This is a genomic window from candidate division WOR-3 bacterium (genome assembly GCA_039801245.1).
Classification (GTDB): Bacteria; Hydrothermota; Tepidihabitantia; order Tepidihabitantales; family Tepidihabitantaceae; genus JAOABP01.
This window is the reverse complement of record JBDRUF010000004.1, coordinates 1-57,671: the sequence shown is the minus strand read 5'-3', so window position 1 is coordinate 57,671 and position 57,671 is coordinate 1. Positions and strand designations below refer to the sequence as shown.

At 49.8% G+C, this 57,671-nt stretch carries 56 protein-coding genes, 1 tRNA gene and 1 pseudogene (1 of these 58 running past the window's edge); 44 read left to right on the top strand and 14 right to left on the bottom strand.

Translation table 11 applies throughout. From position 1 onward, the window contains the following. The 9 genes from ABIK47_01315 to ABIK47_01275 form a co-directional block, all read left to right on the top strand. Positions 1–144: the 3' end of a DUF177 domain-containing protein gene (locus tag ABIK47_01315; protein MEO0019266.1), read on the top strand. It extends 360 nt beyond the left edge of the window; only the last 144 of its 504 coding nucleotides appear in the window; its start codon lies off the left edge, out of view; the stop codon is at positions 142–144. Between the two features lie 86 nt (positions 145–230). Then, on the top strand, positions 231–689 hold the full coding sequence (locus tag ABIK47_01310; protein MEO0019265.1) for a hypothetical protein: 459 nt from the start codon (positions 231–233) through the stop codon (positions 687–689). Positions 690–736: 47 nt separating this feature from the next. Beyond that, entirely contained in the window at positions 737–2,386 is a 1,650-nt protein-coding gene (locus ABIK47_01305) for a hypothetical protein (GenBank protein MEO0019264.1), read from the top strand. Between the two features lie 146 nt (positions 2,387–2,532). Then, a complete protein-coding gene (locus ABIK47_01300; protein MEO0019263.1) occupies positions 2,533–2,781 on the top strand; it encodes a 4Fe-4S binding protein in 249 nt (82 codons plus the stop codon). Then, positions 2,778–3,884, top strand: coding sequence for a 2-oxoacid:acceptor oxidoreductase subunit alpha (locus ABIK47_01295; protein ID MEO0019262.1), 1,107 nt, complete (start codon positions 2,778–2,780; stop codon positions 3,882–3,884). The genes ABIK47_01300 and ABIK47_01295 overlap by 4 nt, the downstream gene beginning before the upstream one ends. Continuing rightward, positions 3,881–4,705, top strand: a complete 825-nt coding sequence (locus tag ABIK47_01290) for a 2-oxoacid:ferredoxin oxidoreductase subunit beta (GenBank protein ID MEO0019261.1) — start codon at positions 3,881–3,883, stop codon at positions 4,703–4,705. The genes ABIK47_01295 and ABIK47_01290 overlap by 4 nt, the downstream gene beginning before the upstream one ends. After that, entirely contained in the window at positions 4,702–5,256 is a 555-nt protein-coding gene (locus tag ABIK47_01285) for a 2-oxoacid:acceptor oxidoreductase family protein (protein MEO0019260.1), read from the top strand. The genes ABIK47_01290 and ABIK47_01285 overlap by 4 nt, the downstream gene beginning before the upstream one ends. A 198-nt stretch (positions 5,257–5,454) precedes the next feature. Beyond that, positions 5,455–7,164, top strand: coding sequence for a urocanate hydratase (hutU, locus tag ABIK47_01280; protein MEO0019259.1), 1,710 nt, complete (start codon positions 5,455–5,457; stop codon positions 7,162–7,164). Between the two features lie 3 nt (positions 7,165–7,167). After that, positions 7,168–8,472, top strand: a complete 1,305-nt coding sequence (locus ABIK47_01275) for a hypothetical protein (protein MEO0019258.1) — start codon at positions 7,168–7,170, stop codon at positions 8,470–8,472. Here the strand turns inward: ABIK47_01275 and ABIK47_01270 are convergent. From ABIK47_01270 to ABIK47_01260, 3 genes are all read right to left on the bottom strand, one after another. After that, positions 8,458–8,907 (bottom strand): methyltransferase, encoded by a 450-nt coding sequence (locus ABIK47_01270; protein MEO0019257.1) that lies wholly within the window; start codon positions 8,905–8,907, stop codon positions 8,458–8,460. The two genes, ABIK47_01275 and ABIK47_01270, sit on opposite strands and share 15 nt — an antisense overlap. Before the next feature lie 71 nt (positions 8,908–8,978). Beyond that, positions 8,979–9,578, bottom strand: coding sequence for a hypothetical protein (locus ABIK47_01265; protein MEO0019256.1), 600 nt, complete (start codon positions 9,576–9,578; stop codon positions 8,979–8,981). 10 nt (positions 9,579–9,588) lie between these two features. Beyond that, complete coding sequence (locus ABIK47_01260) at positions 9,589–9,981, bottom strand: 4-fold beta flower protein (GenBank protein ID MEO0019255.1); 393 nt, start codon at positions 9,979–9,981, stop codon at positions 9,589–9,591. A 181-nt stretch (positions 9,982–10,162) separates the two neighbouring features. Here ABIK47_01260 and ABIK47_01255 point away from each other — a divergent pair, with 181 nt between their 5' ends. The 16 genes and pseudogenes from ABIK47_01255 to rd all read left to right on the top strand — a co-directional run bounded on the left by ABIK47_01255 (position 10,163) and on the right by rd (position 25,492). Further along, a complete protein-coding gene (locus ABIK47_01255) occupies positions 10,163–13,999 on the top strand; it encodes a C25 family cysteine peptidase (GenBank protein MEO0019254.1) in 3,837 nt (1,278 codons plus the stop codon). 64 nt (positions 14,000–14,063) lie between these two features. Next, entirely contained in the window at positions 14,064–15,179 is a 1,116-nt protein-coding gene (locus tag ABIK47_01250; GenBank protein ID MEO0019253.1) for a PorV/PorQ family protein, read from the top strand. Next, the gene (locus ABIK47_01245; GenBank protein MEO0019252.1) at positions 15,179–16,474 is read left to right on the top strand and encodes an adenylosuccinate synthase; all 1,296 of its coding nucleotides are present in this window, start codon (positions 15,179–15,181) and stop codon (positions 16,472–16,474) included. Before ABIK47_01250 ends, ABIK47_01245 begins: the two co-directional genes overlap by 1 nt. Then, on the top strand, positions 16,462–17,151 hold the full coding sequence (gene hypB, locus ABIK47_01240) for a hydrogenase nickel incorporation protein HypB (GenBank protein MEO0019251.1): 690 nt from the start codon (positions 16,462–16,464) through the stop codon (positions 17,149–17,151). Before ABIK47_01245 ends, hypB begins: the two co-directional genes overlap by 13 nt. Next, entirely contained in the window at positions 17,139–18,740 is a 1,602-nt protein-coding gene (locus ABIK47_01235; protein MEO0019250.1) for an ATP-binding protein, read from the top strand. Before hypB ends, ABIK47_01235 begins: the two co-directional genes overlap by 13 nt. Positions 18,741–18,979: 239 nt before the next feature. After that, positions 18,980–19,717 carry an ABC transporter permease gene (locus ABIK47_01230; protein ID MEO0019249.1) on the top strand — a complete coding sequence of 246 codons (738 nt, stop codon included), beginning with the start codon at positions 18,980–18,982 and terminating at the stop codon, positions 19,715–19,717. Beyond that, entirely contained in the window at positions 19,714–20,412 is a 699-nt protein-coding gene (locus tag ABIK47_01225; GenBank protein MEO0019248.1) for an ATP-binding cassette domain-containing protein, read from the top strand. Before ABIK47_01230 ends, ABIK47_01225 begins: the two co-directional genes overlap by 4 nt. Further along, positions 20,393–21,133 (top strand): MlaD family protein, encoded by a 741-nt coding sequence (locus tag ABIK47_01220; protein ID MEO0019247.1) that lies wholly within the window; start codon positions 20,393–20,395, stop codon positions 21,131–21,133. Before ABIK47_01225 ends, ABIK47_01220 begins: the two co-directional genes overlap by 20 nt. Before the next feature lie 72 nt (positions 21,134–21,205). Beyond that, positions 21,206–21,778 carry a rubrerythrin gene (gene rbr, locus ABIK47_01215; GenBank protein MEO0019246.1) on the top strand — a complete coding sequence of 191 codons (573 nt, stop codon included), beginning with the start codon at positions 21,206–21,208 and terminating at the stop codon, positions 21,776–21,778. Beyond that, positions 21,778–22,293, top strand: coding sequence for a thiol peroxidase (tpx, locus tag ABIK47_01210; GenBank protein MEO0019245.1), 516 nt, complete (start codon positions 21,778–21,780; stop codon positions 22,291–22,293). Before rbr ends, tpx begins: the two co-directional genes overlap by 1 nt. A 12-nt stretch (positions 22,294–22,305) precedes the next feature. Continuing rightward, positions 22,306–22,401 (top strand): annotated as a pseudogene (locus ABIK47_01205) (desulfoferrodoxin FeS4 iron-binding domain-containing protein). Positions 22,402–22,449: 48 nt separating this feature from the next. Then, entirely contained in the window at positions 22,450–22,617 is a 168-nt protein-coding gene (locus tag ABIK47_01200) for a rubredoxin-like domain-containing protein (protein ID MEO0019244.1), read from the top strand. 13 nt (positions 22,618–22,630) lie between these two features. Beyond that, a complete protein-coding gene (locus tag ABIK47_01195) occupies positions 22,631–23,008 on the top strand; it encodes a desulfoferrodoxin (protein MEO0019243.1) in 378 nt (125 codons plus the stop codon). Positions 23,009–23,010: 2 nt separating this feature from the next. Further along, positions 23,011–23,556 carry a ferritin gene (locus tag ABIK47_01190; GenBank protein MEO0019242.1) on the top strand — a complete coding sequence of 182 codons (546 nt, stop codon included), beginning with the start codon at positions 23,011–23,013 and terminating at the stop codon, positions 23,554–23,556. Between the two features lie 23 nt (positions 23,557–23,579). Then, positions 23,580–24,779 carry a flavodoxin domain-containing protein gene (locus ABIK47_01185; protein ID MEO0019241.1) on the top strand — a complete coding sequence of 400 codons (1,200 nt, stop codon included), beginning with the start codon at positions 23,580–23,582 and terminating at the stop codon, positions 24,777–24,779. Then, positions 24,776–25,492, top strand: coding sequence for a rubredoxin (gene rd, locus ABIK47_01180; protein MEO0019240.1), 717 nt, complete (start codon positions 24,776–24,778; stop codon positions 25,490–25,492). The genes ABIK47_01185 and rd overlap by 4 nt, the downstream gene beginning before the upstream one ends. A gap of 15 nt (positions 25,493–25,507) precedes the next feature. Here rd and clpX read toward each other — a convergent pair whose 3' ends face one another. The 4 genes from clpX to ABIK47_01160 form a co-directional block, all read right to left on the bottom strand. Beyond that, positions 25,508–26,758, bottom strand: coding sequence for an ATP-dependent Clp protease ATP-binding subunit ClpX (gene clpX, locus ABIK47_01175; GenBank protein MEO0019239.1), 1,251 nt, complete (start codon positions 26,756–26,758; stop codon positions 25,508–25,510). Then, positions 26,755–27,378 carry an ATP-dependent Clp endopeptidase proteolytic subunit ClpP gene (gene clpP / locus ABIK47_01170; protein ID MEO0019238.1) on the bottom strand — a complete coding sequence of 208 codons (624 nt, stop codon included), beginning with the start codon at positions 27,376–27,378 and terminating at the stop codon, positions 26,755–26,757. Before clpP ends, clpX begins: the two co-directional genes overlap by 4 nt. 4 nt (positions 27,379–27,382) lie before the next feature. Beyond that, complete coding sequence (gene tig, locus ABIK47_01165; GenBank protein MEO0019237.1) at positions 27,383–28,600, bottom strand: trigger factor; 1,218 nt, start codon at positions 28,598–28,600, stop codon at positions 27,383–27,385. A 33-nt stretch (positions 28,601–28,633) separates the two neighbouring features. Then, positions 28,634–28,716 (bottom strand) — tRNA-Leu (locus ABIK47_01160). 335 nt (positions 28,717–29,051) lie between these two features. Between ABIK47_01160 and ABIK47_01155 the strand changes: the two genes are divergently transcribed. The 6 genes from ABIK47_01155 to mce are packed head-to-tail and all read left to right on the top strand — an operon-like array spanning position 29,052 to position 35,415. Next, positions 29,052–29,708, top strand: a complete 657-nt coding sequence (locus tag ABIK47_01155; GenBank protein MEO0019236.1) for an isochorismatase family cysteine hydrolase — start codon at positions 29,052–29,054, stop codon at positions 29,706–29,708. 59 nt (positions 29,709–29,767) lie between these two features. Next, on the top strand, positions 29,768–30,895 hold the full coding sequence (locus ABIK47_01150) for a DNA methyltransferase (GenBank protein MEO0019235.1): 1,128 nt from the start codon (positions 29,768–29,770) through the stop codon (positions 30,893–30,895). Positions 30,896–30,906: 11 nt separating this feature from the next. Continuing rightward, positions 30,907–31,740 carry a hypothetical protein gene (locus tag ABIK47_01145; protein MEO0019234.1) on the top strand — a complete coding sequence of 278 codons (834 nt, stop codon included), beginning with the start codon at positions 30,907–30,909 and terminating at the stop codon, positions 31,738–31,740. Positions 31,741–31,768: 28 nt separating this feature from the next. Then, a complete protein-coding gene (locus ABIK47_01140; protein ID MEO0019233.1) occupies positions 31,769–33,322 on the top strand; it encodes an acyl-CoA carboxylase subunit beta in 1,554 nt (517 codons plus the stop codon). 3 nt (positions 33,323–33,325) lie between these two features. Continuing rightward, positions 33,326–34,990, top strand: coding sequence for a methylmalonyl-CoA mutase family protein (locus ABIK47_01135; protein ID MEO0019232.1), 1,665 nt, complete (start codon positions 33,326–33,328; stop codon positions 34,988–34,990). An 11-nt stretch (positions 34,991–35,001) separates the two neighbouring features. After that, on the top strand, positions 35,002–35,415 hold the full coding sequence (mce, locus tag ABIK47_01130) for a methylmalonyl-CoA epimerase (GenBank protein ID MEO0019231.1): 414 nt from the start codon (positions 35,002–35,004) through the stop codon (positions 35,413–35,415). On the opposite strand, the gene era is transcribed toward mce, so the two are convergent. Genes era through ABIK47_01110 form a run of 4 tightly spaced genes read right to left on the bottom strand, consistent with a single transcriptional unit; the run spans position 35,406 to position 39,259 of the window. Beyond that, complete coding sequence (era, locus tag ABIK47_01125; protein ID MEO0019230.1) at positions 35,406–36,281, bottom strand: GTPase Era; 876 nt, start codon at positions 36,279–36,281, stop codon at positions 35,406–35,408. The two genes, mce and era, sit on opposite strands and share 10 nt — an antisense overlap. A 1-nt stretch (position 36,282) precedes the next feature. Further along, positions 36,283–37,236 (bottom strand): acetyl-CoA carboxylase carboxyltransferase subunit alpha, encoded by a 954-nt coding sequence (locus ABIK47_01120; protein ID MEO0019229.1) that lies wholly within the window; start codon positions 37,234–37,236, stop codon positions 36,283–36,285. A gap of 5 nt (positions 37,237–37,241) precedes the next feature. After that, the gene (locus tag ABIK47_01115) at positions 37,242–38,141 is read right to left on the bottom strand and encodes a PorV/PorQ family protein (protein MEO0019228.1); all 900 of its coding nucleotides are present in this window, start codon (positions 38,139–38,141) and stop codon (positions 37,242–37,244) included. Then, positions 38,138–39,259, bottom strand: coding sequence for a hypothetical protein (locus ABIK47_01110; protein MEO0019227.1), 1,122 nt, complete (start codon positions 39,257–39,259; stop codon positions 38,138–38,140). The genes ABIK47_01115 and ABIK47_01110 overlap by 4 nt, the downstream gene beginning before the upstream one ends. A gap of 540 nt (positions 39,260–39,799) precedes the next feature. Between ABIK47_01110 and ABIK47_01105 the strand changes: the two genes are divergently transcribed. The 13 genes from ABIK47_01105 to ftsZ all read left to right on the top strand — a co-directional run bounded on the left by ABIK47_01105 (position 39,800) and on the right by ftsZ (position 54,425). Continuing rightward, positions 39,800–40,348 carry a hypothetical protein gene (locus tag ABIK47_01105; protein ID MEO0019226.1) on the top strand — a complete coding sequence of 183 codons (549 nt, stop codon included), beginning with the start codon at positions 39,800–39,802 and terminating at the stop codon, positions 40,346–40,348. Next, on the top strand, positions 40,299–41,261 hold the full coding sequence (gene rsmH / locus ABIK47_01100; GenBank protein MEO0019225.1) for a 16S rRNA (cytosine(1402)-N(4))-methyltransferase RsmH: 963 nt from the start codon (positions 40,299–40,301) through the stop codon (positions 41,259–41,261). Before ABIK47_01105 ends, rsmH begins: the two co-directional genes overlap by 50 nt. Then, the gene (locus ABIK47_01095; GenBank protein ID MEO0019224.1) at positions 41,258–41,566 is read left to right on the top strand and encodes a hypothetical protein; all 309 of its coding nucleotides are present in this window, start codon (positions 41,258–41,260) and stop codon (positions 41,564–41,566) included. Before rsmH ends, ABIK47_01095 begins: the two co-directional genes overlap by 4 nt. Continuing rightward, on the top strand, positions 41,563–43,284 hold the full coding sequence (locus tag ABIK47_01090) for a penicillin-binding protein 2 (protein MEO0019223.1): 1,722 nt from the start codon (positions 41,563–41,565) through the stop codon (positions 43,282–43,284). Before ABIK47_01095 ends, ABIK47_01090 begins: the two co-directional genes overlap by 4 nt. After that, entirely contained in the window at positions 43,271–44,878 is a 1,608-nt protein-coding gene (locus ABIK47_01085; protein ID MEO0019222.1) for a UDP-N-acetylmuramoyl-L-alanyl-D-glutamate--2,6-diaminopimelate ligase, read from the top strand. The genes ABIK47_01090 and ABIK47_01085 overlap by 14 nt, the downstream gene beginning before the upstream one ends. An 84-nt stretch (positions 44,879–44,962) precedes the next feature. Then, on the top strand, positions 44,963–45,970 hold the full coding sequence (gene mraY / locus ABIK47_01080) for a phospho-N-acetylmuramoyl-pentapeptide-transferase (protein ID MEO0019221.1): 1,008 nt from the start codon (positions 44,963–44,965) through the stop codon (positions 45,968–45,970). Between the two features lie 45 nt (positions 45,971–46,015). After that, entirely contained in the window at positions 46,016–47,392 is a 1,377-nt protein-coding gene (gene murD, locus ABIK47_01075; protein ID MEO0019220.1) for a UDP-N-acetylmuramoyl-L-alanine--D-glutamate ligase, read from the top strand. Next, complete coding sequence (locus ABIK47_01070) at positions 47,319–48,653, top strand: FtsW/RodA/SpoVE family cell cycle protein (protein ID MEO0019219.1); 1,335 nt, start codon at positions 47,319–47,321, stop codon at positions 48,651–48,653. Before murD ends, ABIK47_01070 begins: the two co-directional genes overlap by 74 nt. Positions 48,654–48,656: 3 nt before the next feature. Next, on the top strand, positions 48,657–49,760 hold the full coding sequence (locus ABIK47_01065; GenBank protein MEO0019218.1) for a UDP-N-acetylglucosamine--N-acetylmuramyl-(pentapeptide) pyrophosphoryl-undecaprenol N-acetylglucosamine transferase: 1,104 nt from the start codon (positions 48,657–48,659) through the stop codon (positions 49,758–49,760). Beyond that, on the top strand, positions 49,745–51,121 hold the full coding sequence (gene murC, locus ABIK47_01060) for a UDP-N-acetylmuramate--L-alanine ligase (protein ID MEO0019217.1): 1,377 nt from the start codon (positions 49,745–49,747) through the stop codon (positions 51,119–51,121). Before ABIK47_01065 ends, murC begins: the two co-directional genes overlap by 16 nt. Continuing rightward, positions 51,118–52,032, top strand: coding sequence for a UDP-N-acetylmuramate dehydrogenase (gene murB / locus ABIK47_01055; protein ID MEO0019216.1), 915 nt, complete (start codon positions 51,118–51,120; stop codon positions 52,030–52,032). The genes murC and murB overlap by 4 nt, the downstream gene beginning before the upstream one ends. 4 nt (positions 52,033–52,036) lie before the next feature. Next, the gene (gene ftsA / locus ABIK47_01050) at positions 52,037–53,263 is read left to right on the top strand and encodes a cell division protein FtsA (GenBank protein MEO0019215.1); all 1,227 of its coding nucleotides are present in this window, start codon (positions 52,037–52,039) and stop codon (positions 53,261–53,263) included. 67 nt (positions 53,264–53,330) lie between these two features. After that, positions 53,331–54,425 carry a cell division protein FtsZ gene (gene ftsZ / locus ABIK47_01045; GenBank protein ID MEO0019214.1) on the top strand — a complete coding sequence of 365 codons (1,095 nt, stop codon included), beginning with the start codon at positions 53,331–53,333 and terminating at the stop codon, positions 54,423–54,425. 44 nt (positions 54,426–54,469) lie between these two features. On the opposite strand, the gene purF is transcribed toward ftsZ, so the two are convergent. The 3 genes from purF to ABIK47_01030 all read right to left on the bottom strand — a co-directional run bounded on the left by purF (position 54,470) and on the right by ABIK47_01030 (position 57,493). After that, positions 54,470–55,978: an amidophosphoribosyltransferase gene (gene purF / locus ABIK47_01040; protein MEO0019213.1), complete on the bottom strand. Its 1,509-nt coding sequence runs from the start codon at positions 55,976–55,978 to the stop codon at positions 54,470–54,472. Positions 55,979–56,019: 41 nt separating this feature from the next. Further along, positions 56,020–56,898, bottom strand: coding sequence for a radical SAM protein (locus tag ABIK47_01035; GenBank protein MEO0019212.1), 879 nt, complete (start codon positions 56,896–56,898; stop codon positions 56,020–56,022). Between the two features lie 250 nt (positions 56,899–57,148). Continuing rightward, positions 57,149–57,493, bottom strand: a complete 345-nt coding sequence (locus ABIK47_01030) for a four helix bundle protein (protein MEO0019211.1) — start codon at positions 57,491–57,493, stop codon at positions 57,149–57,151. Between the last annotated feature and the right edge of the window lie 178 nt (positions 57,494–57,671).

Genomic DNA, 57,671 nt, shown 5'->3' with positions numbered 1-57,671 from the left:
GACTTCATTGACCTGAGTCAGCTCATCCGGGATGCGATCCATCTGGCAATACCGATTGCGCCGAGATGCCGTGATGACTGCAAGGGAATCTGTCCGGTTTGCGGGGCAAATCGCAACGAGGTTGAGTGCCACTGCAACCGGTAAACGGTTGGTCAAACTGCCGAATTAAAATTTCGCTTGACTTCTTTTAATTTGGGTATAGCCTGATTCAATAAGAAAGGAGGTATCTTATGCGGTATGTCAGTTTGTTAGGAGTGGTAGTTTTCGCCGCAATAGTTGGTTTGAACAGTGGTTGTATGAAGTGCGGTGAAAGGGCAGGGGAGAAGATTGCCGAAAGGGCGGTGCAGGCGGCAAGCGGGGGCAAGGCAAAGGTTGATGTCGGCAGTGTTGACATCTCGAGCCTGCCGGCAAACCTGCGCTATCCCAATGCGGTTGCCAAGGCGAAGTGGGAGATTTCCACCGATGAGGGCACGGGCACCAACTACAGTTTTGAAACCACCGACCCGAAGGCAGCTGTGATTGAGTTCTATAAGAACGCCCTCAGTTCCTGGAAGAAGTCAATGACCAGCGAGACCCCCGAGGCAACAACAATGGCTTTTGCCAGTCCGGATGAGAAGGAGATGGTGATTGTTGTTGTCGGCAGTGAGAATGGCAAGACAACGCTGAATCTGACTCATACAAAAAAGTAGTTAACAGGAACTGAATTAGAACAGCAGATAGTAAAAAGGAGGGTCAGATGAAAGGTGTTTTGGTGATTTTGGCGGTATTAGCCGCCGTGACAGTGCAGGCGCAGCCGTTGCCGGTGCGTCTTTATGGCGACAGTTTGGATGAACAGGCGCATGCACTCGTTGAGGCGGCAGACAGCGGTTTCTGTATTGCAGGCTGGACTAAGAGTTACGGTCCAGGGACACCAAATGCCAGTAATGTGCTGGTTATCAAGACCGACCCGCAAGGTGCACCGGTCTGGGCGAAGATTTCCATCGGATGGGCTGATGATGAGGCGTATTCGATGGTGAAGACCTATGACAACGGTTACACCCTTTGCGGGATGACAAGGAGTTTTGGAGTGGGTTTGCCAGCCGCCAACATCTTTGTTGCCAAATTTTCTGCGAACGGCAGCTTACTCTGGAGTTATGTTTATGGGGGTGAAGAGGAGGATATCCCTTTGTCAATCGTTGAGACCTTTGACCGCGGTTTTGCCCTTACCGGGTTGACACACAGTTATGGACCTTTGCCAACACCCAATATCTTCGTCCTGAAACTGGACTCCACCGGGCTTTTTCAGTGGTTTCGAGTTTACTGGATGTCTCCCAATCATAGGGAGGATGAGGGCAGGTCAATTGTGCAGACATTGGATTCTGGTTATGTGATTTGTGGTCGGGCAAAGGTGACAAGCCCATCTAATTTTGATGCCTATCTCTTGAAGTTGAACGGTGCGGGGCGCCCTTCTTGGGTTCGGGTTGTTCCGGGCGATTCTAATGAGGAGGCGTCCTCAGTGGCGATTGACAATATGCGCAACATCTTTGTTGCAGGGTGGACAAATAGTTATACGCCATCCCAAGATCCGGCAAATCTTTTTGTAGGGATATTTAATTATGCAGGCGCACTACAGGGTTCGTGGAATTATGGCTGGCCTGGCGGTTCGGAAAAGGTTATTAACGACAGGTCTTTGATCGCCGCTCCAGATACGACAATGGTGGTCTGTGGTCCAACCACCAGTGTCGGTCCGGGAACGCCAAATCCGAATTTCCTGGTTATGAAGATTAATCTTGGTGGAGGAATTATCTGGGCGAGGTCGCATCCAAGCGCTTATGACCCTGGTTATCTGAATGATGTGCCTTTGCCAATTGCTCGGTTAAGTTGGGGTGGTTATGCGGTTGCTGGTTACACCAACAGTTATCCCCAGCGGCTTCGTGGCTACAACTTCATCCTTTCGACATTTGATGCGCGGGGCAATCGTCCGGTTTGTGCAGATTCCCAGCTCCCTGAGAGCGGGGTGATGGTCTGGGTCCAAGGTGAGGTTGCCGACTCAGGTTATCAGCCGGTAGTTAGCTTCATCTCTTTTGAAGACATTGAAGTCCAATACGACTCGGTCTGCTATGATACGAGTGGTGGAGGAGTCAAGCAGGGTTCTTTTGGACATTATCGCCAGTCTTTGTCTTTACGAGTTGTTGGTAGAGAACTGGAGTTGGAATTGAGCAGGGCAGCGCAGGTTAATCTGACCATTTTGGGAGTTGATGGCAGAGTGGTATCAGAACTAATAAAAATGGACCTGAATCCGGGTAGAAACAGGATAAAAGTGCCTGAAGGAGTTGCTGATGGTGTCTATTTTGTGCGGGCAAATGCTGGCAGGGAGATGGCGACCGCTAAACTGGTGCGTTATTAGAATAACCGGGATTGAAAGGCGGGCAGGTTCTGACCTGCCCGTTTTTTTAAGGTGAGGTTTGACAATTGCTGATGTTTGGGTAGAAGTTTATTGCTGATGGGTCTAATGATGAAGATGATAAAAGGTTTGTTTCCTTTGTTAATATAATGAAGAAGTTTCTGCTTGAAGAGCCGGTGGAGATTACCGGTCCGAAAGGACATAGACACAAAATCATCAAACATTTCTGCAAGGGTTGCCGGATATGCGTTGAGTTTTGTCCTACCCAGACACTCGGGCTCGATGAACGGTTTAAAGTCGCGGTTCTTCATCCGGAGAGGTGTATCGGGTGCAGGCTTTGCGAAATGCGTTGTCCGGATTTGGCAATATTTGTTACCAAGGGAGGAAAAGGGGAGTGAGGCAGCTTTTATCCGGTAATGAGGCTTGTGCAATCGGCGCAATCAGGGCAGGGGTCAGGTTCTTTGCCGGTTATCCGATAACCCCTTCAACCGAGATTGCAGAATACCTCGCCAGGGAGTTGCCCAAGGTTGGCGGGACATACATTCAGATGGAGGATGAGATTGGTTCAATCTCCTGTATGAACGGAGCAACCGCTGCGGGTCTGAAGGCGATGACCGCAACATCCGGTCCGGGTTTTTCCTTGATGCAGGAGGGGATTGGCTATTCAGTAATGGCGGAGTTGCCGTGCGTGATTGTGAATGTGATGCGGGGCGGACCGGCAACCGGCACACCAACAAGGACATCCCAGGCGGATGTAATGCAGGCAAGGTTCGGAACCCATGGTGACCATCCGATTGTTGCCCTCTGCCCCTGGAGTGTGAGGGAGTGTTTTGATTTGACGGTGGCGGCGGTCAATATCTCGGAGCGGTTGCGCCTGCCGGTGATTGTTCTGATGGATGAGATTGTCGGTCATATGCGGGAGGTGGTGGAGCTGCCAGCAGAGGTGAGGTTGTGGCAGCCAGAAAAGCCCAAGCCTCCGAGGGAGGAGTATTTTCATTATGACGACCAAAACAACTATGATGCCCGGATTGCCAGTTTTGGTGAGGGTTATCGGATTCACCTTACCGGTCTGACCCATCGCAAGGATGGTTTTCCAACAGATGAACCGGAGATTATCAAATGGAACCTTGACCGGCTGAGAAAGAAGATTGAGGATAACCGCTCCTGGCTCTGGGATTTGGATTATCAGGATTTGGGTTCGGAAACGGTGATTGTCTGTTATGGCAGTGCGGCACGCTCGGCGATGGAGGCAAAGTATCAGTTTGAGCGCAAGAGTGGCAAAAGGGTCGGCATTTTGAGGTTAAGGATGATATGGCCGTTTCCCACTGAGAGGCTTATCGGGCTTTTGCGGAGCGCGCGGCGGGTGATTGTGCCGGAGATGAATCAGGGGCAACTTTATCGGGAGGTGGAGCGAACCGTGAATCTGCAGGTTGGAGTGGTGTCAGTCCAGCGTTATGATGGTGAGATGCTCACGCCTGAGGAGATTATTCAGGCGCTATGATTGAAATTAAAGAAGACCGGTTTCTTGACTATTTCCGGCTTGATGAGCGGTTTCCCCATATTCTCTGTCCTGGTTGCGGGATTGGCACGATAATGGCAACAATGGTGCGCGCATTTATTGATTTGGGAATCGGTCAGGATGAGCTGTGCGTTGTCTCTGGGATCGGCTGCTCTTCAAGGGTGCCGGGATATCTTGACTGCGACACATTTCACACTTTGCACGGCCGGGCATTGCCCGCAGCAACCGGGGTGAAACTGGCAAAGCCGGAGATGAGGGTGGTGGTTATTGGCGGTGATGGTGACATTATGGCGATTGGCGGCAACCATTTCATCCATACCGCCAGGCGCAACCTTGATATCACCGTGATTGTGGTCAATAACTTCACCTATGGTATGACCGGTGGTCAGTATTCACCAACAACCCCAACCCATGAAAAGGCGACAACCGCTCCTTATGGCAATGTGGAAAGGAGTTTTGATATCTGCTTTATCGCCAAGGCAGCAGGGGCGATGTTTGTTGCCCGGAGCACCACCTTTCATGTCTTGCATATGAAGAGGATGATTGAACTGGCACTGACAAAGAAGGGGTTCAGCGTTGTTGAGGTGATCAGTCAGTGCCCGACGTTTTACGGTCGGCACCAGGGTATCGGTGATGCGGTGAAGATGCTGGAGTGGCTGAAGGGCAGTTCGGTTGATGTCAAGAAGGTTAAAGACCCCTGGCAGGTGAAGGACAAGTTTGTGATTGGTGTTCTGCACGACCAAGAGGAAATTCCGCCCTATACCGAACTCTACCAGGAGGTAAGAAACCGGGCAAAGGGATGAAGAAGATTGAAATCAGGCTGGCAGGAACAGGCGGGCAGGGTGTGATTCTGGCGAGCGTGATTTTCGCTGAGGCGGCAGGTGTTTATGAGGGGTTTTTTGCGGTTCAGACCCAGAGTTATGGACCTGAGGCAAGGGGCGGTGCGTCAAGGGCAGATGTCATCATCAGTGATGAGCCGATACTCTATCCGAAGTGCCGGAAACTGGATTTGCTCGTTGGTTTGAGTCAGGCGGCGGTTAGTAAATACCTTGTTGATTTGAAGGTAAGGGGGCTGGCGGTGATTGATGATTTTTATGTCCGTGAGTGTCCCCATCCCAATACCCTTTGTTTGCCACTTTCAAGCACCGCTCGGGAACAGTTGGGCAGGGAGCTTTTTACCAATATCCTGACCTTGGGTGCGGTTGGTCGTATTACCGGTTGGGTAAAACTTGAATCATTGCAAAGTGCGGTTGAGAAAAGGGTGCCAAGGCAGTTTCTTGAGATTAACTTAAAGGCGCTAAAGTTGGGCTGGGATTTGGCAGACAGGACAATTGGTGTAGGAAATAAGAGATAAGTAACAGTTTTTCAACAGGTTGTTAAATTGACACCTTGAAACGGATTCGAGAGGGGGAGTGACCCCCGGGGTGGATCTGTTAATGGAATTGATGGCAGGTAAATTCCCTTGGTTGGCTGGTTTGGTTGTGAGGAGGGATATGGTTATAAAGGTTGACAATAGTTGATGGAGGGATATTATTTTCTGAGGTGATTTGATATGAATAAAGGTTACCAGTATCAGCCAGTAAAGGCACCGCGGGGAAAGAGTTTATCCTGTAAGGGCTGGCATCAGGAGGCGGCGCTGAGGATGCTTATGAACAACCTTGACCCGGAGGTGGCAGAAAGACCAGAGGAGTTAATCGTTTATGGCGGCACCGGCAGGGCGGCAAGGAACTGGGAATGTTTTCAGGCGATTGTGAAGTGTCTTAAGGAGCTTGAGAATGATGAGACGCTTTTAGTGCAGTCGGGCAAGCCGGTAGGGGTTTTCAAGACATTTGAGTATGCGCCGAGGGTTTTGATTGCCAACTCCAATTTGGTGCCGCACTGGGCAAATAAAGCCTATTTTGATGAACTTGAGGCGCAGGGTCTGATAATGTTCGGGCAGATGACGGCAGGTTCCTGGATTTACATCGGAACCCAGGGGATTTTGCAGGGGACGCATCAGACATTTGTCAGTGCGGGGATAAAGCATTTTGGCAGCCCTGACCTTTCTGGCAGGCTGGTTGTTTCCGGTGGTCTGGGCGGGATGAGCGGTGCGCAGCCGTTGGCGGCAACGATGGCAAATGCGGTCTATCTTGGTGCCGAGGTTGACCCATCAAGGATTGAGCGCAGGCTTGCCTCAAAAAGGCCGCGTTATCTGGATGAGCGGATTGATGATTTGGATAGGGCGATTGATGCCGCACTGGAGGCAAAGGCCCATCGTCAGGCAAAGTCTATTGCCTGGTGTGGGAATATTGTTGACCTTTTGGAGCGGCTGCTTGCAAGAGATGTGACACCTGACCTTTTGACCGACCAGACATCTGCCCATGATGAGTTGAATGGGTATGTGCCGAGGGGGATGAGTTTTGAAGATGCGCTAAGGCTGCGCAAATTGGACCCGGCTGAGTATCGGAGGCGTTCTTATCAGACAATGGCTGAGCATGTGCGGTTGATGCTGAAACTGCAGTCAAGGGGAGCGGTGACATTTGACTACGGCAATAACCTGCGGGGCAAGGCGGTTGAGGGTGGATTTCTCAAGGAGGAGGAGATCAGGACTCCAGGGAAAATCGGCTCGTGGAAATATCCTGGGTTTGTCCCTGCCTATATCCGACCGCTTTTCTGCCAGGGGATGGGTCCTTTCCGCTGGGTGGCGCTTTCCGGTGAACCTGATGACATCATTGAGACCGACAGGATTGTGATGGAGCTTTTCCCTGAAAATCAGGCGCTAATCAACTGGCTGAAAAAGGCTGAGGCGGAGGTGCCCTTTCAGGGGTTACCGGCAAGAATCTGCTGGCTGGGCTATGGTGAGCGGGACCGGGTTGGTCTTGCCTTTAACAGGGCGGTGCGGGAGGGGAGGCTTAAGGGTCCGATTGTGATCGGGCGCGACCATCTTGACAGTGGTTCGGTTGCCTCGCCCAACCGCGAGACCGAGGCGATGCTTGACGGCTCCGATGCCATTGCCGACTGGCCGCTTTTGAATGCGATGCTCAATGTGGCATCAGGTGCATCCTGGGTTTCGATTCATTCTGGTGGTGGTGTTGGGATTGGTTATTCGGTTCATGCCGGGCAGGTGACGGTGTGCGATGGCAGTTTTGAGATGGAGGAGCGCATCAAAAGGGTGCTGACCAATGACCCCGGGATAGGTGTTTGCCGTCATGCCGATGCTGGTTATGATGAGGCGATAAGAGTGGCGCGGGCTAAGGGCATCAGGATACCGATGAGCGAATGATTGATGCGCCTTTTCCTTGTTTTCCTGCTCTGCTGCGCCTGCGGCCAGATTCGTCCTTTAACGCGCGCTGACCGGCTGAGCCCAGAGGAGAAGATAGAGTATCTGATTCTTTTTGCCCTTGACGAGGATGCGGCAAAGGAGTTTCTCAGCCTTGCCAATACCAGCGCCAGAAGGGAGTTTCTTGACTGGTTCTGGCAGCAAAGGGGCAAGGAGGAGCATGAGCGGTTTTACCTCAGGGCGGTAAAGGCAGGGGAGATGTTTGGTAAACTGGACCTGCTTGGTGATGAGCGCATTCCGGTTTATATCCGCTATGGTCCGCCACGCCGGGAGGAGTATGAACCAAGGCCGGTGGTGACCGAGAGCTCACGGCTTTTTGTCAATCCGGCAGAAATCTGGACATATGATTCACTCGGGCTGCAGTTTGACTTTGTCAAGAAAGGGGTCGGGTTCAAGGAGGTGGGCAATTCCCGGTTTGGCAAAGCCTGGATACCAAGGGCGTTTGAGGAGGTGGACTATGGCAAGCCGCCACCAAAGCCCAGCCCTGCGGCAAAAAAACTTGACCTTGCCATTGCCCTTTACCGTTTAGGTCAGCGCGAGGATTCGGTTGAGGTGGAACTGCATTATGGCATTGCCTTTGATCAGCAGACCTTAGCAGCTATAGCGGAGAATCTGATTCACCTTGAGTTTCAGTTCTCCTCAAAGCGGTACGGCACGATTAGGAGTGCGGGCTGGTATGGTTTTAGAGCCGATACGACTGCTGGTTTGGTTGTTGGCAGGCAGAGGTTTTTCCTGCCCGCAGATATCTATCAGGTTACGGCAAATGCCATTATTAGGGATGGGAAGGCATTGGGCATGCGCAGGGCAGAACTGAACCTGATTGACTATATCAGACGGAGTCAGCCCTGTTCTGACATTATTTTTTATGCCTTGGTTGATTCCCATTTTCAGAGTCCGCAGTTTGCGCGGCAGGACTGGTCTCGGGTTGTGCCGCTGGTTGTGCCGGAGGTGAAAACCGGTTCAACCTTTTATATCCTTTACGAAATTTACCATCTGACAGCCGACAGCCTGAACCGGCATCGGGCAGAGGCGAGGTATGAGATAATGGATTTAGTTACCAGACAACTGGCAGTTATTCCCACACCTGCGAGGTTTATTACCGGCTCAGGGACAACCGGAGTCGGGGTGGAGCGGATTCACACAATGGATTTGAATCCTGGCAATTACCTTTTGTTCGTTCGGGTCAAGGATTTGAACAACAGTCGTGAGGTCAGCCTTACCGCGCAGTTCAAGATTTTACCTTTGAGATAAAAAGAGCGCCTTGGCGAAAGTCAAGATCAGCGCAAGGGCGGTAACAAGCCAGGTTTGCCATTCAGATATTGCCTTTTGCAGGCTGAAATGGGCAGCCGCTATTTCCAAGTCAGACCCCTCAAGAAATCGGGTTTCTGAGCGGGCAATGAGCCCATACATCAGGATGAAGCCGAGGATTATCAAGAGGGCGATTGTGAGTGGAGGTTTGAGCGCAACGAGCATACCAGCAACAATGGCAAAGTTGCCAAGATAAAGCGGATGACGGAAATAGCGGTAAGGACCATTTGTGATTATTCTTTGGGCAGAGATTGTCTTTGACCGGGCATCGTTGCCGATATAGCCTGCAGCCCAGAATCTTAAGGCGAGTCCGCTGAAAATGAGGAGGAGGCTTTCAAGGCAGGAGGTAATGGTTGGTCGGGCAAAGATGTAAACCACGATAAAGGCAAATAAGCCGGTGATGGCACGCGCACGGAAGAGAATTTCCCCTAATTTGTTGACAGAACAGGCTATTTTACCCTTTCGGCAACAAACTCGCCGCCGCCATCAACCGGGTCAACCTCAATGTTGAACACACCCGCGCCAATGAGTTTGATTTTCGGGTCGTCGGCAAGGTCCTGCTCCTCATAACCCCGCGCGCCGGGCGAACTTTGTCTGACGATAAAGGTTGCCTCCTTAGGAGCGGTGAAATTCCAGATTTCCAACTCTTCTTCGGTCACAAGGCTGAAGCGAAATACATAACCGGTATCAGCATAGCCCTCAACCCGTTTTAATATTGGCTCTTCACCACTGACAAGCCGGCAACCCCACAGGCAGTCGAGCGAATCCCACAGAACGGTTATTTTCCATTCCTTCATACCGATGAGCGTAAGCGGCTCACTGCCTTCAAGAAGTAAATTTTTAATCGTTCCGTCACTTCCTGCAGCCTTGATTGCAATCCTACCTTGGGTGAGAAGGTTAAAGAATAAGATCGTCTGTTCTGAACGGGTTTCAATCGTGAAACTGTTCTCATCCCAGAGGGGTGTAACCTTACCTTTGATTTCAAAGCCTGGCGCTTTGACAGTAAATAGGCAGAAAAACATGGCAAGGGCTATCAGACGCTGACGCATAGTTCCCCCTTTATTTTTTTCCCTGCTGGTATGCGGGCAGAAAGTTCTCCAGTTGCATTATTGACCAGAGCGGGATGCGGTTTGGGCATTCTAGGTCAACCGCATTTTCCGGTGGCTCGGGTGGTGGTAAATCCTTATAAGCCACCGGCGGAACCTCTACCGGTGGCAAATTAAGACCGTTAACCACAGCCCCCACCTCATAACCAATTACCCTGCCGCCCCTGTCCAGGAGAACCTTATCGACGAGAAACCCGCGGTGTTGCCCTAAAATATCATACACGGTCTTCCCGACCACAAAGCCGCGCGGCTTGCCTAAATAATCGTAAATGACCGTGCCGCGCACGCGAAACACCGCCTTACCGTAGCGGTTATACAGCACCTTCTCAGAAAAGACTTTCTCCATTAAAGTTCCTAAATATTATCCTTATTCAAATGCTAAAGTCAAATCCAATGCAATTTGCATCCATTGGCTCCGGTCGTTCCGACTCAAGTGGAGGAATCCATTGTTTTTTCGCTCGGGTTAGGCTTTGCATTGCGTCTCTTCCGCTTGACTTATTTTTGTCTTATCCTTAAAATTTCTAATTGTGTCTTGGTACGCAAAGGTTCTGTTTCTTTTAATCCCCGGTTTTCTCTTGGCGGAGATAAGGATTATAAGGTCAGATAGTGTAGGGGTAGTAATCCATTACCAGCCAGGAAAGGTTTCATATCTTAACCGTGACGACGGAAGGGTTACAATTTATTGCGATGATGCCGAATACATCGCTGGTATTGGCGAGTTTGACCTGCCAGCAAAACTTGTCCGGATTGGTATTCCGCAAACAGGGGGTGTCCGGTTACGCTTCAAAACGCGAGCGGGCGGAGTCTTGGATGATGTTGAGCCAGCGCGGGTGATAGTGACAGGTATAGCATCCTCTAATTCTGCTTCTTCGGCCACTCTCTCTACTTCTTTTCCCGTGGAAATTGGTTCTGTTGAAGTTCTGCGTTCGGTTCGGTTTGTCACACTCAAGTTTAACCCGGTCCAGTACGACCCTAAGGCAAGAAGGCTTTCCTGGTACGATGATATTGAGGCTGAACTGCAGTTTGAGCATGAGCCGAAATTGAATTTACAACCGGACCCGCTTGATGGGGTAATCAAACGGATGCTCTTAAATGGGGAAAAGGCGGTAAACTGGAAAATCACCCCCAGTCCCACATTCCGAGAAAGCCCTTATCAAAAAGCACCGGTCTGGCTCAAGATAAAAATTGATTCCACCGGCATCTATCGCATTACCGGCATAGAACTTCTCCAGGCGGGTGTGCCCCTCTACGGGATTGACCCAAAAACGCTTGCTCTCTGGACTTTGGGTGAGCATGAGCCCAATGTTAAATATCCTGATTCCTTAAGACCGGTTGCGCTCCTCATCAAAGGGGCAGAGGATGGCAACTTTGACCCTGGTGATACTTTGATCTTTTATGGATTGGGGGCTGACCACTGGACTAATTGCTGCTCAACCTACTTTAAAAACCTTTACACGCGCTACAATGTCTACTGGCTCACCTGGGGTGGCTTAAGAGGCGAAAGGATGAAAGAGGGCTTCGGACCTGATACCACCGGCACAAAAATCATCCAATTTGCCAGAGATGTGCTTCATCAGGAGATTGATGCCGACTGTCCGGCACGAGCAGGGCTCTTATGGATCTGGGCAACGTTGTTTAAACCTGCCGCTACACCCGCAACCCAATTCTCCTGCCCCCTAAACTTGAAATATCCGAGTCGACTACAGAGACTTACCGGCAGACTCTATAACGAGTCCGCGGACAACGAAATCTCTATCCGTCTTAACAACAGGACCATTGGTTCTTTTCAATTCGGTCAAACCCCATATCCTACTCCTTACGACTTCACAATTGATACCGTTATCCCCCTGGATTCTAAAGAGAATACCTTTCAAATAGAACTTAGGGGACAAGGCGACAAAAAGGTTTACCTTGACTATATTGAAGCCCAATACCTCCGCCGGCTTTCCCTAAAAAATGGTCAATTGCACTTCTTTTGGGATGACACAGGCGTATTTCGCTTCACCGTAATTGATTGCCCCTCGACTCCCTTTATCCTTGATGTCAGTGACCCTTATGCGCCTAAGGCATGTGTTGATTTTGAGGTTTTTAAAGACAGCATCAGGTTTTCCTATCGCATCTCTGGCCGTACTGAATTTGCCATTGCCGCGGCCAAAGACCTTCGTAAGCCCGTAGCATTAGAACTTAAATCGCCGGGAAGGTTGTGGCGTCAAGACATTGCCGCAGACTACTTTATCATCGCACCGCAGGAATTTATTACTGTGGCTCAGGAATTAGCTCGTTATCGTACTGGTCGCATTCCCGGTATTCCAGGTGCCCGAGTCCTTGCGGTCGCTCTTGAGGACCTATATAACGACTTCTGTTTTGGTCTTGAGGAGCCGTGGGCGGTAAAGCATTTTCTTGAGTCAAAGCGTCCTGGATATGCACTTCTTGTCGGTGATGCCACTTATGATTACAAAAACAATCTCAACCGCACAAAAACACCAGGGGTGCCGGCTTACGAGACCGGCTTCGGTCTCAATCCTGAGTCAGGTGACCGCAGAACATTGGCAATTGACGCCTGGTTCGCCGATTGGGAAGGTGAAGGTTCAAGTCCAGATTTGATTTTGGGTCGGGTGACCGTGCGGAGCGCTTATGAGTTTAAAATGTTTGTTGATAAGTTAATATATTATGAAACCGGACCTGCGGGATACTGGATCCGGCGTTTCTTACTCCTTGCTGACGACGAATTCAAGAAATATCCTGATGACCCCGATGAGTTGAGGTTTCGGCACATTGAGCAATGCGAAGGGATGGGCGCTTTAGCCGGAGATTTGCTTGACTTGGTTAAGGTATACCTCACCGAATTTCCTTTTGAGGGTCCAAAGAGCAAACCTGATGCTAACAACGAACTTCTGCGCCAGTTAAATTTGGGTGCGCTCATCTGGATTTTTTTCGGTCATGGCTCAAGCAATGCATTAACCCATGAAGAGGTTTTAACCGTAAACCGGCTTAACGAAATCAGCAATGGCGACCGCATCCCTTTCTCAATATTGGCCTCCTGTTCTGTTGGCAGATTTGACGATACCCGCAACGAATGCATTGGTGAGGAACTGGTACGGATGTCAGGGGGGGCGGTTCTTAGCGTTGCCGCTTCCACCGCAACACCATCCGGTAACAACCTTATCTTCGTCCGCAACCTCCTAACACCACTATTTACTCTTCCTGAGAGTCTTAAGACAATCGGTTCCTGCTTTTTTGCTGCGTGGCCAACCGACCGGACCTATCACCTCTTCGGTGACCCGGCAACTGTATTGCGGCTCCCCAGAGTGTCAAATCAACACCCGCTTGTCAAACCTGAAGCTCTCACACCCGGTCTTACCTTCACCGCCCGTTCTCAAATAGAAACCGAGCGAGGTCTTGCCGAATGGCATCTGTTTGGTCCGATGCGGGCACGTCTGTACCGCTCACCACTGGGTTCGTCAACAAACTACCTTCTCCATGGATTTCCGGTGGGCCGGGGTAACTTTCAGGTAAAAGATGGCAGATTTTTTTGCCAGGGTTTATTCCCGTTATTAAGGCTGGATACCCTTTTTGTTGGTAACGGCTACTATGTGCCTATACCTCGTTCCTGCCGGTTCAGTGCGGTTGTTCAAAACAGCCTAAATAACAAAGAAAACATTGCCTATCTTGCCGATAGCCTTCTATTCGATACCCTTCTTGCAAACAGTTCAGACCAAATCCCTCCGGAGGTGTCCTTCTACTATTCCGGGCGTAAACTGCAGGATAGTAGTTTTGTTCCATCCCTATTTGAACTGGAGGTGGTGGTTGAGGATCCATCAGGGATTTTGATTGCACCTGTGAGCGGGTTTACCCCTTGTTTATTTGTAAATGACCAGCGGGGTAAAAGGGAGATTGGGGATTATTTCATGTTTGACGACAGTTCTTTTACTGTTGCCCGTTGCCGAGTGCAGATAAATCTTGCCGGCCCGCTTGATTCGGTATTTGTAGCGGTTGCTGACAATTTTCTTAACCGGGGATTGAAAAAAATCACCCTCCAGTCCGTGGGGAACAAAGGTCTCGAGGTTAATAACTTGCTTGTTTACCCCAACCCTCTGCGCGGTTCTGGGTTCTTTACCTTTAATTTAAATCAACCGGCAACCGTGCGCATCAAGATTTACACCCTGTCTGGCAGACTTGTGCGGGACCTAGGTGAAATGAGTGCTAATTTTGGGTATAATCAGATTTTCTGGGATGGTAAAGACCAGGCTGGTAAACCTCTTGGGAACGGGGTATACTTATTTATTTTTATTGCAGAGAATAGGTTAGACATGAAGAACAGGCAGCGAGTTGTGCTCAGGGATAAGTTTCTTGTTTCCCGTTAAGGTATTCTTGACCTAAGATAATGGATGGTTTATAATAATTGAAATTGAATAAGGAGGCTTTTTAATGAAGCGAACAGTCTGGTGGCTGGCGATTATCCTCGTATTCGGGATGGTTTCTGCCAGTCAGAACCCCGGTGCAGTTTTTCTGATGATTTGGCCTGGAGCCAGACCCACATCACTTGCTGGTGCCTTTACCGCTATCAGTAACGATGCCTCTTGTCTGTATTACAATCTGGGCGGATTGGCTTTTTTAGAGCGCACCAATGCTACCTTGATGCATTGTAACTGGCTGCCAGGACTCTGGCCGGGTATGTATTATGAATATTTAGCGGTGACACATAATCTCAAAGGTATGGGAACTCCCGGGCTCAATGTCATATATCTAACTACTGGGGAAACCGATGTTATTAATGAAAGAGGTGAATTTCTTGGTCGATATACCACTTTTGATGTCTCCCCAGGATTGGGTTATGGGTTTGCGGTGCTACCTAACCTTGGTGTTGGACTTGGGGCAAAGTTGATTTATTCCTTTCTTGTCCCGGATTGGGTTTGGAAGGTTATGCCGGAGTTGGGAATTGAACGTGGGGGCACCGGTATCACCTGGGCTTTTGATGCTGGGGTGCTTTATAAACCTTTTTCATTTTTGAACGCTGGTCTGGCGGTAACCAATATCGGTCCGAATATCTCCTATACCTCCTCAGGCGAGTCCGACCCCTTGCCGAGGATGCTGCGAGTTGGGGTTGCCTATTATCCGGTGCAAAGGGAGATATTTCGGCTGGGCATAAGCCCAGAGATAACTAAGATTATGGTGGGGATGTTTTCTGACACCACCAAGAGTTTTGGTGAGCAGTTTTCTGAGGAGTGGCGGGACGCCTGGAAGAGTTTGGGTGTGGAAGGGGAGTTGAACCTTGGTGTGGTGAGTGGGTTTCTCCGCCTGGGTTATTTTGAGGATATCACCGGTCAGCGCGGGGGGATTGTAATGGAGAAGGATGGTTTGACCTACCATTACAGCCTTGGGGATGTTTTGACGCGACGCAATCTTGGTTCTTTCAAGTCACTGGGCTGGACATTTGGTGGAGGAATAAGATTTCAGCGTTTCCAATTTGACTTAGGTGTGGACCAGTTCATCTACGACTTTTCAACCTCCAATTACAAATTTTCCTTCTCCTATCAGTTCTAATAATGAACATCGTTGTTGTCGGTGCGCAATGGGGGGATGAGGGCAAGGGTAAGGTGGTCGATTTTCTTTCCCAGCGCGCCCAGGTGGTTGTTCGGTTCCAAGGTGGACCGAATGCGGGGCATACGGTTTGCTGCGGAAAAGGGCGCTTCACCTTTCATCAGATTCCTTCCGGGATTCTTAATCCCAACACTGTCGGTGTCATCGGTTGTGGCTGTGTTGTTGACCCCTACCGGCTCAACGAGGAGCTGGCAGAGCTTAAGAAGGGCGGTGTGAAACTCTCCCGGCGGCTGTTCGTTGACCGTCGAGCCCATCTGATTCTACCCTATCACCGACTCCTTGACAATTTGCAGGAGGAACAACTCGCCGAGAAAAAAATCGGCACAACCGGCAGGGGAATCGGACCCGCCTATCAGGATAAGATTGCCCGGGTGGGCATCAGGGTTGGGGATTTGCTTAACGAGGATGTCTTCAAGGAGAAGTTGCGCCGCAACCTCGCTGCTGCCAACTTCCGACTGATGGAGGTTTACAAAGCTGAGCCATTATCATTCCAAGAGTTGAGTTTAGAATACTGGTTGATAAGTAGACCATTGAGCGAGATGATTGCTGATGGCTCGCGTTTGATTGAGAAGGCGTTGAGGCAGGGGAGGCGGGTTCTGTTTGAAGGGGCGCAGGGTAGTCATCTTGACATTGACCTGGGAACCTATCCCTTTGTTACCACCTCGTCAACCGTGGCTGGAGGTGCTGCGGTGGGCAGCGGGATAAGCCCGCTCTGGCTTGAGGAGGTGGTTGGTGTGGCCAAGGCTTATACCACCAGGGTTGGGGCAGGACCGTTTCCTTCAGAACTGGAGGAGAAGGAGGCGGGGATGCTGCGCGAGTTGGGGAATGAGTATGGTGCAACGACCGGTAGACCGCGGCGGTGTGGTTGGTTTGATGCTGGAGTTGTGAGGGCGGCGGTGCGTTTCAATCGGCTCTCAGCCTTGGTTATTACCAAACTGGATGTCCTTGATTCTTTGGAGACAATTAAAATCTGTACCGGGTATCGCTATCAGGGTAAGAGGATTAGGGAGTTTGACCCATTTTTAGCCGAAAAGTTGGAGCCAAGAATTGTCTCCTTGCCCGGCTGGCGGGAAAAGACACCAGGGTGCCGGCGGTTTGGGGATTTGCCGCTGCGGGCAAAAAGGTACATTGAAAGGATTGCAGAACTGGTAGACTGCCCGGTGGCTTTGGTTTCGGTTGGTAGTGAGCGGAATGAGATGGTTGCGGTTGATACCAAGAGTCTGAAATGGCTGAGATAAAACTGTTGCGCCGGGTTCTTGCCTCCAATGACGCCCTTGCCCTTGAGGAGAAGCGGCTCCTTGACCGTTACGGCGTTTTGGGTGTCAATATAATGTCAGGACCGGGTGCGGGCAAGACCACTTTGATTGAGAGGACGGTCGCCGCATTGAAAGACCGCTGGCGCATCTGGGTGATTGAAGGTGATATCCAGGGTGATTTGGATGCGCGGCGGGTTTTAGCTCAGGGTGTCGGTTGCACCCAGATTAATACCCAGGGCGCCTGCCATCTTGATGGGTTGATGCTTTCACCGGTGTTTGCGCAGATTGATTTTGAGGGTCTTGATCTGCTCTTGATTGAGAATGTGGGTAATCTTGTGTGTCCGGCTGAGTTTAGGCTGCCGGTCCATTATAATGTCACGATTGTTTCGACCCCGGAGGGGAGCGACAAGCCGATAAAGTATCCCTTGATGTTTCAAAGGTCGGATGTGATTGTCATTAACAAGATCGACCTTTTGCCCTATGTTGATTTTGACATCAGGGGTTTTACCCGTTCGGTGAGAAGGCTCAAGCCCAAGGTTCCAGTTATCCCCTTGTCACTGCGGAACGGCAAAGGGCTTGATGGGTGGCTTTGTTGGTTGAAAAGGGCTCTTCATTCCCGGGGCGGTAAGGGAAAAGGAGGGAGTGGATGCGGAAGATAGAGCATAATATTGGGAGGGTGGTTGAGGTCAATGGTGAAAGGGCGCTGGTGGAACTGACGGTTGATACCGCCAAGCCTTTGGTTGGTGATTACTATCCGGGTCAGCCTGGTTCCTATGTGAAGATTCCCTTTCACAATCAGGAGGTTGTCGGAATTGTGGCCGGTGTTAAAGGCGCAGGGGAAGGCAGAGGTATTGCGGACTGTTTTTTGGTTGGCACCCTGACGCAGGCAGGCAGGTTTTTCCGCGGGGTGGTGGTTTACCCCAATGTCGGGCAGATGGTCCAGATGGTGGGAAATGAGGAACTGGACACAATCTTTTCCGAGTTCAGCGAATTTGGTTTTTCCTTTGGAAGCCCGAGCAATGCACCGGGGCAGCGGGTTTATGTCCAGTTGGACAGGTTCTTTGGTGGGCACATTGCGGTTTTAGGTGCGACCGGTTGCGGCAAGTCCTGCACGGTGGTGAGTATTCTCCAGCAGGCGGTAAAAAAGTATCCTCACCCCCACATTGTTGTCTTGGACCTTCACGGCGAATATGCGGCTGCCTTTTCCCAAGATGTCAATCTGATAAATTCAGATAACCTCGAGCTGCCCTATTGGCTTTTGAACTTTGATGAGTTTGTGGATTTGTGCATTGATATGAACGAGCCTACTGCGAAAAACCAGCTTACCGTTCTGCACGATTCGCTGGTCAGGAGCAGGCAGGCATGGGATACGCGCGAAATGCTGGGGTTGGGAGGTTTGATTACCGCAGACTCGCCGGTCTATTTTGACCTTGATGAGATGGTGGCGATGATTCGGGACTGGAACATTCAGGTTGTTTATGACCATGCGGGCAGGCAGGTGCAGGGTCCGCTTCATGGGGTTTTTGACCACTTCCTTTTGCGCCTGGACAGCAAACTTTCTGACCCAAGGTACAACTTTATGTTCAAGCCAAAGAGATATGATAGGAGTTCAACCCTGCCTGAACTTTTGCGCAGCTATCTTTCAGTGGGCACCTCCCATCGGATGACGGTTGTTGATTTGAGCGGTGTCCCTTATGATGCGGTTGGGGTTGTTGTTGCGCTGATCACGAGGGTTGTTTTTGAGTTTAACCTCTGGAACGAGGAAAGGGAGCGCTGCCCGATAGTTTTGGTTCTGGAGGAGGCGCACAATTATGTGCCGAATAAAAGCGATGTCCGTTTCAGCGCGGCGCGTAACGCGGTGGAAAGGGTGATAAAGGAGGGCAGAAAGTATGGCATCGGGATGATTGTGGTGAGCCAGCGTCCGAAAGATGTTTCGGAAACGGTCCTTTCCCAGTGCAACACCTTTATCGCGATGCGGCTCACCAACCCTGAAGACCAGAACTATATCCGGCGTCTTGTTCCAGACTCCCTTAGCGGTTTGATGAATATCCTGCCGGCATTGAGGACCGGTGAGGCCTTGATTTTGGGTGAGGCGGTGGCGATGCCCACGAGAATGATGGTTGATATGCCTGATCCCAAGCCGAGAGGGGGCGGGGTTGAGTTTGCCAGATGGTGGACAAAAGGTCCGGGTGAGATGGACATTGAGCGTATCGTCAAAACCTGGCGGGCAAGGCGGAGGGATATATAAGCCCTTTTTTCTTTCATTTAGACCCCAAAATTGGCAGAAATTAACGCGTAAAATCTTTTGTGATTGAATAGATTTGTTTAAGTTCCAGATTATCAGAATGTTAATGTATTGAACCATTTTGAGGCTTTTGGAGTTAGGGTAGGTCCACCCCACCATCCCCGGGGGAGAGCCGGAGAGGTGATTGTGCAGGAATGGTGGTAAAGGTGTTGACTGGTAGAGGTTGGTGGATATGATTTTTTATGAGGCTGGTGAGCGCGGTATTGGATTTTCTTTGGTTTATGGTGCGCAGTCTCAGTTTTCCTTGGGATCTGCGCAGAACCCTGCCGAGGTTGAGTGATGAGATTTTCCATAATGGCGCGGCAGCGGTGCCGATAGTTCTTTTTGCCAGTGTGTTCGTTGGTTTGACAACCGCGGTCCAGACCAGTTATCAACTTTTGGGGATGGTGCCAAACTACTTTATCGGGATGGGTGTTGGCAGGATGCTTTTGATTGAACTGGGTCCGGTCTTTGCCGCATTTATTGTTGCCAGCCGTTCGGCAGCAGCGATGGCAGCCGAGATTGGGACGATGCGCATCTCCGAGCAGGTGGATGCGCTCAAGGTGATGGGGATTGACCCTTACCGGTTTTTATGCCTGCCGAGGATTCTTGCCACAGTTATCAGCCTGCCGATTCTGGTGGTCCTGATGGAGGTGGTTGCCAGTCTGACCGCGCTCTTAGTGGCAGCCTCTTTGGGCGTTTCCCGGGAGACTTTTCTTTACGGTCTTCTGCACTTTGTGCAGGTGCGTGATTTTTTTGGCGGGATTGTTAAGGCGGTTGTTTTTGGTCTTTTGATTGGCACGAGCGGCTGTTATTTCGGTTTTGGGGTTGAGGGCGGGGCGCGGGAGGTGGGTAGGGCAACAACCAATGCGGTGGTTCTTTCTGCGGTCTTGATATTGGTTTTTGACTTTGTTCTTGCCGTTTTGTTTTTCTCAAGATGATTGAACTCCAAGAGGTTTCTAAGAGGTTGCGCGGTCAGGTGGTTCTTGATAAGGTCAACCTTAAGATACCTGATGCCGGTGTTATTGCCATTCTCGGTCCTTCAGGTGCGGGCAAGAGCGTGCTTTTGAAGATTGTTGCCGGAATTATCCCGCCTGATTCGGGCAGGGTTTTTTATGATGGTGCGGAGCTGAGTTATGGCAGGTTTGCAGACAACCGGGATAAACTTGGTAAAGTTGGGTTTGTCTTTCAGGGCGGTGCGCTATTTGACTCGCTGAATGTGGTGGAGAATGTGGCTTTGCCTTTAATGGAACGGGCCGGTCTTGCAAGAACAGAGATTGAGAAAAGGGTTGGAGCGGTCTTGGAGGAGGTGGGGATGGGCGCAAACAAATGGTTGCGGATAAATGAACTTTCTGGAGGGATGGTGCGGCTCGTGGCAATTGCCCGTGCCCTTGTCACCGAGCCCAAATATGTCCTCCTTGATGAGCCAACAAGCGGGCTCGACCCAATCCTGCGTGAGCGGGTTTGTGCTATTATTAAGAGAATGGTGACAGGAAAGGAGCGGTCAGTGGTGATTGTTACCCATGACCTGGAGAGCGCAAAGGGTTTGACAGACCGGCTTTATATCCTGAAGGGCTGTCGGCTTTTTGCCCCTGGGGATATTAAAAAGGAGGATTATGAACCGGCGGATTCGTGATTTTGTTGTAACGCTGTTTGTGATTTTCGGGGTGTTTTTAGGAATATTTGCCTATTTCTGGTTTTCTGGGAGGATGGGAACAAGGTATAAAAAGTTTGTTACCGTCTATTTTCCTGATGTTTCCGGACTGAAGACCGGGGATAGGGTTGAGGTTTTGGGAATTACCAAAGGCAGGATTGCGGGGATGAAACTGGAGGATAAGAGGGTAAAGGTTTTAGTGGCGTTAAGTGGCGATGTTTTGTTAAGAAAGGATGCCCGATTTGCGGTTCGCTCCTTGAGTTATCTTGGTTCTGACCGTTATCTAACGGTTCATCCTGGTTACGGTGAGGTCGCAGATGACACAACCACATTTTCCGGTTTTAATGAAGTTTTAGATTTGGAGACAACGTTTCTGAGGCTTGACCGGCTCTTGGCAGCGATTCACCCCGAGGATTTGACCCAGGAGTTGCGCTCAATGCGGGCAGAACTCCTCGGTTTGATTAACCAGCGGTTGCGGGGTATGGATTCGGGTTTTGTTATCACCAGCGCAAGTATTGAGCGAATGGCAGGGGTTGTTGACAGCCTGACGAGGTTGCTTAACCAGGAGTCAACCGCCCGCAAACTTTTGAGCTCTGCCGAACTTTATGATGAGTTGCTCAAAACCAGCCGGCAGTTACAGGAGTTGATGGCGGATATAAAAGAGCATCCGGAAAACTACTTTCGGTTAAGGATTTTTCGTTGAAATAGGAATTTTGAATCGAAATTTTTTTGTGATAGGTCTAATTAAAGAGTATAAGAGAAAGGAGGAAAATTTATGCAGTTAAAAGGCAGTAAGACCGAAAAAAACATATTAACCGCCTTTGCCGGCGAGTCGCAGGCAAGGAACCGGTATACCTATTTTGCGAGTAAGGCACGCGATGAGGGTTATATCCAGATTGCCCAGATTTTTGAGGAGACCGCAAATCAGGAGAAGGAGCATGCCAAGAGGCTTTTTAAACTTTTGGAGGGTGGTATGGTGGAGATTAAGGCATCTTTTCCCGCAGGGGTAATCGGCACAACTCTTGATAATCTTAAAGAGGCGGCAGGAGGCGAGCATTACGAATGGACGCAGATGTATCCGGAGTTTGCCCAGGTTGCGGAAGAGGAGGGGTTTGCCAACATCGCCGCAATTTTCCGCGCGATTGCAATTGCGGAGAGGCAGCATGAGAAACGGTATCAGGCTTTGAAGGCAAACATTGAAAATGGCAGGGTTTTCAGAAGGGATAAACCGGTGGTCTGGCGGTGTATTAACTGCGGCTATATCCACGAAGGAACAGAGGCGCCGGAGATTTGCCCTTCCTGTGCACATCCGCAGGCATATTTTGAAATCTTGGGAGAGAACTGGTGATTAGTGAAAGAACAGGCGAGGTAACCTTTCAAGGGAAACCGGTAACGCTCATTGGTCCGGCTCTTAAGGTTGGGGATAAGGCACCTGATTTTACTGTCATCGGCAACAATCTGCAACCGCTGAAACTAACTGATTTTCAAGGCAAAATTTTGGTTTTGGTTGCGGTGCCTTCACTCGATACCCCGGTATGCGACCTTGAGGCGCGGCGTTTCAACTCAGAGGCGCAAAAATTGGGTGATGATGTGGTGGTGCTTGTTATCAGTATGGATTTACCTTTTGCGCAGAGACGCTGGTGCGGGGCTAACGGCATCGAGCGGGTTATAACCGCTTCTGACCATCGGGAGGCATCCTTTGGTTCAGGCTATGGGGTGTTGGTTAAAGAGTTGAGGCTATTGGCAAGGGCAATTTTTATCGTTGACCGGGAAGGAGTTATCCGTTACATTCAGCTGGTAAAAGAGGCGGGAGAGGAGCCTGATTACCAGTCGGTGCTGAAGGCGATAGATAGTTTGAAATAAAAAGGAGCGATAATGGATAAAGAAGCAGCAATTTACAGTTGCAGCGTTTGCGGGCAAATAGTAACGCTTTTACATAAAGGCGGTGGGGCGTTAGTGTGCTGCAACAAGGTGATGCAAAAGGGTAGAACCGAGGAAAAGAGTGCAAGCACACAAACTCTGGTTAATGTTCCTTACTGGAGTTGCTCCAACTGCCATTATATATTACAGGCGCTACAGCCGCCCGATATTTGTCCGTCCTGTGGGCAGGCTTGTCAATTTATAGATGTGAGCTGTTATATCCCGGAATGTGGATTCTCCGGGGTGGATAGCAGGTTGATAAAATAGAAAGGAGAGAGATATGACAAAAAAACTGGAAGTATATAAGTGTGAAGTGTGTGGCAATGTTGTTGAGGTTTTGCATCCTGGTGCTGGCCAATTGGTTTGCTGCGGACAACCGATGAAACTAATGGAGGAAAAGACAAGTGATACGGGGAAAGAGAGGCATGTCCCCGTGATTGAAAAGACTCCAGAGGGTTATAAGGTGAAGGTGGGTAGTGTGCCCCATCCGATGGAGGAGAAGCATTATATTGAGTGGATTCAACTGGTTGCGGATGGACGGTCTTTCCGGCAGTTTTTGAGCCCGGGGCAGATGCCAGAGGCGTTCTTTTCTGTTGAGGCAAAGGATGTCTATGCCCGAGAGTACTGCAATATCCACGGGCTTTGGAAAGGGGTTTAATTATGATACCAAAAAAGGTTGAGGATGGGTTCAATCAGCAGATAAAGCACGAACTTGAGTCGGCATATCTTTATCTGGGGATGGCGGCATATTTTGACAGTGCGGGATATCCGGGGATGGGAAGATGGATGCGGGCACAGGCTCAGGAGGAGTTAACCCATGCGATGCGTTTCTACAAGCACATTCTTGAGCGAGGTGGAGAGATAAGGTTTTCCCCGCTTAACATCCTTGAACAGAAATGGGAGTCGCCGTTAAAGGCGTTTGAGGCGGCGTATGAACATGAGCAGTTCATCACCAGCAAGATAAACGAATTGATGAAACTGGTTCAGGCTGAAGGGGATTACGCCTCTAATTCAATTCTGCAGTGGTTTGTTGATGAACAGGTCGAAGAGGAGGAGAGCACTTTAAAGATTGTCCAGGATCTGAAACTGGTTGGGGATGATGGTCGCGGACTTTTGATGCTTGACCGAGAACTGGGGCAGCGGGTGTTTGTTTTACCTTTAGAACTTGCGGATTTATATGCGCAACAAGCTCAAGCGGCAGATTAGCAGGTGAGTAAAGAGGGATAGTGATGGAGTTCACTCCTGTCAAGGTGACGGAGCGAGTTTACTGGGTAGGTGCGGTCGACTGGAACATTCGTGACTTTCACGGCTATTCAACTGAGCGGGGTTCTACCTATAACGCCTATCTGATACTCGGGGATAAGATCGCACTTATTGATACGGTCAAGGCTCCATTTTGTGAGGAGTTGCTTGCGCGAATTGCAGCGGTTATTAATCCTGAAAAGATTGATTATATTATTTCCGATCATGCTGAGATGGACCACTCGGGCGCACTGCCCCAGGTGATAGCAGCGGTAAAGCCAGAAAAGGTGTTTGCCTCGGTGATGGGGGTAAAGGCGTTGAAGGAGCATTTCCATCTTGATTATGAGATTGTTCCTTTGAGGGATGGTGATACGCTCAGTCTGGGCAATCTTAGCCTCAAGTTTCTGGAAACACGGATGCTGCACTGGCCTGACAGTATGGTGACATATCTGGTAGAAGAACGGTTACTTTTTTCTCAGGACGGGTTTGGGATGCACCTGGCAACTGGTGAGCGGTTTGCCGATGAACTTGACCCGGTTCTTTTAAGGAATCAGGCGGCGAAATACTATGCAAATATAATTTTGCCTTATTCGCAGCTGATTCTGAAACTTATCGAGCGGATAAAGACGCTCGGGATAGCAATAGATATTATCGCACCTGACCATGGACCAATCTGGCGTAGTGATGTTGGCAAAATCCTTTCCTGGTATCAGGAGTGGGCAGAACAAAAGCCGAGGCAAAAGGCGGTAGTGGTTTATGATACGATGTGGCAGAGCACCGATTTGATGGCGCGGGCGATTGCGGATGGTCTGGCAGGAGATGGTATTGAGGTGAAGGTGATGAGGTTGAGGGCAACCGACCGCAGCGATGTAATGACAGAGGTGCTTGATGCGGGCGCGATTATTATTGGTTCGCCGACATTAAACAATGGCATTTTTCCCACAGTGGCGGATATGCTGGTGTATCTTAAGGGGCTGAAACCGAAAAATAAATTTGGCGCGGCATTCGGTTCTTATGGCTGGAGTGGTGAGGCGCCAACTATCATTTTCAATGAATTGAAAGGAATAGGAATGGAGATGGTTGGCGAACCTTTAAAGGTAAAATATGTCCCTGATGTTGATGGGTTAAAAAGTTGCCGAGCCTTGGGTAAGGAGATTGCCCGCCGGTTGAAGGAAAGGGTTGGATGATGGCAGCACAAATAGATTTTAAGGCGCTTGACAGTTTCACTTACGGCCTTTATCTTGTCACGAGCCGGGATAACAATCGTTTAAACGGGTTGATTGTTAACACCGTGGTTCAGGTTGCACTTGAGCCGTGCCTGGTGACGGTGGCGATAAACAAAAACAGCCTCACCAATGAGTTTATCAATAAAAGCGGTGTCTTCGCAATAACGGTTTTGGAAAAGGAGACGCCCCTTGAGTTTATTGGTAGATTTGGTTTTCGTTCAGGCAGGGAGTTTGACAAGTTTCAGGGGTTAGGTTATGAGACCGGCATAACCGGCGCGCCGATTGTCAGCCAGCATGGGATTGCGGTTATTGAGGCGAAACTGCGAGAGAAGGTTGACTGTGGCACCCATACCCTTTTTGTTGGTGAAGTGGTGGCGGCACGGCGGATAAAAGCCGGAGAACCTTTGACCTATGCCTATTATCATGAGGTAAAGAAGGGTAAGACCGGTAAGGGCGCGCCTACCTATCGTGAAGAAAGGCAGGGTGAAAAGAAAGAAGGGAGCAAAAAGATGCAGCGGTATGTCTGTTCGGTCTGCGGCTATGTTTATGACCCGGCGGTCGGGGATAGTGAAAATGGCATTCCTCCGGGAACGCCGTTTGAGAGTTTACCCGACACCTGGGTGTGCCCGGTTTGCGGAGCAGGCAAGGACCAGTTTGAACCAGAGGGGAGCTGAGCGATAAAATCGGGGCTATTGCGCCCTGCGTGCTTGGAGCCGCTCGTAGATGTAAACGGGCGGCTTTTTTTCTATGACGACCTCGGGGGTGATGATGCATTCGGAGACATTTTCTCTGGTGGGGAGTTCAAACATAATGTCAAGCATCGTCTCTTCAAGGACAGCCCGTAACCCCCGGGCACCAGTGCCGAGGGCAAGGGCACGGTCGGCAACCGCGGCAAGCGCCTCAGGTGTGAAGGTCAGTTTCACCCCCTCAAGTTCAAAGTAGTAGGAGTACTGTTTCAAGAGGGCGTTGCGGGGTTTGGTGAGGATGTCAATCAAGGCGGTGCGGGAAAGGCTGTGGAGTGGGGCAATCACCGGCAGGCGACCGATGAACTCCGGGATCATGCCAAAGCGGATTAAATCGTCTGGCTGAACAAGTTGTAGCAGTTCATCGGTGTTCATGCCTTTACTCTTGCCGATGTGAGCGGCAAATCCCAGAGCGCTGGCGTGCACCCGTCTTTCTATTATTTTTTCCAGTCCGTCAAATGTGCCTCCACAGATAAAGAGGATGTTTTTGGTGTTTATCGGTATGAACTGCTGCTCCGGATGCTTTCTGCCCCCTTGGGGAGGGACATTGGCAATCGTACCTTCAAGGATTTTGAGGAGCGCCTGCTGAACACCCTCGCCGGAGACATCACGGGTGATTGAGGGGGAGTCGGACTTTCTGCCAATCTTGTCGATTTCGTCGATATAGACAATGCCAATTTCTGCCCGGCGGATGTTACCCTGTGCCGCCTGGAGCAGGCGCAGGAGGATGTTCTCCACATCCTCACCAACATAGCCGGCTTCGGTTAACGGGGTGGCATCGGCGATGGCAAATGGGACCTTCAGGCACTGAGCCAGGGTTTCGGCAATTAAGGTCTTGCCCACACCGGTTGGTCCAATCAGGAGGATGTTACTTTTATCAAGAGGAGGTGCGGTGCGCGGGGCGGTGATGCGCTTGTAGTGGTTGTAAACCGCAACCGCAATCACCTTTTTCGCATACTCCTGACCGATGACGAACTCATCAAGGAAGGCTTTGATATCGGGCGGTTTGGGGATCTCCTTGAGGGGTTCAATTACCTCATTTTGCTCTTCAAATAGGGTGAGGGCAAGACGGGCACATTGCTTGCAAATCATGCCGTGTCTGCCCCTGACCAGGCGGTTATGGATGGTCTCAGGTGTGCCGCAGAATGAGCACAAATCGGGTAGTTTTGGCTTTGCCTGCCGGCGATGGGAGCTCATTTCCTTTTTTCAATCACCTCGTCAATAAGACCGTAACTTTTTGCCTCCTGCGCGGACATAAAGAAGTTGCGGTCAGAGTCGCGCAGGATTTTTTCCACGGGCTGACCGGTGTGTTTGGCAAGGATTTCAGCAAGCAGTTCCTTTGCCCGCACCAGTTCCCGGGCGTGGATCTCAATGTCGGTTGCCTGACCGCTGAGTCCGTAAGCCGCAGGCTGGTGAATCATCATCCGGGAACGGGGCAGGGCAAACCGCTTGCCCTTTTCACCGGCAGCCAATAGGAGCGCAGCGATTGATGCCGCCTCACCAACGCAGATGGTGGAAACCTTGGGACGGATGTACTGCATCGTGTCGTAGATTGCCAGTCCGGAAGAGACCACACCACCAGGCGAGTTGATGTAAAGGAAGATGTCCTTTTCCGGGTCTTCAGCCTCAAGGTATAGTAACTGGGCAACAACCAGGTTGGCGACCGTGTCATCAACCGGTTGTCCTAAGAAGATGATTCTTTCCTTTAACAGCCGGGAGTAGATGTCATAGGCTCTCTCACCCCGACCGGTCTGTTCAATTACCATTGGTACTAACACTGGGACCTCCTCTGGTTCTTTGTTTGCCTCTCTTGTCATACTGTTAGCCCTTAATCTCCGCCTTGTCAATTATCAGTTGCAGGACCTTTTTCTGCAGGGTGTGGAAGCGGTATGAGGAGTTGTCAAGGAGAGGGGCGATTTCCTCAGGCCGGCGCCCGCTGGTGCGCGCCAGTTCCTGAATCTGGTTTTCAATCTCATCATCGGTAACGGTGATGTTTTCCTTCTGGGCGATGCGCAGCGCAATGCAGTCAAACCGGGCAGACTTTGTGGCAACCGGCAACAGTTTTTCCCTGGTCTCGGCAGAGTCGGGCAGGTTGAACTCGGTCAATAGGCGCTTGAGGTGGGCTTCTATCCAGGACTGGGGCGGTTCAAAATCATAACTCTTGGTCAAATGTTCAATCACCTGCCGGCGCAAATCATCCTGAATCTCTTCGTCACGCTCGGTAAGGATTTCCTCGTTGATCGCCTTGCGCAGGGCATCAAGGTTTTCATAACCCAAATCCTGGGCAAACTCCTCATTGATTTCGGGCAGGATTCTTTCCCTGACCGCGCGCACGGTTATTGAATAGTTGATGGTCCTGCCGGCAAGGGATTTGTCCGGATGGTCAGGGGGGAAGGTGATGGCGGCTGAGCGTTCATCGCCGGGTTTAACATTGAGGAGCGCCTCGTTTATCTGGGGATGGTTGCCTTCAGCACCCACCTGGAGGGTGACATTCTTCTTTGGTCCAGCAACAACCTTTTCACCTTCGTGCAGGACATAGTCAACCACCACAAAGTCGCCATTCTGGGCAGGGCGCGTAACCGGCTTATAAAGGGCACAGCGCTCCTGAAGTGCCTTGAGCCGCTTTTCAAACTCCTCGTCAAAACCGGTGGGCGAAAGGCGCTTGAGTTCAAGACCGGTATAGGGCTTCAGTTCAAATTCAGGCACCACTTCAATCGCTGCCCGGAAACGAACGGTCTTGTCCGGCGCAACATCCAAATCCTCAATCTTGACCTTGGATGCGGGTTTTACACCGTTTTTTTCCAGCGCCTCATCCAGCGCCTCTTCAATCAGCTCTTCAACCGCAGCCGACTCCAGTGCACCTCCGAGCCGCCTTTCAAGAATTGATTTTGGAACCCGACCGCGGCGAAAGCCTGGAACCTGCGCCTTGTCCTTGTATTCATCAAGGAGCGCCTCCATCTTTGCCTTCAGGCGCTCGGGCTCAATTTCCACCTCAAATTCACGCAGCCAATCCTTGGGCGATTTTACCGCAATCTCCAAATCCTGCTCCTTTTATCTATGATGCAACATCTCTGCGAGGAGGGGGAGTTGAACCCCCATCCCTTTCGGGACCAGATCCTAAGTCTGGCGCGTCTGCCAAGTTCCGCCATCCTCGCAATCATTTTATCAGCCTACAAAGGTAATTTTAGAGGAGGATAGAAAAAAGTCAATCCTAACCGCCATTCCTTGTTAGCGCTGATTGCCTGTATCGATAGGCGAAGATAAAGTATACATAAAAATATACTAAATACATTGGGTAAAAATGGGCTATCCTACGCAATTTCATAACTTAGCCAGATTCCATTTTTACTTAGGGGGTCACTCCCCCGGTGGTTTTGGTTGTTGATTTTCGTCCAACCTTTTCTTTGGGATTGAATTTGGGAAAATTGACAGGTTCAAGGTTTTGGTGTAGTTGTATGACAATGGTCAAACGAAAGAAGGGAGAGGTTTTATGGATTTATATGTAACGCAAGATAATTTAAAGGAGAAGGCGCAAGAGTGGCTTGGGAAGATTGCGCCATTCAATCAGCACGAGATGAAACTTAATAAGGAGAGGTCGGCACTCCTTGTTATTGATATGCAGAAATTCTTTCTTGACCCTTCATCGCCAACATTTACCTCTGGTGGAATGGCGATTGTGCCGAACCTGAAAATGTTGATCAGAGAGTTTCGCCAAGCCAATCGTCCGGTTATTTACACCTGCCATGTGCACCATCCGGAAGGGATAGATGCTGGGATTATGAAGTGGTGGTGGCAGGGGATGTGCATTGAAGGGACGCCGGAAAGCAGGGTGATTGATGAGATTGCACCTTTGCAAGATGAGAAGATAGTTTACAAGCATCGCTATTCCGCATTCTACAACACCGATTTGGAGACGGTTCTGCGCTGTCTGAAGATTGAGGATTTGGTAATAACCGGGATAATGACCAATATGTGCTGTGAATCAACTGCGCGTGATGCCTATTATCGGGACTATAGGGTCTTTTTTCTTGCTGATGGCACCGGGACAATCAACGAGGAGATGCATCTGGCGAGCCTCTTGAACCTTGCCTTTGGCTTTGCCTTTGTAACAACCGCAGAATGGATAATGGCACAGATGAGCAGATGAATTACTTTATTTGACACAAGTAAGGGTTGTTTTTAGTATCTAATAGATACCAAAGAAAGATGAGTAAGATTACTCTCCAATTGCCCATAGAAAGCCCCAAGGAAATTTCTCATTCTAAAGTTATATTGAATAAGGAAAAATTTATTGAGGTTTTAAGCGAAATTATCACTCTGAATGACCTGGGGTCCATAAAAAATAAAATGGTTCGGTTGAAGAATATTGTTAGAGATTGTCAGAATGACCGAGATGGTATATTAAATATAGATGAAAACGGAGGCACAGTATCTTTGCGCAGAGATGTGCTGATTTCTGAATTAGATCAGGTCCTTAAGTCCAAGACAGCGGAACGAGCCAAGTATTATACAAAGAGGTTATTGGAGGGGGTTCAGAAAGTAAAGACAGGGAAAATTAATGATATAAATCTTTCAAGATGGAAAGAATACAATGAGATTATCACCGACAGCCTTTGGGTTTTAGACAAACGAGACACTTCTGGCGCCCATATAGGCTGGTATTGGGGGAATTTCATACCCCAGATTCCACGCCAGATGATGTTAAGATACACAAAGAAAGATGACTGGGTTTTGGATACATTTGTTGGTAGTGGGACGACATTAATTGAGTGTCGCAGATTAGGCAGGAACGGAATTGGTATTGAGTTAAACCAAGAGGTTGCCGATAGGGCAAGGGAATTAATTCAGAAAGAGCCCAATGTTTACAATGTAGTAAGCGAGGTAGTTGTTGGCGATAGCCGAAAAATAAATCTTCAGGAAATACTTGCACGATATAACATAAAGCAGGTGCAATTGCTGATTATGCATCCACCATATCATGACATAATTAAGTTTTCAAAAGATAAAAACGACCTGTCAAATGCAAGAAATACCGAAGAATTTTTGGAGATGTTTGGTGAAGTAATTGATAATGCGACACCATATTTAGAGAAAGGAAGATATTTTGCCTTAGTCATCGGGGATAAATACTCCCAAGGTGCGTGGGTTCCTTTAGGATTTTATTGTATGAATGAGGCTTTGAGAAGAAGTTATATGTTAAAAAGCATAATTGTGAAAAATTTTGAGGAAACAAGAGGAAAGAGAAATCAGAAAGAACTATGGCGATATAGAGCATTGGTTGGTGGATTTTATGTTTTTAAGCATGAATATATTATGCTATTTAAGAAAAAATAGGAGACAAAATTATGCCATTATTAAGTCAAAAAGAGGTTTTGAAGTTGAAGTTAAGTTGCATTCCGCTCATACAATTAAAAACACTTGCATTAAATTTGGGTATTTCTAACACTGGTTCTGCAGCGGAGATTGTTAAGAGGATTTTAGAAAAGCACATAAATGAAAAAGTAATTGATGAATTTATAAAACTAAAATATAGCGAGAGAATTCAGGAGCGGAGAGCGATTATTTCTGATGAAGACTTAAAGAAAGAATTGCTAAAAGTTCAAACATTTTCTTGGGGCGTGGTTCAGGGGCAATTAGACCAGAAAATACAAACTGAATATGTCCGCAGAATTGTGCGATATGAGGAGTTATTAGATAGTGTTCGTGCGCGTCTTCATCAGGATGTTACTAACTATGTAATCTGCACTTGGTTTAACCACTGGACCACAGTATTAATTGAGGAACACATAAGTACTCATAAAAAAATTATTCCCACCATCAAGAACATAAAGGGAGTTGATATTTTCTTTGATGGACAGCCATTTGATTTAAAGGTAACATATTTACCAAGAGAATACGAACCAGCAGAGGCGATAAGGAACCCGACGGATTTAGCGGTCTGGATGTATGAGCATCAAGGGGCACAGAGATTTGGAGCAGATAACAGGTTATTTGTAGTACTGTTAGATAAAGAGAACCCAGAAAAGAGCTGGGAGTTGAAGCGAAATTTTCCGCTTGTGTTCCGACAGATTGACGATTTCTTTGAAAGGGAGAAGGTTTCAGCAAAAGACGAGATTGTCTTCACATTTGGGAGAAAGACATATACTGCGGTTAGTAAGGTATTGCTGATAACAAAATGAAAGAAAGAATTTTAATTAGATAGATTTTATGTCCCATCTTGATGATGTGAGAAAGGAACTGGCGCGGCGGAATCAGGAGGCGCTTTTGGGCGGGGGAGAGGAGCGGATTAAGAAGCAGCATGAGGAGGGGAAACTGAGCGCGCGGGAGCGGCTGGAGATTCTCCTGGATAAGGGAAGTTTTGTTGAACTTGACCGGCTCCGGGTCCACGACTGCACCGATTTCGGGATGGAGAAGAAGAAGTTTTTTGGTGATGCGGTTGTTACCGGCTACGGCAAAATTAACGGCAGACCGGTGGCGGTTTTTTCCCAGGATTTTACCGTTTTTGGTGGCACGCTTTCTAAGGTTTTTGCCGAGAAGGTTTGCAAGATTATGGACTTGGCGATGAAGGTCGGGATGCCGGTAATAGGGTTGAACGATTCGGGTGGGGCAAGGATTCAGGAGGGGGTGGTGAGTCTGGGCGGTTATGCTGACATCTTTCTGCGCAATACCCTGGCTTCAGGTGTGATTCCGCAGATTTCGGCGATTATGGGTCCGTGCGCCGGTGGTGCGGTTTATTCGCCGGCACTGACCGATTTTATCTTTATGACTGAAAGGACAAGTTATATGTTCATCACCGGTCCTGAGGTAATCAAGGCGGTTACAAAGGAGGAGGTGACAAAGGAGAAGTTGGGTGGTGCGGATACGCACAATGCGGTTTCCGGGGTTGCCCATTTCAAGGACATTGATGATAAGGATTTGCTCTTGCGCATCAGGAGGTTGATGGGTTATCTGCCGCAGAATAATAGGGAGAGGCCGCCAAGGGTTGAGCCAAGGGATTTGCCGGAAAGGGATGTTGATGGGATTGAGGAGATTATGCCTGATGACCCGCGCAAGCCCTATGATATGCTGCAGGTGATTTTAAGGGTTGTTGATACCGGGAGTTTTTTTGAGGTGCAACAGCACTGGGCAAAGAATATCATCATCGGTTTTGCAAGGATGGACGGGCAGGTTGTTGGGATTGTGGCGAATCAGCCGAAGTTTCTTGCCGGTTGTCTTGATATTGACGCCTCGGTAAAGGGGGCAAGGTTTGTGCGGTTCTGCGATGCCTTTAATATCCCGATAGTTACCTTTGTGGATGTGCCCGGTTTTCTGCCCGGAACCGGTCAGGAGTATGGCGGCATCATCAGGCACGGTGCAAAACTACTCTATGCCTATTGCGAGGCAACGGTGCCGAAAGTGACGGTGATTACGCGCAAGGCTTATGGCGGTGCTTATGATGTGATGTCGTCAAAGCATATCCGGGGTGACTTTAACTTTGCCTGGCCAACAGCAGAGATTGCGGTGATGGGTTCAGAAGGGGCGGTGAATATCATCTTTCGCAAGGAGATTGCCGAGTCTTCTGACCCGGAGGGGACAAGGCGAAAACTGGTTTCTGAGTATGAGAAGAAGTTTGGCAATCCCTTTAAGGCGGCAGAATTGGGTTATGTGGATGAGGTGATTGAGTTCAAGGAGACGCGGAGAAAGATTATTCAGAGCCTGAGGATTTTAGAGAATAAGGTTTTGACCAATCCGTGGAAAAAGCACGGCTGCATTCCTTTGTAAAATATGGATGAGAAGGAAAGGTTAAGAGAGGAGATTGAGCGCTGGGAAAAGGAGACGGTTGAGCCGGCGCTGAAAAAAATGCCCGAGAGGAGCGATGAGTTCAAGACCGTTTCCGGAATCCCAGTTAAACGGGTTTATACACCGCTTGACCAGGAGGAGGGGAGTTATATTGAGAAAGTGGGTATGCCTGGAAATTTTCCCTTTACCCGCGGGGTGCAACCGACAATGTATCGCTCAAGGTTCTGGACAATGCGCCAGTATGCGGGCTTCGGTTCAGCAGAGGAGACCAACGCCCGCTACCACTATCTTTTAAAACAGGGTCAGACCGGGCTTTCAGTGGCTTTTGATTTACCAACGCAGATGGGTTATGACTCTGACAGCCCCTGGGCAAAGGGTGAGGTGGGCAAGGTTGGGGTTGCGATTTCCACATTAAAGGATATGGAAAGGCTTTTTGCAGGTATTCCTTTGGATAAGGTTTCCACATCAATGACAATAAATGCAACTGCGGCAATTGTCCTGGCGATGTATTGCGTTGTTGCGGAAAGACAAGGGGTGGAGTTTTCAAAACTGCAGGGCACGATTCAGAATGACATCCTGAAGGAGTATGTGGCAAGGGGAACATACATCTTTCCGCCAAGGGAGTCTTTGCGCCTGGTGACAGACATCATTGCCTGGTGCGCAAAGGAGGTGCCGAAGTGGAATACGATATCCATTTCTGGGTACCACATCCGCGAGGCAGGGGCGACCGCGGTTGAAGAGGTGGCGTTCACTTTGGCTAACGGGCTGGAGTATGTGCAGGCGGCTAAGGAGCGTGGGCTTGAGGTTGACAGATTTGCGCCGCGGCTTTCTTTCTTCTTTGCCGCGCATTCCAATATCCTTGAGGAGGTGGCAAAGTTCCGGGCGGCAAGAAGGCTCTGGGCAAAACTTTTGCGTGAGCGGTTCAATGCCGCTGATGACTCGTGCAAGTTGCGCTTTCACACCCAGACTGGTGGTGTCACCCTGACCGCGCAGCAGCCGGAGAATAACATTATCCGGGTGGCATATCAGGCTTTGGCAGCAGTTTTAGGCGGGACCCAGAGTCTGCATACCAATTCGCGGGATGAGGCGCTCTCATTGCCGACCGAGGAGTCAGTGACGATTGCCCTGCGCACCCAGCAGATTTTAGCATATGAAACCGGGATTGGTGATACCGTTGACCCGCTTGCAGGCTCCTATTTTGTTGAGAGCCTGACCGATGAGATTGAAAAAAGGGCGCGGGCGCTGATTGATGAGATTGAAAGACGGGGAGGTGCGGTGAAGGCGATTGAACAGGGGTTTGTTCAAGAAAGAATTGCGGAAAGCGCATATCGGTATCAGCAGGAGGTGGAAAAGGGAGAGCGGATAGTTGTCGGTGTTAACCGTTTTTGCGATGCGGCTGAGCCGAAGTTGAAACTTTTGAAGGTGGATGAAGGGCTGGCGAGCAGGCGCAAAGAAGAACTCAGCCATTATCGGGCAAATCGGGACAATGCTGCGGTTGAAAGGGTGCTATCGGCGGTGAAAGAGACTGCGAGAGGCGATAATAATATGATGCCAGTGATTGTTGAGGCGGTGCGCACGGGCGCAACCTTAGGGGAAATCAGCGATGCCTTAAGAAGCGTATTTGGTGAGTATGACCGGATAAGGGGATAGGAGGTTTTATTATGATTAAAAAGGTTGCTCATATTGCGATTGCCGTAAACAATATTGATGAAGCAGCAAATTTTTATGCCGAAAACCTTGGGTTGAAACTGGAGGGTAGGGAAACTGTTCCTCATCGGAGAGTCACGGTCGGTTTCATTCAGATTGGGGAGACAAAGATAGAGTTTGTTCAGCCGGATGCACCGGATGCACCGGTGGCGAAATTTTTATCCGAGCGCGGTCCCGGACTGCATCACATCTGTTTTGAGGTTGATGATATTGACGAAGAGTTTAGGCGGCTGAAGGCAGCGGGTGTGAAAATTGTTGACCCTGAACCGCAAAAAGGTGCCGGCGGCACAAAAGCCTTCTTTATCCACCCGAAATCAACCGGTGGGGTTTTGATTGAGTTAAGTCAGCCACCAAGGCATCAGCCGTAAACGGTTCTGCGGATAAAAGATTCGTTCTTACGCCAGTCCTTCGAAACTTTGACCCACAGTTCCAAGTAGACCGGTCTGGCTAAGAACTGTTCAATTGATTTCCGGGCAATTTCGCCCACCTTTTTAAGTGCTTTGCCTTCTTCACCAATTAGAATCGCCTTCTGTGATTCGCGTTCAACATAGATTACCGCCCGTATGTAGTCCTTTTTGCCCGGTCTTTCCTTGAACTCTTCAATTTCCACTGTGGTTGAGTAGGGAACCTCAGCACCATAGCGGTTAAAGATTGCCTCCCGGATGAGTTCGGCAACAAAGAAGCGCTCCGGGCGATCGGAAATTGTATTCAGCGGGTAAAACGGTGGTGCCTGGGGCAGGAGTTCAATTAGTCCATTTTTCAGGTCTTCAACGCCTTCACCGGTGAGGGCAGAAATCATAAATATCTTGTCAAAGCCTGCTTTTGCGCAGCGTTCGGCAATCGGGAGAAGATTTTTTTTCGGGATGGCATCAATCTTGTTAATGGCGATGGCCCCTTTTTCGGGTTCAAATATCATTAAGTCTTCGTATACAGGTTCAGTGGCGTCAATGAGAAGGAGGATGACATCGGCATCTGCAAGCGCCTTTTGAATCTCTTTTTTCATCATCTCCTGGAGCACATACTTGGGGTCAAGGATTCCGGGTGTGTCAAGGAGAAGCATCTGATAACCGTTGCCATTGAGGATGCCGAGGACGCGATGACGGGTTGTTTGGGGTTTGGGGGTGACGATGGCGAGGCGTTGACCTAAGAGGCGATTAAGGAGAGTGGATTTGCCGGCGTTTGGTCGTCCGATAATTGCCACATAACCGGCACGAAAGGATTCTTTCTCGGACACTTTAAGATTCCCCAAATACACCGATGCGATTGAATTTTGCTATCCGGCGGGCGACCAGTTCATCACCAGGCAGGGTATTTAAGACATAATAGTTGGCAAGGACCGCTTTTTTTAGAAGTCGTGCCGCCTCGTCCGGGTCCTGATGGGCGCCTCCAGGTGGTTCAGGGACAATTTCATCAATCACCCCGAGAGAAAGGAGGTCAGGGGCGGTGAGTTTCAAAACCCTTGCCGCCTCCTCAGCTTTTGACCCGTCACGCCAGAGGATGGCGGCGCAGCCTTCAGGAGAAATGACCGAATAGACCGCATTTTCCTGCATCAGAATGCGGTCACCAACCGCAATTGCCAGTGCACCACCAGAGCCACCTTCCCCGGTGACGACAACAATAATCGGTACCTCCAGGAGCGCCATCTCTCGCAGGTTGCGGGCGATTGCCTCTGCTTGGCCCCGTTCCTCAGCACCCACACCAGGATATGCCCCTGGTGTATCAACAAGTGATAGTATAGGGACATTGTAGCGAGCAGCCAGTTCCATAACCCGGAGGGCCTTGCGATAGCCTTCAGGATGTGGCATGCCGAAGTTACGCGCCAGTTTCTCTTTTGTATCCCTACCCTTCTGGTGACCGATAATTGCGAATGGGATGTCGTCAATCTTGCCCAGGCCGGCGACAATTGCTGGGTCATCGCCAAAGGTACGGTCACCATGCAGTTCAACGAATTCGGTAACCATCCTTTCAATATAGTCAAGGGTATAGGGGCGCCGAGGATGGCGGGCGAGTTGGACCCGCTGCCAAGGTGTGAGATTGGAGTAAAGTTTAACCTTCAGTTCTTCAATCTGCCTCTGGAGGCGTGCTATTTCCTGTTGGGCACCAATGGCGGTCACCTCTTCTAAACGGTCAAGGAGTTCCACCAACGGCTGCTCAAAATCGAGCCAGCCTGGAGAAGGGGCAGAGGGCATAAAGTTTAGTAGCCGAAACCGAGGGTGATGCGATGAGCCGAACCGAGGTTGAAGCCCAGTGGCGAGAACGCATAGTCAAGGTGGAAAAGTCCCCGGCTGATACCCAGACCGAAGTTGAGATTATTGGTTCTGTTTGTGAAGTTGTAACCGGCGCGGAAGGAGATTATATCTGCGAGGGTAAATTCGGTTCCAAGGGCGTAGTTAAGTTTCTTAGTGTAAAATAGGTAGGAGCAGTCAATAGCAAGGTTTATCAGATGGCTTCCCAGCGGCAGGTTGTAACCGGCGCCGATATTTGCCCGCGTCGGCAGCCAGAAGATTTCGTAGCTGTACGACATGGTTTTGCCAAAGTCAATAATAGCAGTACCAAGTGTCAGATTTTTGATTGGGTAGAACCGGCAGCCGATATCGCCACCAAACCCGGCGGCTTCACTCTGCATAATTTTGGAATAGAAGTAACGACCACTGATCCCGAAATCGGCAATAGGTGCCAGGCGTCGAGAAAGGTTGAGATAGCCGGTTAAGTCAAGGGGGAAAAATGTTCCCCGTGGTTCTGCGGTTGGTCTTTCATCACGATACTCAAATCTGCCGTTAGCAAAAGTAACAATACCTATTCCGAGGACAAAGTGGCGGAGGTCACGACAGGCAAAGACTGTTTGGTGATGGGTGTCAAGAAGCCACTTGGTATAACCGGCTTGGACCGAAAAGGGCGAAACTCCTGCGCTCGCTGCCGGATTAAAGGCAACCGCCTGGGGACCGAATCCAGTTGCAGTGCCGGTGCCTGCCATCGCTGCCTCGCGGGCGCTGACCGGGATTTGCAGCCAAGCGCAACCAACCTGGCGGGCACCTGATGCACCAGAGGACAGTAGGCAGAGGACAATAGGTAAAATAAATAGTTGCCGGTTCATTCTTCAATTATCTCAACATTAGCCCGAGGCAAAAGGATGCGTTCACCGGTTTCCAGTTCTACCTCGAGGACCCGCACCTTGGCTTCGGTCTCAATTGTCTGGAGTTCAATCGGCAGGGCGGTAACCTTGCCAATCTTGCCAAAGTGGGGCTGGCGGATGATGCGCACCGCCATACCTAAGGAGAGCCCACCTTCTGCCTGGGAAGGTTTTGCCTCCCCGCCAGTGCCGTCGCAAGGGACAATGACCTCTGGGCGGATGACACCCGCACGAATCTGGGTGGCGCCGTTTACCGATGCCATCTTGCCTTCAAGAGAGGCGAGCAGTTCAAAGGTCCTTTTCGCCATCCTCATTTTGCCAAAGCCTTCAGTGACGATTACTGTCAAGCCTTTTCTTTCTGAACCGGTGATGGCAACACCGATATCATAGCCCAAGAATTTTCTTAAGGTTGAATCCTCAATCCCGCCGCCGACAATCGCCCTGGCGCCAACCGCCCGCGCCTTTTCAATAACCTCATAGGTGATGAGTGCACCCGCAATCAAAACCTTGCCCTGGCAATCAGGGGTTATCCTTTCAGGGGTGACAACCTCCTCTGGCGAGGAGGCGATAAGTTTCAATACCCCGCGGGTCTCGCCACCCACTCCAAATATCCCTTGCACCAGGCTGACATCATTGGCGACGACCACCCCCTCCCGTTCAATAACCTCGTCAACTGTACCCTCAATATAGGCGTCAACCTGGACAGGTTGGGGTGGTTCGCGGAGAATAACCTGACCTGTTACTGGTGAGACACTTTCGATGGTGCCGGTTACTGGCGCGCGCACCTCGCTCTTGAACAGACCAAATAGACCTTTGGAACGGGCAATTACCTCATCCTTTTTTACTGGGTCGCCAACATTCTTAACCATAAGATTGGGGATGTCTTCGGGGGGGACACCTAAGAGTCCAGCAACATTTACCGTCTGCACATTTCCCGGAACTTGGGTGCGGGCAACAATATCATCTCCTTTTACTGACTGTCCCTTTTGGACAAGGGTCTCGCCGGGCAGGGGCAAACGCCGGACCTTACGGATGTGGGTCCGGCTGGTAACCTTCAAACCTGGTGTATATGCATGTGCCATACCGAATTATAATAGACAGAGAAAGTGAACTGTCAAGCAAACAAGGGTTAAATGATACTTTTGTACTAACAGCAAAAATCGGATGAGAACGCTTGAACCCAGGGATGGTCCCCTCCACCACTCCGGTATTAGGTTACTGGTGCGGTTTTAAGCCGAAAGCGGCGGTTTAAGTGGTTTAAGTCTATTGTTTTCCAATCTGGTCTGATGCGAAATAAAAATATCTGCCAAAACGGATAAATATTACAGGAGGGAATGGAGCCAGTTAAGGGTTGTTTGGAATTGTTTTAAAAAGGTAGCAGTTGCTCGGAACTTAAGCCTCTGGCGAAGCGGCCAGAAATAACACCCCTAAAAGAGATAGAAAATTAAAATTTTGATTTTATGATGCGATACAATAGGGAAAATATTTGTTAAGTATATGTAATTCAATATGTTAATATGTTTCACCAGCAATTTTTGATTTCATTAAAGTTTTTCTTGACAAAGGCTTCGGTGGGGATATAGTAATGAAAGAAATGAATATGTGGTTAAATATGTGGATTTGTGTGGAAAAGATGGAGGGGTAGAAGGGTGTTGGCAAAGGGCAGGTTTTTTGGTAAGTTTGAGTATACGATTGATGCGAAGGGCAGGCTCGCGGTCCCCGTAGCATTCAGAAAGAAACTCGGACCGGACGAAGACAGTTTTATATTCGTCCCGGGACGATTCCAAACAATAGAAGTCCACCCCTACAATGAATGGAATGACTACGAGGACCGCGTCCTGCGTCATCAACCTGAACATACTGAGGAGGCGCAGCGGTTTTCCATTTTGTTGTATTCCCAGGCAGGTGAGGCGACCTTAGATGTTCAGGGCAGGATTCTTTTGCCAAAGCATCTGCGGGAATGGGCAGGGATTGACAATGAGGTTGTTATTACCGGCGCAGGCAGGTTTTTTCTGATATGGGAGCCGGAACGGTACCGCCGTTTTGTTGCCGAATCCATGCCAAGGTATCAAAAAGACCGGGATGAGGCAACACGGCAGGGCTGGGAAAGGATGAGGGATTTTGGCAGCGGTTCCGGAGATGATAGGTCATGTGCCGGTTCTGGTGAATGAGGTTTGTGAGATTTTTAACCCATGCCTGGGAACCGGCGTCATTGTGGATGCGACGGTTGGTGGGGGTGGGCATACCAGCGCGCTGGTGCGCGCATTTTTGGAAAAAGAGGGAAGCAAAGGAAATCCTGGGGTTCAAATCTTAGGGATTGATTTGGACCCGGAGTCGTTAGCCATCGCCTTTTCGCGGCTGGAGGGTTTTGGCTGTCAGATGATTGATATTGATGCGGGGAGTAAGCGTGGTAGCGCAACCCCATTGGTTTGTTTGGTTAAGGCAAATTATGCAGATATGGCAACTGTTGTGAATCGGCTTGGGTTTAAGCCCATTAAGGGTGTTTTGATGGATTTGGGTATTTCATCAATTCAATTGCAGCCGGAGCGGGGGTTTTCCTTTGATGCTGACGGTCCGTTGGATATGCGATTTGACCGCACCGGTGGAGGAAAGAGCTGTCTTGATATCATTCGGCGCGCGTCCGTGCGGGATTTGGAACGATGGCTGAAGGATTACGGTGATGAGCCAGCGGCAAGGAGAATAGGCAGGCGCATTTACTCTTGGCGCAGGAGGATAAATACGACAAGGGATTTGGCAGATTTGGTTGCCAGTTTGGTACCGGCGCGGCGAAGGCACAGGACGCTCGCCCGGGTGTTTCAGGCGTTAAGGATAGTTGTCAATCGGGAGATTGAGAGTCTCAGGTGTGGGCTGGAGGCGGCGGTGAGAATTCTGGCTCCTGGAGGGAGGCTGGTGGTTATCTGTTATCAGTCGGGTGAGGACCGTTGTGTCAAGGAGATTTTGCGCCGGCATAAGGGGTGTTTGCGGAACTTGACGCCGAAGCCTTTGCGCCCAAGCCTCGGTGAGGTAGGTTTAAATCCGCGAGCGCGCAGTGCGCGCCTGCGGGCGCTGGAGAAGGTTTTATGAGCGGCAGGTGGAGTATCAAGGGTATAATGATAGTGGTGGCGCTTTCTATATTGGCACTCGTGTATCTTTATCAGCACTCCTGTAGTGTGAGAGCGACGCAGAGGCTGTTACTCCTTGAAGAGAATTACCGTCTGGAAGAGGAGCGAGTTGAGAGTCTCCAGGTAGAGGTGGAGCGGTTAAAGAGCTTCTGCCGGCTCGAATCACTTTGGGTGGCAAATCGGGATATGCTCGTTGCGGAGGAGATAACGGCGGTTGAGTCGTTGAGGGTGGCGGCTATGGCACAGGGGAGGTTCGTGGTGCGATGAGGTCGGGGGTGCGGCGGGGAAGGATTTTGGGTCTTGGGATATTTTTGGGCTGGGTGGGTTTATTGATTAGACTCGGTGAGGTGCAGATAGGGAAATGGCGTTATTATCAAGAACGGGCAAAGGGACAGCACTGGATGAGGGTTGAAATTCCCGGTGAGAGGGGTAAAATTTATGATAGAAACGGCAGATTGGTTGCTTTCAATCGTTCCTCTTGTGCGATTAGAATTCACCCTCGTTATGTGCGAGATATGGATACCCTCGCCGAGATTCTATCGGATTTTGGTTTGGGCGGAATGAGGGAAAATCGGCGAGTAATCAGTGCCCACAAAGGGTTTTTTACATTTTGGAAGGGGCTTGAAGCCACTCTCGGTGATTCGTTGCGCAAGGTGTTGACCAAAAGACAATTCAGCAATGCGGTGGTGGTCCAGGATGTTTTTGAGCGAGTCTATCCTTATGGAGAGTTATGCGCTGATATTGTTGGATTTGCAGTGAGTGATGGCGGAAGGGCGGGGCTGGAGTGGGAGTTGGATGGGGTGCTGCGTGGGAAGCCGGGCTGGGTTTTGTTGCAGAAGGATGCGCTGGGCTGGACTTTTCCCTATCCAAGTTATCCGATGAAAAAGGCAATGCCCGGTTTTGATGTGCAGTTAACGATTGATGTTGATATTCAGGAGATATGTTATCGAGCGCTTGAGGATGGGGTGGTGCGGAGCGGTGCCCAACGGGGTTCAGTAGTAGTATTGGATGCCCAGACCGGTGCGATTCTTGCTGCAGTTGATTACCCAGGATACAATCCAGAAAGGTATGCCGAGTTTCCTCCCGAACGGTATAAGTTAGCAGCGGTTGCCGACCAGTTTGAGCCTGGTTCAAGTTTCAAGATTGTTATTTGTGCCGCAAGTCTTGAGGATTCGGCGCTGCATCGTTTTACAGAAAGGCTTTACGATGTTTCGAGGGGTTTTATTGAGATTGGCAGCCATAAGATTAAGGATGTTCATCCTAATGGCGTTCTTTCTTTTGACAGTATCTTCATCCAATCCTCTAATCTTGGCTGTGTGCTTCTTTCTTTTGATGTTAATCCGGAGCTTTATTATTCAGTCGCCCGGGGACTTGGCTTCGGGCAAAAGGTTGATATCGGTTTACCTGATGAGGGCTCCGGTCGCCTGGATAAACCCAAGGCGTTAAAAAACCGACTCAGGTTTGCCACCATTTCCTTTGGTCAAGGGGTGATGGTTACCCTTTTGCAACTTGCCTGCGCGTATCTTTGTGTTGCCAATGACGGCGTCTATCTCAAGCCTTATCTGATACAATCATTAAAAGGTAATGGTCGTACAATCGTCTTAGGTAAAAAGATAGAAGTGAGACGAGCGCTCCATCCCGAGACGGCGGTTCGGATAAAGGATATACTTGAGCGGGTTGTTCGGAACGGGACTGGTAAACTTGCTGCAATTCCTAATACACGGGTGTGTGGCAAAACCGGAACTGCCCAAAAGGTAGAGCCCTGGGGTGGGTATTCCAGCACCCGTTCCTTAATGACTTTTGTGGGGTTTTTCCCGAAAGAAGATCCGAGATATACGATTGCGGTGATGCTTGATGAACCAACTCAGGTTCGTTTTGCCGGGAGTGCTGCCTGTCCAGTCTTCAAAGAGATTGGGGAGAGGCTCCTTCGTCTTGAACAGCTTCGTAGCACTTTTTTTGCAGGAGGTTTTTATGCCCGCAGGTGAGAGGGTAAGGCGGCTCGCAGACCTTATCACTGGCATTCCGTGTGAAATTCGGGGGAAAACTGACATTAATATTAAAGGCATTGCATGCCACTCCTCACAAGTTAAACCTGGTTTTTTGTTTGTCGCTATTGAAGGGTTAACGGTCTCGGGGAGGAACTTCATTGACGAGGCGATTAACCGGGGTGCGGTGGCGGTGGCGACAACCGACGTTCGCGAAGTGAAGAAGACCTGGGTTACAGCGATTCAGACCCAGATGCCCAGACGGTTCCTTGCCCAGGTAGCGAACAGATTCTACGACTTTCCAGCAAGGAGGTTGAATCTAATCGGAGTCACTGGTACTAATGGCAAGACATCCATCTGCTATCTTTTGCGGTCGATCTGCCGGCAATTGGGGTTTGAGCCTGGGTTTATCGGTACGATTGAGTACTGGGATGGTGTCGAGAGAAAACCGGCGGGTCATACAACACCTGAAAGCCTGGAGTTGGTAGAGATGCTTTCCCGGATGGTGGAAAGTAATGTGCCGGTATGCATAAGCGAGGTCTCTTCCCATGCCCTTGAACTGGATCGGGTTTTTGACATTGACTTCAAGGTTGCGGTCTTTACAAACCTCACCCAGGACCATCTTGATTTTCATCGGACAATGGATAACTATCGACGCGCCAAAATGAAACTGTTTGAGTCTCTTACACCCACATCTTGGGCAGTAACGAACATTGATGATCCAACTGGAATGATGATTCCCCGCTTCACCAAAGCCAAAGTAATTGCCTACGGCACAAAGAGAGAATTAGAACCTTTTTTTACCCGCGAGCGCAATGTTAGCGCCTATATCCAGGGAGAGGTCGTCAGAAGCGACTCTTCTGGTCTTGAGTGTCGGGTGCAGATAATAAGGACAGAAGAAATAAATTTCTCTGGGGGAGGTACCGCGTCTTCTCTTGCCTTTCCTGTCGAACTGCGCTTGGTAGGTAGGCATCACCTGATGAATCTCTTGGCAACCGTTGGTGTGGCTTATGCGATGGGTTGGGGTCTGCCCGATGTTCTTACCGGTGTTAACAAACTTGAAATGGTCCCGGGTAGACTCGAAAAGGTTAATACTGGTAAATTGGGTTTCAACCTGTTTGTTGACTACGCACATACACCTGATGCCTTAAAACAGGTTTTAACAACCGTTCATGAGTTCACACATGGACGAGTGATTGTTGTTTTTGGATGCGGTGGTGACCGGGACCGGACAAAAAGACCATTAATGGGGAAAATAGCCGCCCAACTTGCCGATGTTGTTATTATTACCTCTGACAACCCGCGTACAGAAGAGCCGAGGGTAATAATTGAAGAAATCATTCAAGGCATTCCCCAAGAGGTTCGTAGGTCTTCTCACAGTGAACGAGTCATAATCGTGGAGGAGGATAGAGAGAAGGCAATAAGGCAGGCAATTATTTCTGCCCAACCCAGTGATACTGTGGTAATTGCTGGTAAAGGTCATGAGACCTACCAGATTATCGGGGGTGAGAAAAGACATTTTGACGACCGCGAGGTTGCAAAGGGGATAATTGAGAAGATTGTTAAAGCTTCCTCTAATTCAATATCTATCTGAGTTATGCTCTACCACTTTTTGACGCCACTTGCTCGGATATACAGTCCCTTTAATCTTTTTCGCTATATAACCTTCAGGGCGGCAATGGCAGGTGCCGCGGCAATAATCCTCACTCTGATCCTTGGGGCTCCGCTAATCAAACTGGTCAAAAAACTCCAACTCGGTCAAAATATCCGCGAAGAGGTTCCAGAGAGGCACCGGCAAAAGGCAGGGACACCTACAATGGGCGGGGTCTTAATCCTTGTGTCCGCAATCCTTGGCATTCTATTGTTCGGGGACCTAACTAATCAGGGTGTCCAACTTGGTATCGCGCTTCTTGTTCTCCTTGGACTATTGGGTCTATATGATGACTATGTCAAGGTCAAAAAAGGCAAGGCGCGGGGAATCAAAAAACGCACGAAACTTCTGTTTCAACTTATGGTCGCAGCCGGTATCTCTGCGGTCCTTTACTTCTTTCCAAACGACCCATTCTTAAAAACAAAAACTAACTTCCTTTTCTTCAAAAACATCCTCATTGACTTCGGCCCATTTTACATTCCTCTCGTTATCCTCATAATTATCGGGTGCTCCAATGCGGTCAACCTAACTGATGGGTTGGATGGTCTGGCTGCCTCTTTACTCGCGGTGGCGCTTGGCGCCTATGCCTTTCTCTCTTATGTTTCCGGGCACTTCAAAATTGCCCAGTACCTCAACATCCAGTATGTTTCCTTTTCAGGTGAGATGACCGTTTACTGCCTTGCGCTGACCGGCGCCACCCTTGGTTTTCTCTGGTTCAACGCACATCCCGCAGAAATCTTTATGGGCGACACCGGCTCATTACCGCTGGGTGGTGCACTTGCTCTTGCCGCGATTATCTCAAAGCATGAGCTCCTACTGCCTCTTATCGGTGGGGTCTTTCTCCTTGAAGCCGTTTCGGTACTCCTGCAGGTTGTCGTTTTCCACTCCACCGGCGGCAGAAGGCTTTTCAAGATGGCGCCACTTCACCACCACTATGAACTCAAAGGTTGGCAGGAATCGAAGATTGTCACCAGATTTGTCATTATTGCGGTTCTGATGGCGATGGCAGCACTGGCGACATTGAAGGTGCGCTGATGAGGTCAAGTTTAAGGTTTACACCATCAACCTTAAAGATCAGATATGAATGATAAACTCATATCCACCGTCCAAGGAAAACATTTTTTAGTTCTTGGACTTGGGAGGGCAGGCAGAGGGGTAGCCAATGCTTTGCTCCACGCAAATGCCTCGGTTTGGGCATATGACGATAATCAGATGGTGTGGCGAACCCCTGCGGTTAAATCTTTAATTCAACAAGGCTTAAGACCCTTCATCTCAGGCGTTCATCCTCCCCTATCAGGCATTATTACAAGCCCGGGCTTTCCACAAACCCACAAAATTATATCCGAATTCCGAAAGTTAAAGTTAAGAGTGGTTGATGAACTTGATTTTGCCAGCCAGTTTTTGCCCGGTCAAGTGATTGCTATTACTGGCACCAATGGGAAGTCAACTACCGTTGCCCTGATTGCGGCGCTCTTGAAACACGCAGGTGAAAAGGTATTTCTCGGCGGCAACATCCTTCCTGGGAGACCACTCTCAGAGGCGCTACTTCTTCCTCCAAAGGACTACTACTGTGTTGAGGTTTCCTCATTTCAACTTGAGCGCTCAATTTTTCTTGCCCCAAAGATTGCGGTTCTATTGAACATCACCCCTGACCACCTAAACCGGCATAAGACATTTACTGATTATGTGCGCACAAAGGCAAAAATCTTCGCTCGCCAGACTTCTTCGGACTGGGCGGTTCTTAACAGAGATGACACTGTTACCAAAAAAATCTTAAAATCAGTACGAGCCAAGAGAGCTTTCTTTTCGCGCAAACCAACCGGAATGAGGGAGCCGAATTGTGCTTACATAATCCGCGACCATTTCTACTTTGGTGGCGAAAAGATTGCTCCAATAGCAACTATTAACACTGTCCCTGGTCTTCTCCCGCACTTCAACCCTCTGGTTGAAAACGCCCTTGCCGCAATTGTTTGTGCTCGTCTCTGTGGAGTACCCCCTCATCTCATAAGGCAAGGCTTAAAAACCTTCCATCCCTTACAGCACAGGCTGGAACTAGTTAGACAGCTTAATGGGGTTTATTATATCAACAACTCAATGTGTACCAACCCTCAGGCGGGAGTTCGGTCGCTAATGGCTTTTAAAAAGAAGGTCATACTAATATGTGGCGGCAAAGAGAAGAACCTACCGGACACCCCATACCTTCGGGCGATTAAAAAGAAGGCAAAACAGGTGATTCTCTTAGGGGAAAACAGTGACAGGCTTGCCCGTAACCTTATGAAAATGGGGTACCAACGCTGTAAAATCGCTTATACAATGCGTACCGCTGTCCTGGAGGCGTACACCATCGCCCGTCAGGGCGACATCGTCCTATTCTCCCCGGGATATGCCTCCTTTGATATGTTTGTGGACTTCCAAGAACGGGGAAAGGCATTCAAACATGAGGTCAAAAAACTATAACCCTCCACCCGTCGACTTCGGTCATTCAGGTCGAGGTGTCTCGACTTCCGTTATTCCGAGCGAAGCGAAGGCGATTCGAGGGATTTCCTCCATCAGGGCAGGATTCGGGGAGTGGAGAAATCCCTTCGCTCGGGGCAGGCCCCTCCCTCAATCTCCAATTGACTACCCCTTGCTTTTCATCGTAGTAACCCTCGTACTCATCGGACTTATTTTGGTGTATGCCGCTACATACCACTTGGGATTCCGATACTTAAAATGGCAACTTCTCAGGGGACTGGGAGGCCTTTTTGCCCTCTACCTCGGTACAAAAATCAACATCCACCGGCTTGGTCAAAAACCTGTCGCTTGGGTTATCCTCCTTATGACCATTGCCTTAATGGCGCTTACGCTGTTCTTCGGCAAGGTCCTGGGTGTTGCCAGACGGCAGATACTCCTATTTCAACCTCAAGAATTTGCTAAACTCGGTACGCTCATCTACCTTGCCGCCTACTTCTCAGCCCTCAAGGAGGAGAGTATTAGACCTAGCTTTATAAAATCTACCCTCATTCCTGGTTCAGCCGTTGCCACCGTAGCCTGTCTCGTGCTCCTCCAACCCGCTGTTGGTACCAGCCTGTTAATTTCGATATCCGCTCTTGTGGTTTTTTTCCTCGCTGGTGTCAAGTGGCGGTACATGCTTGTAATCTTAAGTATTGCGGGGTTGCTTGGCGCTATTGGTCTGACAACAATGCCCCTTCTTCGTAACACCAGATATCGCTACATCCCAGAACGTTGGGATAAATTCTGGTCTGGTGACCGTTATCATCAGACTCAGGCGCTCATCGCCTTAGGTTCAGGTGGACCATTTGGCAGGGGGCTTGGTGAGGGGAGGCAGAAATATTACTTCATCCCCAAACTTCACAAAGACTTTATCTTCTCTGCGCTCGGGGAGGACTTTGGTTTTTCAGGCTGTTTCTTAGTGATGCTTCTTTATGTGCTTTTCTTCCTTCGATGTCTGCGCGTTGCCGAAAGGGCTACTACCGAATTCGGCATGCTCCTAAGTGGCGGGATAGGCACGATGATAATACTTTATGCCCTTACCCATATTGCGGTCTCATTAAGCATTTTGCCAACGACTGGTCAGCCTTTGCCTTTTATCTCCTATGGAGGCTCGGCACTAACCAGCAATCTCCTTGCGGCTGGTTTAATATTAAATATTTCCCGCTATCAGAATCCTAATCCTCTACCTAAACTTCAACCGTTACCTCTTCGTTTCCGTTCTTGAACTATGAGTCTCCAACTAAAAACTGCAAACTATAAACTAATTTTATGTGCCGGGGGAACCGGTGGGCACATCTTTCCTGGACTTGCGCTTGCCACTGAATTGCGCACCATCGGGGCGCAAATTATTTGGGTAGGCAGGAACTCAGGTCTGGAAAAGGGGATTGCTTCGAAGAATAAGTTCAAATTTCACCCAATTAATGCCTTTCCACTACCCTCAGCGATTAGCAGACTCCCCTCAGCCCTCGCTGGTCTTCTTCAGAGCATAGCACTCATCAATCGCCTTCAGCCTAAAGGGGTGATTGCCACAGGCGCCTATGTCAGCGCGCCGCTTCTCCTCGCGGCAATGATAAAAAAGGTTCCTTTCTATCTTCTTGAACAGAACCGCATACCCGGCAGGGTGGTGAGACTCTTTGCCCCTTATGCCCGCCAAACCTTCCTGACGTTTCCCTTACAATCACACTTTCCCGTTCCTTTCACCGTTGCCGGCACTCCTCTCAGGAAAAGCATCATCCAGAAAGCTAAAGAATTTTCGTATCCCCCCACTCATGGTAGGATTGACAGGACTGTCCTTATACTTGGTGGCAGTCAAGGTGCCCGTCCATTAAACATTGCTGCAATAAAAATGGCAGCGCTCTTAAAAGATCTCCGTTTCATCCTTCTCACCGGCAGGCGTGATTATCATGCACTCAAAAACCTTAACCCACCTTCTAACTGTGAACTCGTCCAATGGACAGACCATCCCGAAGAATTCTACATACAGGCTTCTCTCGCGATCACCCGTGCTGGAGGTCTTGTTCTATCCGAACTTCTCCTTTTCGGCATTCCGCTAGTGGTAATTCCCTTTCCCCATGCTCGTGATAACCACCAGGATGCCAACGCCCGTTACCTTGAATCGAACGGCGCAGCGCTGCGACTCTCCCAGGCGGATCTCTCACGACTCCCAGATATTATTCAGAATCTCGTCTTTGACACACAGAAACTTCTTGAAATGTCAAAGAGGGCGCGCACTCTCGCCCATCCTGATGGTGCGCACACAATTGCTCAAGCGATAATCGCCGACTTATCTCGTAATAACCAAAAATCCAAAGCGGTATGTTCGGTAGGCTAAAACGCATTCATCTTGTAGGCATCGGTGGCGTAGGAATGTCCGGTATCGCGCTCCTATTAAAGGAATTGGGCTTTGAGGTTTCTGGTTCAGACCTAAAAGAGTCCGACATCACTCGTCTACTCGTAACCAAAGGAATCAAGGTCAATATCGGTCATAAAATAGAAAATTGCTTTGATGCAGAGGTGTTGGTCTATTCAACTGCGGTTCCCCAGGATAACCCCGAACTCCAGTATGCTCTTAGCAAAGGAGTCCCGGTAATCAAAAGGGCAGAGATGCTTGCCGAACTGATGCGGCTCAAATTCTCGATCGCCATTTCTGGCAGTCATGGCAAAACCACCACCACCTCCCTTGTTACCCACATCCTTACCCGTGTTGGCTTTGACCCGACTGCAGTAATTGGCGGGAGAATATTAGGCGCCAATGCTGGTGCCCGGGTGGGGAGGTCGGAGTATCTTGTTGCGGAGGCAGACGAGAGCGATCGGTCCTTTGTACTGTTGTATCCATCAATTGCTGTCGTTACCAATATTGAACCCGAGCATCTTGATTATTACCACAATCTCAACGACCTGAAGAAGGAGTTTCTCCGTTTCGTTAACCGTGTTCCCTTTTACGGCACGGTTATCCTCTGCCTTGATTCCCCTGCTGTCCGCCAAATTCGCAGCAGGGTAAAGCGTAGAGTTGTTACTTATGCTCTCGAAACACAGGCAGACCTGACTGTTCGTGACGTTTCTCTTTATCGTTTCAGTTCGGCATTCACCTTGGTCTATCAAGGTAAGGATGTTGGCAGATACAATTTAGGAATGGCAGGGCTCCACAACATTCAGAACGCCTTGGCAGCCATAGCGGTAGGGATGGAATTAGGAATCGACTTTGCGAGAATCGGGCAGGCAATGGCGACATTTGCCGGGGTACATCGCCGTCTCGAGAAAAAAGGGGAGGCGAGAGGAATTGTGGTGTATGACGATTATGGTCACCATCCTACAGAGATTGCGGTTACTATCAAGAGTTTACGTCGCGCCTACCCAGATAACAGAATCATTGTTGTCTTCCAACCCCATCGCTACACCAGGACCAAACTCTTGGCGAATGATTTTGGGACAGCCTTTGATGAGGCAAATGAGGTGGTAATAACAGGAATCTATGCAGCAGCAGAACCGCCGATACCCGGCGTTGACGAAACTTTGATCATTGATGCAATTAAAAGACTTGGCAAAAAAGACCTTATCCTCTATCACGTCCCCGAGTTGCAGGATGTTTTAGATTTTCTTCTCCCACGCCTCAAAGAGAATGATGTAGTGCTAACACTTGGGGCGGGGAGCATTACCCTTCTTGCTGATGAGATATTAGCGAGGCTAAAATGAGACCAGGGGAGTGGTGTTACCGTCTAAAGGAGATTTTAAAGGGAAGCGACTCGTTCGTAGTTCCTGATGAGCCCCTTGCCCAACATACCAGTTTCCGCATAGGGGGTAAAGCAGCATTAATGGTTGTTGTAAATAAGGAGCTGGGTTTAAGAAAAGTTCGTCAGTTCTGTACCGAAAACAGGCTCTTGGTGGAGATTTTAGGGAAAGGGACAAATGTCTTAATTTCCGACCAGGGCATACCTGGGGTGGTGGTGAAACTTGGGGGTGAATTCGGTCTTATTGATGTTCAGGGGGATAAGATAATGGCTGGTGCTGCGGCCAGTCTTGATGATATTAGTGAAATTGCCGAGGCAAACGGGCTTGCCGGTGCGGAATTTTTAGCCGGGATTCCGGGAACAGTGGGGGGAGGACTCGTGACCAATGCCGGGGCGTATGGGAAAAGTCTGTCAGCGATCACCCTTGAGGTAACAGTGATGGATGCTATCGGCAACATCAGGGTGTTGAGGAAAGAAGAGCTCAAAAACCAATACCGCCAGCCAGTTATTCCCGGTGAGTTCTGGGCATTACGGCTGGTTTTGATTCTCTCAAAGGGTGAGACCAAGCCTGTTAAAGCAATTCGAGAAGAGCGCAGGTCAAAACACCCCCCAGAACCATCAGCCGGCTCCTTCTTTAAAAACCCGCCTGGGATCCCTGCGGGAAGATTGATTGAGGAGTGCGGCTTAAAGGGCTTAAGGGTTGGTGATGCCTGTATTTCCGAACTCCATGCCAATTTTATTGTGAACAAAGGTTCTGCCCGTTTTGGCGATGTGTATGAACTGGCGCAGATAGTCAAGGCAGAGGTGGAAGAGAGGACAGGGATTGAGCTGGAGGAGGAGGTCCGGTTTTTGCCGGTCGGTCCAGAAAGGAGGTAATCTTATGGCAAAAATAAAACGTCTTGCCGCGATTGATATTGGTGCAACGAAAATTGCCTGCCTCATTGCGGAGGTGGATGGGATGGGCAAGACCGAGATAAAGGGGTTTGGCACCGCGCCGCCTGATGGTTTCCGGCTTGGGGTGGTCACGAGCCTGGACAAAGCGACCGAATCGGTTGCGGGTGCGATTGGGGAGGCTGAGAGGATGGCGCAGTGCCGCTTTGGTGCCTGTCCGGTGTTTACGAGCATTACCGGCGACCACATCAAGCACCTATCGGGTCTTGGTGCGGTACCCGTGGCGCGTCCCACCCGTGGTATTCAGCCCCGTGATGTCAGTGATGTGATTCGTCAGGCTCAGACCATCCGCTTACCCTCGGACGAGGGGATACTCCATTGCATTCCCACTCAGTTCATTGTTGATGGTCAGAAGGGTGTGCGCAACCCCATTGGGCTTTTTGGGATCCGACTGGAGGTGGAGGCGCTTTTAATCATCGGTGCGGTTACCGCGATTGAGAACACCTACCGGGTCTTAGACAGAATCGGCCTCAAAAACCGTTCTCTCATCCTGGGATCGCTGGCGACATCCTTTGCGGTTTGTGATGAAGAGGAAAAGGATTTGGGTGTAGCGGTTGTTGATATCGGTGGGGTATTGGATATTTCCCTTTATCGAGAAGGGGAGATCAGATTTACCAAGATGCTGCCGGTGGGTGCTCAAAACATCACTAAGGATGTGGCGATTGGTTTGCGGACATCATATCAAGAGGCGGAGGCGGTCAAACGCCAATTCGGGGTGGCGTTGGCCAGTATGATTGAACGGGATGAACCGCTGACAATTGCTGATGCCTCAGGCAGGGGACCAAAACAGGTTTCCCGGCGGCTTTTGGCGTCCATCATTCAGCCACGGGTCGAGGAGCTTTTGAACCTTGCCGACAGTGAGATTCGCAAATCCCAATTGGCTGATGGGCTCTCGAGCGGTGTAATCCTCACCGGTGGGGGCGCGCTCTTGCCTGGGATTGACATCCTTGCTGAGCAGATTTTTGGGATGCCAGTAAAGGTTGGAAGACCAGAACGGGTGAATGGTCCCAAAGAGGTGGTTGCCAACCCGGCGTTTGCCACCGCGGTAGGGCTGATTCGTTGTGCGGTTGAGGGCAGGGCTAACCAGTTTCACCAGTTGCCGCCCCCAAGCTTGGGGCAGCGTCTCTGGGATGAGATTAAAGGCTGGTTTTCATGATTAGTTATTGGTTTTTGAACTACCAACTACTAACTAAAAACTATAAACTATCAAAAAGGAGGCATAGGTGATTGAACCGGTAGAGGAAAGAAACCTCACACGCATCGGCGTGTTTGGGATTGGTGGTGCAGGATGCAATGCGGTTAATCATATGGCTCTTGCCCGCCTGAACGGCGTGGAACTGTTTGCCGTAAACACCGACCTGCAGGCGCTGGGGATGTCCTTGGCCCCCAACAAGATTCAGATTGGCGCCCAGTTGACTGGTGGGCTTGGTTCGGGCGGGGACCCGAAGATTGGCAGGCAGGCGGCAGAGGAGTCAATACAAACACTCCGAGAGAACCTTGCCGGATTTGATATGGTCTTTATTGCCGCGGGCGAAGGTGGTGGGACCGGTACCGGTGCCGCACCCGTTGTTGCCCAGGAGGCAAAACAACAAGGTGCACTGGTTGTTGCGGTTGTCACCCGTCCATTTGAATTTGAGGGTCGCAAGCGACAGGAGAAGGCGCAGGCAGGGATTGATGCCCTCCGTCCAAATGTTGACACCCTGATTGTCATACCGAATCAGCGCATTCTGGAGGTTTATGGTGCCCAGCCCTGTTTTGAGGCGTTCCGGCTCGCAGATGAGGTTCTGTTGCATGCGGTTAGCAGCATCTCAGAGATTGTCACCACCAAGCAACTCATCAACATTGACTTTGCCGATGTGAGAACGGTGATGCGCGAGCGCGGCGGAGCGGTAATGTCTGTCGGCATCGCCAGCGGGGAAGGCAGGGCAACAGAGGCGGCGCACCGGGCTCTGCGTTCACCATTGATTGAGGATGTGTCAATTGAAAGTGCCCGGCGGGTTTTGTTAAACATCTCGGGAGATGAGTCGATGACGCTCAAGGAGGTTGATGAGGCGGCGCAGATTATTTATCACGCCACCAATGGGCAGGCGGATATCAGGATGGGAGCGGCGCGGCTGGACACTCTAAAATCGGCAATGAAGGTAACGATGATTGCCACCGGTCTTAATGAGCCATTGCCCAAACTTGAGGATATTACCGAGTTCATCACCTCAACCGAGCTGATTCCATTGAAACGGCGCTCAGGTGGTAAAGGCGAGCCTTTAATAGACAAATCTGACCTGGAGATACCAACCTTTATCCGCAGGCAGCTGGATTAATTAGGCATAGGTTGAGGTCGAGGCTGAGAATTCTTTCCCTTGACCTATGCCTTAACCTGTTTCTTAATCCAGCGCTGGCGCTCGGCTTCAAGTTGTCTTAAATCCCTTTCGCTTATTCCAGTCGGATAATCGCCGTTAAAGCAGGCGGTGCAGAATTTCCGATTACCATTTTCACCCTGGACACCTTTAGTGAGCCCATCAAATGTCTGATAGATTAAGGCGTCAGCGCCGATAATCTTTTGGATTTCATCCACGGTCCTGCCTTTGGCAATGAACTCCCCGCGGGTCATCATATCAATTCCATAAACGCAAGGGTGACGCAATGGTGGCGCGGTTACTGCCAGATAAACCCGATGGGCACCCGCATCCCTGACCAACTGGACAATCTCCTTTGAGGTTGTACCACGGACGATAGAATCATCAACCAAAAGCACATCCTTACCCTGAATCTGGGATCGGACCGGATTAAGTTTCTGGCGCACCGATGCTGCACGGTTGACCGTTCTTGGTGTGATAAAGGTTCTGGCGATGTAGCGATTTTTTATCAATCCTTCCCTCATCTCCAGACCAAGCACCTTTGCCAGAGCAGCGCCGGCAGGACGGGCGGTATCAGGCACGGGGATCACAATATCAGGCTCCAGACCTGCTCGCTTGACCTCGGCTGCCAGCCTTTCACCAAGGCGGAGCCGGGCAGAATAGACCTCAATGCCGTCTATCACCGAGTCAGGACGGGCAAAATAGACATATTCAAAGATACAGGTGTGCAGGTCACCCTGTTCAATCTGGTGATGATGCAGGTGATGGTGCCGGTCAATAAAGATTACCTCACCCGGATTAATGTCTCGGAAATCATCAAACCCTAAAAGGTCAAGCGCCACACTTTCCGAGGCGATGCAATACTCGTAAATCGGTCTTTTTCTCAATGCGCTTTGGCGCATACTGGTGACATCAGGCTTAATGGAGACCGGGCGTTTGCCGATAACCAACGGTCTTATCCCTTTCGGGTCACGAAAGGCAACTAACCCCTGCTGATGAATCAGGGCGACAACCGAATAGGCACCCTTTGCCCGGCGAAAGACACCCTTGACCGCCTGATAGATGTGCTCCGGTTTGAGCGGTATCGCGCGGGCGCGCTCCAGTTCCAGGGCGAACACATTGAGAATCGGCTCAACATCGCAGAAACTGGACAACTGGCGCAGGTCCTTTGTCTCCAGTTCCTGGCGCAGGTGAAAGTAATTGGTCAGATTCCCGTTGTGCACCATCGCAATACCATAAGGGTGATTCACATAAAATGGCTGGGCGTCCTCGCTTGAGCCCGGTCCGATTGTCGGATACCGGGTATGACCGATGCCAAGTGTGCCGGTCAGCCGGGCAAGGTTCTTCTCATTAAAAACCCGGCTCACCAAGCCGTTTCCCTTCTTCAGATGCAGGGTAACATCAGAGGTCATAATACCGGCAGAATCCTGACCCCGGTGCTGAAGTGCGAGCAGCCCTTCAACCAGTTCTGGTCCAACCTCTTGCTGGTAGTTAAAAAGACCTAAGACACCGCACATAAAACTATTTTAACCACCAATACTTAGAATGCAAATTCAGTTTATATCCCTTTGCCCTCAAAATCGGGGGTGAAATCGGGCGAGGCTGATGAAAGTTCCTGACAGAAGCCCTGTTCAAACCCCAGGCTCTCAAAATAAGCCCTCACCTCAGCATATTCCGATGGCAAGAGGCGCCGGTTCATTCCGGGCAGTTCGCCTGCCCGATAGGTTGGATAATACTGCGCCATCAAACTGATATGGGTATCAACACCAAGGTTCTCCTTAATCCAGGAGAGGATTTTCTTTGAGTCCTCAATCTGACCGGGCAGGACCAGATGTCTGATGATTAGCCCCTGCTGGATTATCCCATTCCGGTCATAAATGTTTCTCCCCACCTGCCGCTTCATCTCCAAAATTGCCTGCGATGCGTATTTAAAATAGTTCGGGGCAGAGGAAAATTTTTGGGCAAGTTCATCAGAAAAGTATTTCAAATCCGGGAGATAGATGGAGACAACACCATCAAAAAGGCGCAGGGTCTCCACCTTCTCATAGCCATTGGAGTTCCAGAGCAAGGGGATTTTCAGTTCCTTTTTTGCCCTCTTTAACACCGGCAGCAGTTGCAGGCTGTAATGGGTTGGGGAGACCAGATTGATGTTGTGTGCGCCCTGCCTTTCAAGATTGAGCATAATCTCCAAAAGCCTTTCCGGGCTCACCCTCTTACCAAACCCCTCCTGGGAGATGTCATAGTTCTGGCAGAACCTGCAGCGCAGGTTGCAATGGGAGAAAAAGATGGTGCCCGAGCCGCGGGTGCCAGAGATGGGCGGCTCCTCCCAGAAATGGAGTTGCGCCTGCGCAATCTCAATCTCGTCGGTTGCCCGGCACCTGCCCGGCTTCACCGCGCGGTCAATATTACACTCAAAAGGACAGGCGTTACAGACCATATATTTATATTACAACAAAGAAATGGGCGGGGCAACTTGCCCCATTCTCATTCCGAGCGCAGCCGATTCTGTCATTTCGAGCTTGTCGAGAAATCCCTTTCTGTCATTCCGCGCTTGCCTCCTCGTCATTCCGACCGAAGCGGAGGAATCCCTTTTCCATTTACGGTCAACGGTCACGGGCACGGACTTAACATCCCTTTTAAGTCAGGGAGAAAGCCGTTAGCCGTGTCCGTTTACCGGCTTCCGCACTTTATAGGGACTTATGAAGTTTGGTAAGCATCATACTTACCCGCTCATACTCACTTTCCAGTTCGTTATACTGCTCTTCTTTAAGATATTTAAGGTCCTTTGCTAATAAAAGCTGATACCTTATCTCGCCACAGGAACCTTTTGCTATACTCACAAAATGTTGAAACTCCCGCTTGCTCACCCGATGGGCACCCTCCATTAGGTTCATCGGAATGGAGACCGCCGCTCGCCTCATCTGCACAGTCAACCCGAACCGTTCGCTCTCAGGGAACCTCTCGGTTAACTTATAGACCTCAAGCGACAACTTATGTGACAACTTAAAAACATCCAGGTCCTCAACTCTCATATAGTCCTCCTTTTCATTTTACGGTCAACGGTCACGGGCACGGACTTAACATCCCTTTTAAGTCAGGGACAGGTTTCAGACGGAAACCAAAGCGGCTTGGGTTGAGGCTTGCGACTGGTTTGGAAGTCGCAATCCCTTTTAAGTCAGGGACAGGTTTCAGACAAATCAATAATGACTC

Bases quoted from the DNA above. Each gene is read 5' to 3' on its own strand.
- ABIK47_01310 (MEO0019265.1), top strand. From the start codon at position 231: ATGCGGTATGTCAGTTTGTTAGGAGTGGTAGTTTTCGCCGCAATAGTT.
- ABIK47_01305 (MEO0019264.1), top strand. From the start codon at position 737: ATGAAAGGTGTTTTGGTGATTTTGGCGGTATTAGCCGCCGTGACAGTG.
- ABIK47_01300 (MEO0019263.1), top strand. From the start codon at position 2,533: ATGAAGAAGTTTCTGCTTGAAGAGCCGGTGGAGATTACCGGTCCGAAA.
- ABIK47_01290 (MEO0019261.1), top strand. From the start codon at position 3,881: ATGATTGAAATTAAAGAAGACCGGTTTCTTGACTATTTCCGGCTTGAT.
- ABIK47_01285 (MEO0019260.1), top strand. From the start codon at position 4,702: ATGAAGAAGATTGAAATCAGGCTGGCAGGAACAGGCGGGCAGGGTGTG.
- hutU (MEO0019259.1), top strand. From the start codon at position 5,455: ATGAATAAAGGTTACCAGTATCAGCCAGTAAAGGCACCGCGGGGAAAG.
- ABIK47_01275 (MEO0019258.1), top strand. From the start codon at position 7,168: ATGCGCCTTTTCCTTGTTTTCCTGCTCTGCTGCGCCTGCGGCCAGATT.
- ABIK47_01265 (MEO0019256.1), bottom strand. From the start codon at position 9,578: ATGCGTCAGCGTCTGATAGCCCTTGCCATGTTTTTCTGCCTATTTACT.
- ABIK47_01260 (MEO0019255.1), bottom strand. From the start codon at position 9,981: ATGGAGAAAGTCTTTTCTGAGAAGGTGCTGTATAACCGCTACGGTAAG.
- ABIK47_01250 (MEO0019253.1), top strand. From the start codon at position 14,064: ATGAAGCGAACAGTCTGGTGGCTGGCGATTATCCTCGTATTCGGGATG.
- hypB (MEO0019251.1), top strand. From the start codon at position 16,462: ATGGCTGAGATAAAACTGTTGCGCCGGGTTCTTGCCTCCAATGACGCC.
- ABIK47_01235 (MEO0019250.1), top strand. From the start codon at position 17,139: ATGCGGAAGATAGAGCATAATATTGGGAGGGTGGTTGAGGTCAATGGT.
- ABIK47_01230 (MEO0019249.1), top strand. From the start codon at position 18,980: ATGAGGCTGGTGAGCGCGGTATTGGATTTTCTTTGGTTTATGGTGCGC.
- ABIK47_01225 (MEO0019248.1), top strand. From the start codon at position 19,714: ATGATTGAACTCCAAGAGGTTTCTAAGAGGTTGCGCGGTCAGGTGGTT.
- ABIK47_01220 (MEO0019247.1), top strand. From the start codon at position 20,393: ATGAACCGGCGGATTCGTGATTTTGTTGTAACGCTGTTTGTGATTTTC.
- rbr (MEO0019246.1), top strand. From the start codon at position 21,206: ATGCAGTTAAAAGGCAGTAAGACCGAAAAAAACATATTAACCGCCTTT.
- ABIK47_01195 (MEO0019243.1), top strand. From the start codon at position 22,631: ATGACAAAAAAACTGGAAGTATATAAGTGTGAAGTGTGTGGCAATGTT.
- ABIK47_01190 (MEO0019242.1), top strand. From the start codon at position 23,011: ATGATACCAAAAAAGGTTGAGGATGGGTTCAATCAGCAGATAAAGCAC.
- ABIK47_01185 (MEO0019241.1), top strand. From the start codon at position 23,580: ATGGAGTTCACTCCTGTCAAGGTGACGGAGCGAGTTTACTGGGTAGGT.
- rd (MEO0019240.1), top strand. From the start codon at position 24,776: ATGATGGCAGCACAAATAGATTTTAAGGCGCTTGACAGTTTCACTTAC.
- clpX (MEO0019239.1), bottom strand. From the start codon at position 26,758: ATGAGCTCCCATCGCCGGCAGGCAAAGCCAAAACTACCCGATTTGTGC.
- clpP (MEO0019238.1), bottom strand. From the start codon at position 27,378: ATGACAAGAGAGGCAAACAAAGAACCAGAGGAGGTCCCAGTGTTAGTA.
- ABIK47_01155 (MEO0019236.1), top strand. From the start codon at position 29,052: ATGGATTTATATGTAACGCAAGATAATTTAAAGGAGAAGGCGCAAGAG.
- ABIK47_01150 (MEO0019235.1), top strand. From the start codon at position 29,768: ATGAGTAAGATTACTCTCCAATTGCCCATAGAAAGCCCCAAGGAAATT.
- ABIK47_01145 (MEO0019234.1), top strand. From the start codon at position 30,907: ATGCCATTATTAAGTCAAAAAGAGGTTTTGAAGTTGAAGTTAAGTTGC.
- ABIK47_01140 (MEO0019233.1), top strand. From the start codon at position 31,769: ATGTCCCATCTTGATGATGTGAGAAAGGAACTGGCGCGGCGGAATCAG.
- ABIK47_01135 (MEO0019232.1), top strand. From the start codon at position 33,326: ATGGATGAGAAGGAAAGGTTAAGAGAGGAGATTGAGCGCTGGGAAAAG.
- mce (MEO0019231.1), top strand. From the start codon at position 35,002: ATGATTAAAAAGGTTGCTCATATTGCGATTGCCGTAAACAATATTGAT.
- ABIK47_01120 (MEO0019229.1), bottom strand. From the start codon at position 37,236: ATGCCCTCTGCCCCTTCTCCAGGCTGGCTCGATTTTGAGCAGCCGTTG.
- ABIK47_01115 (MEO0019228.1), bottom strand. From the start codon at position 38,141: ATGAACCGGCAACTATTTATTTTACCTATTGTCCTCTGCCTACTGTCC.
- ABIK47_01110 (MEO0019227.1), bottom strand. From the start codon at position 39,259: ATGGCACATGCATATACACCAGGTTTGAAGGTTACCAGCCGGACCCAC.
- ABIK47_01095 (MEO0019224.1), top strand. From the start codon at position 41,258: ATGAGCGGCAGGTGGAGTATCAAGGGTATAATGATAGTGGTGGCGCTT.
- ABIK47_01090 (MEO0019223.1), top strand. From the start codon at position 41,563: ATGAGGTCGGGGGTGCGGCGGGGAAGGATTTTGGGTCTTGGGATATTT.
- ABIK47_01085 (MEO0019222.1), top strand. From the start codon at position 43,271: ATGCCCGCAGGTGAGAGGGTAAGGCGGCTCGCAGACCTTATCACTGGC.
- mraY (MEO0019221.1), top strand. From the start codon at position 44,963: ATGGCAGGTGCCGCGGCAATAATCCTCACTCTGATCCTTGGGGCTCCG.
- murD (MEO0019220.1), top strand. From the start codon at position 46,016: ATGAATGATAAACTCATATCCACCGTCCAAGGAAAACATTTTTTAGTT.
- ABIK47_01070 (MEO0019219.1), top strand. From the start codon at position 47,319: ATGCCTCCTTTGATATGTTTGTGGACTTCCAAGAACGGGGAAAGGCAT.
- ABIK47_01065 (MEO0019218.1), top strand. From the start codon at position 48,657: ATGAGTCTCCAACTAAAAACTGCAAACTATAAACTAATTTTATGTGCC.
- murC (MEO0019217.1), top strand. From the start codon at position 49,745: ATGTTCGGTAGGCTAAAACGCATTCATCTTGTAGGCATCGGTGGCGTA.
- murB (MEO0019216.1), top strand. From the start codon at position 51,118: ATGAGACCAGGGGAGTGGTGTTACCGTCTAAAGGAGATTTTAAAGGGA.
- ftsA (MEO0019215.1), top strand. From the start codon at position 52,037: ATGGCAAAAATAAAACGTCTTGCCGCGATTGATATTGGTGCAACGAAA.
- purF (MEO0019213.1), bottom strand. From the start codon at position 55,978: ATGTGCGGTGTCTTAGGTCTTTTTAACTACCAGCAAGAGGTTGGACCA.
- ABIK47_01035 (MEO0019212.1), bottom strand. From the start codon at position 56,898: ATGGTCTGTAACGCCTGTCCTTTTGAGTGTAATATTGACCGCGCGGTG.
- ABIK47_01030 (MEO0019211.1), bottom strand. From the start codon at position 57,493: ATGAGAGTTGAGGACCTGGATGTTTTTAAGTTGTCACATAAGTTGTCG.